Here is a 57671-nt window from a genome sequence, read left to right as displayed (position 1 = left end):
AGCATGTACGTCTTGTAGACGCCGGCGAAGGGCTGGCTGCGGGCGTCCTCGAGCATGGAGGAGGAGCGCACCGCGAGCGGGTCCTGGACCCGCTGCACGAGGGTCTCGAGGTCGCGCATGATGTAGGCGGGCAGGCGCGCCTTCAGGAACGCCGCGCAGAGCGCCGCGTGGTCGCCCTCGGCCCGGACGACCCCGTGCAGTTCGTTCTGCTCGAGGAAGAAGTCGAAGACGTCGGTGCCGATGACCGCCGTGTTGGGGACGGTGATGCGCACGCCGTCGAAGCGCTCGGCGACCTCGCGGCGGCTGAGCGCGAAGTTCATGAACGCGAGCCCGCGGGCCTTCCCGCCGATGGAGCCGCTGCCGAGCTTCACGAAAGGGCTGTCGCGGTCGAAGTAGCGGCCGTCGAACTGCAGGACCGTGCCGAGCTGGGTCTTGTGCACGAACTGGTGGAGGGTCTCGACGAGGTGCTTGCGCAGGGTCTCGAGGTCCTTGAACTCGGAGATCTTTCGCGGGCGCAGGCGCGCGGCGATCTCGAACTCGGTGCGCGCCATCAGCCATTTCGAGAAGTGGTTGCGGCTGGCGTGGTACTCGACGCTCTCCGGGGGGACGCTCTGCAGTAGCTCGATCATCGAGTGCAGGTCGGAGGCGCGGCCGGCCTCGGCGCCGTCGGCGAGGCGGAAGACGAAGTCCCCGAAGCCGAAATAGGTGAGCATGAAGCTCTGCAGCTGCTTGAGCAGGGTCGGCGAGCCCTTGTCGAGGAACGAGGCGCCGACGGCCTCGGCGAGGGGGGCGAACTTCGCGTCCGAGGACTGGACGAGGACCGGCATGTCGGGGTCGTCGGTCTTGATCTTCTCGGTCAGGCGCAGGCCCGCCTGAGGGTCGGCCTTCCCTCCGCGGGGGAACTCGACGTCGGTGATGACCCCCAGCAGGTTCGAGCGGTAGCGCGCGTAGAGCTCCCAGGCCTCCTCGAAGGAAGAGGCGAGCAGGACCTTCGGGCGCGCCCGCATGCGGAGCATCTTGTGGGAGAGGTTGATCCCCTCCGCCATGAGCAGCTGCGTCTGCTTCATCATCTCCGCGTAGGCGATGGGGAGGTAGGAGGAGTAGAAGCGGATGGAGTCCTCGACGACGAGCACGGCCTGGACGCCGGAGAGGCGGATGTCGTGGTCGATGTTGAGGCGGTCCTCGACGAGCTTCACGATGGACATGAAGATGCGCGGGTCGCCCAGCCACAGGAAGATGCGGTCGAAGGCGGCCTTGTCCTCGTCGGGCAGCTGGGTGAAGTCGAGGGTGTTGAAGGCGAGGAGGACCAGCGGCATCCGGGGGAAGAGGGCCTTCACCTCGCGCGCGAAGGCCGCGAGCTCGATCTCGCCGACCTGCGCCATGGTGATGACGAGGTCGAAGGACTCTCCTCCCTTGAGTTTCGCGAGGGCCTGGGCCGCGTTCGAGACGCGCGTCACGCGCGGGGCGTAGCGCAGGTTCAGGTCGAGGTACTCGCTGAAGACGAGCTCGGTGAGGCGGTCGTCGTCGGCCAGCAGGAAGGAGTCGTAGGGGGCCGCGACGAGGAGCACCTCGCGCACCCGGTTCGGCATGAGCTTGTCGAACCCGCCGAACTGGACGTCGTACTCGCCGAAGATGGTCTGCGCGGCGTCCATAGGAGCCATGGGCAGATTATAGGAAGCTTTTCGACTGATTGGCCGGGTCCCGCCCGCGATCTCCCGCCGCAGGGACGCGGTCGAGCCGTGACGCGGCTCGCCGCTCAGCTCTCGGCCTGCGTCCATACAAGCGACGCAGGCCTCCGAGATGCCCTGCGGCGGGAGTTTGCGGGCCTCCCGGCCAAGATGAGACGGAAACCGTCTGCAATCATAGTCGGGGCCCCACGTCTCCTCATGCGCCGGTCTTCAACGGGTGACGCGGCGGCACCGTATCGGGCAAGACAAGGTGCCGCGATCGGGCGTGGGGTGCGGCTCCTCGTGCGCGGCGGGGGGGCGTGTCAGGGGGGTGGATAAGGAGGCCCCCACGGCGAGTATCCGCCGCGGGGGGCACCGCCCTTTTATGAAAAGTCCAGAATATCGTTGGAAAGTGAAGACCCCGTGCTGCAGCACGGGGTCTTCTTATCTCAGTTGTTTCAGAATTCGTGTTCTAGATGGTTCGTCGGTTTCTTCGGTTTTCTGTTTCGATGTAGCAGTCCCTACGCTTTCGCTGCTCTCACGATGGCGAGGACAAGCGCCAGTGTGAGAAGGATGCTGATGTTTTTCATCAGGCACCTCCTACGTTGCGGATTGGGGGCACCCCGTTTGCTGAGCAGCACATGCATTATGCCCCGAAACGAAGAGCCCGCGCGGCCGAGGCCGCGCGGGCTCTTCTGTCGCGGAAGGGCTTAGACGAGGCCCTGGGCGAGCATGGCGTCGGCGACCTTGCGGAAGCCGGCGATGTTCGCGCCCATCACGTAGTTGCCGGACACGCCGTACTCGTGGGCCGTGTCCATGCAGGACTTGTGGATGCTCACCATGATCCGGTGGAGGTACTTGTCGACCTCTTCGCTGGTCCAGCTCAGCCGCTGGCTGTTCTGGGACATCTCCAGGCCCGAGGTGGCCACGCCGCCGGCGTTGGCGGCCTTGCCCGGCGCGAAGAGGATCTTCTTCGCGAGGAAGGCCTCGACGGCCTCCGGGGTGGAGGGCATGTTCGCGCCCTCGGCGACGAGGAAGCAGCCGTTGGAGAGCAGGGCCTTCGCGTGCTCGCCGCTCAGCTCGTTCTCGCAGGCGGTCGGGAGCGCGCAGTCGCACTTGATGCCCCAGGGCTTCTTGCCCTCGAGGAACTCCGCCTTCGGGAACTTCTTCACGTACTCGCGGAGGCTGCCGCGGCGCTTGAAGACGAGCTCCTTCGTGAAGGCGACCTTCTCGGCGTCGATGCCGTCCTTGTCGTGCACGGTGCCGTCGTAGTCGGTCATCGCGACGACCTTGCCGCCGAGGTGGTTGATCTTCTCGATGGCGTGGACGCCCACGTTGCCGGCGCCCGAGATGACGCAGGTCTTGCCCTTGAAGCTCTCTCCGCGGGTGGCGAGCATCTCCTGGGCGAAGTAGACGGCGCCGTAGCCGGTGGCCTCGGTGCGGATGAGGCTGCCGCCCCAGCCGATGCCCTTGCCGGTCAGCACGCCCTCGAAGCAGTTCTTCAGGCGCTTGTACTGGCCGAACATGTAGCCGATCTCGCGGCCGCCCACTCCGAGGTCGCCGGCCGGGACGTCGGTGTCGGCGCCGATGTGGCGGAAGAGCTCGGTCATGAAGGACTGGCAGAAGCGCATGACTTCGGCGTCCGACTTGCCGCGCGCGTCGAAGTCCGAGCCGCCCTTGCCGCCGCCCATGGGCAGCGTCGTGAGGGCGTTCTTGAAGATCTGCTCGAAGCCCAGGAACTTGAGGATGCCCAGGTACACGCTGGAGTGGAAGCGCAGCCCGCCCTTGTACGGCCCGATGGCGCTGTTGAACTGGACGCGGAAGCCGCGGTTGACGTGGATCTCGCCCTTGTCGTCGGTCCACGGCACGCGGAACATCAGGACCCTCTCGGGCTCGACGAGGCGCTCGAGGATCTTGGCCTTGCGGTACTCCGGATGGCGCTCGAGCACGGGCTCGAGGGTCTCCACGACTTCGTGGACGGCTTGGAGGAATTCCTTCTCTCCGGCGTTCTTCTTGGCGACCTCGGCCAGAAGGTTGGCGATGTAGGGGTCGTGCTTCGTGGTCGACGGGGCAGTCTTGGTGGGCATGTTGTCTCTCCTGAAGATTTGTAGGACGACCGACTTTTTGAATTCTGACTCTTTGGGTACCGAGAGTCAACCCACTAAGGAGTGCCTTCCGCTGCTCTCGCCGGGACCCTAGGGCAGCCGCTCTTCCTCGACTCCCCTTCCCCGCGGGAAGGGGCAGTGGAAGGGGGAATTGCCCTGCGAACCTGGAACCATTCCCACCCTCCGCGCGTACTCTATCAGGATCACGCTGACTACAGTCCCCTAACTTCCCCTCCTGCGGGAGGGGCGGGGGAGGGGGAGCACACTCCCCAGCCGCACAGGATCACATCATGGCGTCACACATCATGGCGTCAGGCACCGCAACTTTTAGAACTTATTCCTGCCGCGGCGCGGAGAACGCCGATCGGCGCATCCTGCGGGCTTCCGCGGAATAAGTTGCAAAAGTTCACGTCTGACCCCATTTAGGATCACGCTGACTACAGTCCCCCAACTCCCCCTCCTTGCGAGTTCGCACTATTAGTTTCCTTGCCGAGTGCGATCGCGGCACAATCAGGGCCGGGGTGCCGCCGAGGGGGGCAGGGGGGGAGGTCCCCCCCTCAGTGGGGGAAGAGGTTCAGGGTGGCGAACATCACTCCCATGCCCGCGAGGAGGCCGAAGAGCACGAGGTGGTGGTCGCCGGTGTCGTGCGCGGCGGGGAGGAGCTCGTCGAAGGAGATGAAGACCATGATGCCGGCGACGAAGGCGAACGCCAGGCCGAAAAGGGTCGGTCCGATGAAGGGCGCGAGGAGGAGGTAGCCGAGCGCCGCTCCGACGAGCTCGGCGAGGCCGGTGGCGAAGGAATAGAGGAAGGCCTTGCGGCGGTCGCCGGTCGCGTAGAAGATGGGGACGGAGACGCTGATCCCCTCCGGGACGTTGTGGATGGCGATGGCCAGCGCGATGGAGAGCCCCGTGGTCGGGTCGTTGAGCGCGGCGACGAAGGTCGCGAGCCCTTCGGGGATGTTGTGGACGGTGAGCGCGAAGGCGGAGAGCAGGCCCATGCGCATGAGCCGGCGCTCTCCCGTGCCCCCTCCGGGCTCCATCTCCTCGATGTGTCGGTGCTCGTGGGGGTTCTCGAAGGAGGGGACGAGGAAGTCGATGAGGGCCGTGAAGGCGATGCCGACGAAGAAGGCCCCGAACGCCGCCCAGGCGCCGGACGCAGGGCCGAAGCGGCCGGCGAGGGTGCCGCGCGATTCCGGGAGGAGCTCGAAGAGGGAGATGAAGACCATCACGCCGGCGGAGAAGGCCAGCGAGAACGCCAGCAGACGCGTGTTCGTTCGGCGGGCGAAGAAGGCGATCGCGCTGCCGATGCCGGTCGAGAGGCCGGCCAGCGCGGTGAGCGCGAAGGCGAAGAGGACGCTGCCGTGCGCGGTTTCCATGTGAGGGCAGCATTATATAACTGTGCGGGGTGTCCCCGAGGGGAGAGGAGAGTCGCCCTCCCCCTGCACCCCCTCGCCGGCACCCCGGCCTAGGAGTCCGTCCGCGTAATAGCGTATTCCCCGGAGGCCCAAGCCTGAGCCGTGCGCAAGGCGCGACGAGCGAGCATAGCCCCGCTATGTGAGCGAGGAGCAACGCGGCGCACGGCCGGGATGGGGCCTCCCGCTCTTCCTCAGAAGTCATGGGAGGAGCGGGGCGCGCGCTATCGGGCTGCGACGGCGTCGCTCGTCGCTTACATAGCCGCAGCTATGCGCGCTCCTCGCTCCTTGTCTCGCTCCAATAGCGCGCGACCGGAGAACATGCTATTACTCGGACGGACTCCTAGAGTGCCGGGATCGCACGCGATGAGGAATCTGATAGTGCGAACTCGCAGGAGTTTAGGTAAACTCATGGGGATGGCGCTGCTCGAGCTCAAGGACATCGTGAAGGTCTACGACGGCGGACAGAAAGTGGCCGCCCTCAACGGCGTCTCTCTGTCGGTCGAGGCCGGGGAGCTCGCGGCCGTGGCCGGGCCCTCGGGCTCGGGAAAGTCCACCCTGCTCAACATCGCCGGGACCCTCGACGCCCCCACGCGCGGCCATGTGCTCTTCGAGGGGCGGGAGCTCACGAAGCTCGGCGGCGCGGCGCTCGCCGACTTCCGCCTGAGCAACCTCGGCTTCATCTTCCAGGCGTACAACCTCATCGGGGTGCTCAGCGCGCTCGAGAACGTCGAGTACGTGCTCCTGCTCCAGGGGGTCGAGGCGGGAGAGCGCCGCGAGCGCGCCCGCGAGGCCCTCAAGCGCGTCGGGCTCGCGCGCGAAGCCGACCGGCGCCCCGACCACCTCTCGGGCGGGCAGCAGCAGCGCGTGGCCGTGGCGCGGGCCGTCGTGGGTCGGCCGCGTCTCATCCTCGCCGACGAGCCCACGGCGAACCTCGACTCGAAGACCGCCGAGTCCCTGCTCGACCTCATGGTGGAGCTCAATGAGGAGAGCGGAGCCACCTTCCTCTTCTCGAGCCACGACGAGCGGGTCCTGAGCCGCGCCCACCGCGTCGTGCGCATGCGTGATGGGCAGGTCGTCTGAGCGGGGAATGCTCCGGGGCCCCGCTCAGACGACTCGGCTTAGGCAGCTCCTCGCCGGGATCCTTCTACTGCTCGCACCTGCCGTCGAAGCGCGCGCTGAAAACGCGCGCTTCGACGCTTCCGGCTACCTGAAGACGCTCTACCGCTATTCCCGCTCGGGCCTGAGCGGCTCCCCTTATTGGAGCGACCTCTCGCGGGTCCGGACGACGCTCGAACTGTCACGGGCCGCCGGGGGAGAGCCCGACGCCCCGGTCCTGCGAGCGCACGCCGATTACGACCATGAGCTGCTCACGGGCTCCTATCTCCATTCGGCCGAGTGGCGCCGCTACGGCACGGCCGAGCCGCCGTCCTATCTGGACATGGAGGGGACCATCTCCTCGGCGCCCGACGCCTTCTGGCGCCATCGCCTCTACCGCGGCTGGGCCGAGCTCCGCTCGGAGAGCTTCGACCTGCGCTTCGGGCGCCAGCGGGTGGCGTGGGGGACGGGCAAGCTCTGGAACCCGACCGACTTCCTCAACCCCTATCCGCCCGCCTCCATCGAGCGCGAGGAGCGCCGGGGCGTGGACGCGCTCTACGCCCGCCGCGGCCTCGGCGAGCTGGGGCAGGCGGAAGGGGTCTGGACGCTCGCCGATCGCTGGAGCGCGAGCGACCTGCTCGCGCGCGTGCGCGGCAACCGCTGGGGCAGCGATTTCTCGCTGCTGGCGGGCAAGGTCGCGCCCTCCACCGACAGCTGGGCGGCCGGCGGAGACTTCGCGGCCGACGTCTTCGACGGGAACTTCCACGGCGAGTGGCTCTACGCGGACCTGAAGACGCGCACGCCGTTCTGGAAGGGGCTCGTGGGCTACGAGTACGATTTCGGCTCCGCGCCGCCGCACGCGTGGCTCAAGAACCTCTGGGCGCTCGTCGAGTACCACCACAACGGCGCGGGCCGCTCGGACGAGCTGCGCTACGACACGGGGCCCGTGACGGGCGGCCGGGAGGTGGCGCTCGCGCGCAACTACCTCGGCGCGGGCCTGCGCAAGGAGCTTCATCCGCTCCTGCAGGTCGAGCTCTACGCCCTCGCCAACCTCGACGACCAGAGCACCTTCCTCATGCCTTCGCTGGACTGGAACGCGCTCAAGGACCTCCACCTCCTCGCCGGCTTCCAGCGCTTCGGCGGCACGCGCGTCAGCGAGTACGGCCGCCAGCCCGACGGGTTCTTCGCGCAGGCCCAATACTTCTTCTAGCCCGCCGGCCCCTGTCCCGGCTGGGCCTAAAGACTTCCCGGTCCGGGCCTCTTGTGCCCACGAGCTTTCATCCCCCGATTTGAAAGCATGGGCCGGGGCCGCGGTGCGGCCTCGATCCTGAGGGCCGGAGAGGGGACATGAAGAAGATCCTGACGATGACGCTCGTGTTCGGCTTTTCAACGGGAGCGTACGCCGCGCCCGTGCTGGAGCGGCTGCAGGCGATCAGTCCGGTCGACGCGCGCGGGCTTCAGGCGCCCGCGATCGTCGCCGCCGCCGTCGAGACGGAGGGGATCCTCACGGACGAAGAGACGGTGCTCCGGCACAAGGACGAGGACCTGCACACGCTGGTGGCCAGGCTCATGGAAGACAACAAGGGGGCGTGCGTCCGCGTCCATGCGTTCCAGGACGCGATGAGGCAGGGGCGCATCGGCTGCGAGCGCGACGGGGACACCCCCGCCGAGAAGCTCGGCAGCGACATCCTCCTGCACTACACCGCGTTCGGGCTCATCGTCGCGGGGAAGGAAGCCTTCTTCGTGCACCGTCCGACGATGCTGGCGCTCTCGCTGGAGGCCGGCGACCTCTCCGACCCCGATGCGGTCGAGGAGCGGCTGGAGCCCGCCCTCGTGAGCGCGCGCGACCTCAAGAAGATGCTCAAGCGGGTCCGTGCGGAACTCGCGAGGGACTAGACTTCGCAGACGGCGATCTTCAGCGGCGGCCGGCCGTCGAAGGAAGGGAAGTCCGCGTCCGGCTCGAGCGTCCGGACCGAGCGCAGCGGTCGGCCCGCCTTCTCGGCGCAGCGGCGGAGCGCGTCCAGCCAGGCGTCGAGCGCGACGGATGCGACGTGGTTCGTCGCGAGCACGCGGCCGCCCGGCTTCGCCGCCAGCACCGCGGGCTTGAACAGGGACGGATAGTCCCCGACGACGTCCACCGCGCCGAAGCGGCCTTTGGACCAGGCCGGCGGGTCGAGCACGACGAGGTCGAAGGGGCAGGCGGCGAACTTCGGGGTCTTCCGGGTCCGGGAGAAGCGCCCGCCCGCGCCGAGGCCGGCGATTTGGCGCACGACCGGCATGCAGTCCTCCTCGATGAGCCGGAACCGGTCCTCGGGGATCCCGTTGAGCCCCGCGTTCCTCCTGCCGACCTCGAGGTTCGAGGACGCGAAATCCACGTTCCAGACCTCGGAGGCGCCCCCGGCCGCCGCGCTCACGCCCGCGCTGCAGGTGTAAGCGAACAGGTTCAGGACGCTGAGTCCCTTGGAGGACGCGCGCAGGAACCGGCGCCCCGCGCGCAGGTCGAGGAAGAGCCAGGGGTCGAGACCCGCGTGGCGCGCGCGGATGAGGAACTTGAGGCCGGCTTCCCGGCACTCGAGTTCGGCCAGCGCCTCGGGCGCCGGGCGGTGCCAGAGCTCGAAGGGCTGGGCCGCGGTCTTTCCGCGGTGGTTATAGGCGAAGGCGAAGGCGTACGGCAGGCGTTCGCGCAGGAGGCGTTCGATCGCGGACGACTCCTCGGGGGAGAGGGGTTCGCGGAAGGTCTGCACGAGGACCAGCGAGCCGTAGCGGTCGACCGTCAGCCCGGCCCGGCCCTCGCCGACGCCGTGGAAGAGGCGGTAGGCGTCGGTGCCCTCGGCCTGGAGCTTCTCGATGAGCGCCCCGCGGGCGAGCAGCGCCCGCTCGAGGAGCTCCGGGAACGCGCCTTCGCTCATGACTCCAGGTGCCGGAGCTTGGAGAGCAGGCCGGGGAGCTTGGAGAGAGCGGCGTTCATCTTGTGCATCTCGCGCGCCGGACGCGCCGGTATGCCGAAGTAGGCCATGCCGGGTTCCGTGTCCTGGGCCAGGCCGGACATGCCCATGACGATGGAGCCCTTGGCCAGGCGCAGGTGGTCCTTGATGCTGACCATCCCGGAGATCATGACCCCGTCCTCGAGGACCACCGAGCCCGCGAGGCCCGTCTTGCCCGCGATGTAGATGTAGCGTCCGAGCCGGCAGTTGTGCCCGATGTGGACCTGGTCGTCGAGCTTGGTGAAGTCCCCGATGGTCGTGCTTTCGATGGTGGCGCGGTCGATGGTGCTCGTCGCCCCGATCTCGACGTCGTCGCCGACGACCACGTTGCCGATCTGGGGGATCTTGTGCCGCCCGCCCTTCTCGTCGTAGAAGCCGAACCCGTCCGCGCCGATGACGACCCCGCCGTGGACGACGCAGCGCCGTCCGACGACGCAGTGGTGCCCGACGCTCGCTCCGGCGTGGAGGACCGTGTCCTCCCCGACCTCGGCATGGGGCTCGAGCACGACGCCCGGATGGAGGACGCAGCGCGCGCCCACGCGGGCCTCCGCCATCACGACCGCGCCGGCCAGGACGCAGGCGCCCTCGCCGATGCTCGCCGTGGGATCGACCACCGCGTCGGGGGAGACCCCGGGCGCGAAGCGCGGGGCCTTGTCGAAGGCCTGCAGGAGGCGGATGAACGCGAGCCGGGCGTCGCCTTCGACGACGAGCGCGCGGCGGACTTCCCCGGCGAGCGCCGGGGTCGTCAGGACGGCGCCGCTCACGGCCGCTTTCGGGTGCCGCTTCAGCACGGCCTTGGACTCGATGAAGTAGACGAAGTGCTCCTCGAGCGGCTGCTCCTCGGAGAGCCGTTCGATGTCGCGCACGCCGTGGATCTCGTAGTCGGGCTCCCCCTGGACGGGGAGATTCAGAAGACGACCCAGTTCCTGCAGATTCATGAGGCCTCCGAGCGCGACCTGATGATACCATAGCGGTCCGCGGACGCGATGTCCTCGCGCGGAGGATCGCTTCGGTATAGCTTTCCGGGGATATCGGCAACCGGGCGGCATAGACCCTCTTTTGCGGAGCGCATGGGTCTTTTCTCCGTTCCTCCGCGAGCGCTTTCCTGTTTGACTATCCTTTATGAACAGGAAGACCCCGGCGCCCCGTCCCCTTCTCCTCCTTGCCGCCCTCCTCCTCCTCTGTCCCTCGGCCGCCTGGACCCAGGCCGTCGTCGCGCCGGCCCCGGTGAACGCGTCGCTCGCGCCCGTCGTCGCGGCCGGGAACTCCGGCCTGCTCCTCCCGCGGATCACGCCGGGGCTGGGCCAGCACACGTTTGATTTCTCCGCCAGTGCCGCGCTTCCGGGGGCGACGCCGGTCCTCACCGCGGTCCAGGGTCCCGCCGTCGTCACGTCCGCCGCCTCCGCGGCTTCCGTCCAGCCGACCGCCCTCGGTCCGAACCTCGCGGCGCCCTCCTTCCTCGCGGGGCTGCTGAGCCGAGGGCTCAAGATCCCGGCCACCCTGAGCTCCCGCAAGGACATCCAGGCCTTCCGCGAAGCCGTCTCGACCCTGCCGCAGGGGGGGAGCCGCGCGCGGCTGCTCGCGTTCGCGGACGCGCTGGAGAAGCACGGCGGAGAGAAGGCGGTCTCCGTCCTCTTCGACGAGGACGGGACGAGGTCCGCGGGCGAGCGGATGCCCTCGGCGGCTGCGCCGAAGGCGCAGGGCGTCTGGGCGGGACTCGCGAACGCTTTCAAGTCGAAGTACGCCCTCCTGAAGCCCGTGAAGGCCCTGCTGCCGTTCGTCGGCGAGGCCGCCGAGCGCAAAGCCGAGGCGGGGAGACTCAAGGCCGTGCCGCTGCCCGAGACGCTCTTCAGCGTCGCCCCCGAGAAGCTGAGCTGGCGGCCGGACGCGGACGCTCTCCCCGATGGGACGGCGGCGCTCTCCGTCTCCGAGGTCCCCGCTCCCGGGCAGGAGGAGGCGCTCGAAGCCATCCGGGTCGGCGTCGCCATGCCGGGCAACGACTACAACGTCCTGGTCACCGGACCGGAGGGCTCGGGCCGGATGACCGCCGTGCGCCGCCTCCTCGCAGGCATCGCCGCCGAGCGGCCGACTCCGCCGGACGTCGCCGCGCTGAGCGCCACCGACGATCTGAGAGGCCGCCCGGTCTTTCTGAGCCTGCCTCCGGGCACGGCGCCGGCGCTCGAGGCCGCGTTCACCGGCTTCTTCGAACAGCTCGTGAAGGGGCTCCCCGGCGTCGTGAGCGGAGGGGAGACGGAGGAGGCCCGGCTGGCGGCGGTCAAGCGCCTCGACGCGGGGAACTCCGCGCGCCGCGCCGCGTTCGACGAAGAGGTCGCGAAGATCCAGTTCGGGCCGAAGAAGGCCTTCGGCATCGAGGTCGAGGCGGAAGGCGACGGCATCACCCTCTACCCGACGCGCGAGGGCGCGTCGCTGACCGACGAGCAGATCGAGAAGATCAAGACGGAGACCCCCGAACTCTGGGCGAAGATCGAGGCGGAGATCGACGAGCGCGGCCCGGGGATCTCCGATTCCTACCGGGACCTGGCGCTGGAGGAGATGAAGGCGAAGAAGGCGCTGGACGCGGAGATCCGCGCCCTGCAGGAAGCCGCCGCCGCGCGGTTCGTGGAGACGCTCAGCGCGCCGATGCTCGCGCCTCTGGAGGCGGCCTCCTCCGCGGACGCCGCGCTCGCCGCCGACACCCGGCACGCGGTCGAGGAGCTCCGCCGCTTCTTCCGGCAGGTGGCGTCCCAGTATCCGCGGTTCATGCCCTCGACGCAGGAGGGGGCGCCCGATGTCCGGCCGCTCTACGAGTACGCGTTCTCCGTGCTCTCCACCCACGCGCCGGGCTCCGGCGCGCCCGTGGTCTTCGAGAGCATGCCGTCCTTCCCAGCGCTCTTCGGCTACGCGGAACCCAAGGCGCCGGTCGGCCCGGACGGGCAGACCCGCTACGGCGGCGCGGACCTTCTGAAGTTCGCGGGCGGCTCCTGGCTGCAGGCGAGCGGCGGCTACCTCGTCCTGCGGCTCGAGGACCTGCTCATGCACCCGGACGCCTGGATGGGCCTCGTCGAAGCGCTTCGCTTCGGGCGCACGAACGTCGTCCAGAGCGGGGACTTCCTCGACGGTACCCAGAGGATGCCGAAGACGGCGTTCCAGCTCCCGGCGGACGTGAAGGTGGTCCTCATCGGCTCGCCGCTGCTGGCGAGCATCCTGGCGGAGAACGACGAGAGCGTCGGGACGTTCTTCCGCGCCTCGGCCCGCTTCGAGTCCGCGGTGAAGGCCGCGGCGGGGACCCTCGCCGGCTACGCGCAGGTCTTCAAGGACATGGTCGCGGCCGCCGGAGGGGAGCTCCTCGAGCTCTCCAGGGGCGCCCTCTCCGAGGTCCTGCGCTACGCCGCGGTCCGCGCGGAGCGCGGCGGGCGCGTTTCGACGGAGCTGAGCGAGCTGCGCTCCCTCATGAAGGAGGCCTCGCATGCGGCCCGCACGGCGGGGCGTCCCGTCGTCGAGCAGACCGACGTCGCCGAGGTGCTGCGCGTGCGCCGCGGAGCGGGGCACATGCAGAAGGTCTTCCTCGAGGAGTACACGTCGGGGATCATGCTCGTGGCGACGGTCGGCGCGGTGGTCGGCCAGGTCAACGGTCTGGCGGTCGTAGAGGCCGGCGACGCGTCCTTCGGGTCTCCCATGCGCATGAGCGCGACGGTCTCGCCGGGTTCCGGACAGTTCGTCTCCGTCGACCGCGATGGGGAGTTCACCGGCGGGCTCTTCAACAAGGCCAACGGCGTGGTCCGCTCCGTGCTGGGCCGGCTCCTCGGGGGCGCGCCGCTGCCGGATTTCACGGTCTCCATCGAGCAGAACTACGGGCCCATCGACGGCGATTCCGCGACCCAGGCGGTCACCGTCGCGGCGCTCTCCGCTCTCTCCGGCGTGCCGCTGCGCCAGGGGCGCGCGGTGACGGGTTCCGCCGACCAGTTCGGCAACATCCAGGCCGTGGGCGGGGTCCGTGAGAAGGTCTCCGGCTTCTTCGCGCTCGCCAAGGCGCGGGGTCTCGACGGGACGCAGGGCGTGATCATCCCGGTCTCGAACGTGAGCAGCCTCATCCTGGACGACGAGATCACGGCGGCGATGCGCGAGGGGAAGTTCCACATCTGGGCCGTCGAACACGTCTCGCAGACCGTGGAGCTCCTGACCGGCGAGGCGTACTCCGAGGTCCTGCTCAAGGCCCGCCGCCGCGCCGCGGAGCTGGCCGCGCAGGCGCGCAGCTGAGCCCGAGCATGAGAAACACGATGATCTTCAGACGCGCATCTTCGAACACGAGGTCGCAACCCATGAACAGTCTCCTCCGCACGCTGCTCGCCGTCATCCTCCTCTGCCCTTCGGCCGCCTGGTGCCAGGTCGTCGTCGCCCCGGTCCCGGTCGGCGCCGGCATCGCGTCCGTCGCCGGAGCCGCCGCCGCCGCGAACCCGGCCATCGCACTCCCGCAGACCTCCCGGGAGATGCTCCAGAACTTCAAGCTCGCGGAGACCGCCTACAAGACGGCCGTCGACGCGGTGGTCGCCGTCCCCGCCGCCCAGCGGACCTTCGCGAACACCGTGCGCGCCTTCGAGAACGCCGACGCGCGCTTCTCGGACGCCGTCGGCCCGGGCTCCATCCTCTCGGAAGTCTCCCCCGACAAGAACATCCGCCGCATGGCCCGGGCGATCGACACCCGCGTGAGCCGGCTCATGATCGAGAACTCCAAGCGGGAGGACATCTACCGCGCCTACAAGGAGTACGCGGCGAAGGGCGAGGTCCTGACGGGCGAGGACAAGAAGCTCGTCGACCAGATCCTGCGCAACTATAAGACCAGCGGCATGGAGCTCCCCCTCGCGGACCGCGAGGAGATCAAGGCCATGCAGAAGCGCATGAACGACCTCGCCCAGGCCTTCGAGAAGAACCTCGCGGACTACGACGACGGCCTCGACCTGACCCTCGAGGAACTCGCCGGCATGCCCGAGGACTACGTCGAGGGGCTGCCCAGGACGACGGACGGGAAGTACCGCGTCGGGCTCGACTATCCCTCGTACATCCCCTTCATGCAGTACGCGCAGAACGGCGAGCTGCGCCGGCAGCTCGCGTTCAAGTTCGAGAACCGCGCGGCGGACACGAACGTCTCCATCCTCGAGGAGTCCCTGACCCTGCGCCAGGCGCTGGCGCGCAAGCTCGGCTACGAGGACTACGCGCACATGGCCATCGAGGACCGCATGGCCAAGACCCCGAAGACCGTCTTCGACTTCCTGGACCGGCTGAAGAACCTGCTCCGCGGCCCCGCGGCCAAGGAGAGCGCCGCGCTCCTCGAAGCCAAGCGCAAGGACGACCCCGCGGCGACGAGCGTCCCCCCGTGGGACCGGGCCTATTACGGGCAGAAGCTGCAGAAGGCGCTCTACGACTTCGACCCCGAGGAGGTGCGGCAGTACTTCCCGGTCGACCGCGTCGTCGCGGGGACCCTCGACGTCTATCAGGAGCTGCTGGGCCTCAAGTTCCGCGAAGTGCAGGCCGCGAACTGGCATGAGGACGTGCGTCTCTTCGAGATCGACGATGCGGCCGACGGCCATAAGATCGGCTACTTCTTCCTCGACCTCTTCCCCCGCAAGGGCAAGTTCGGGCACGCCATGGCCGCGACCATCCTCAACGGCCACGAGCTCCCCGACGGCGGCTACAACATGCCCGTCGCGGCCATGGTCGCGAACCTCAGCAAGCCCACCCCGACCCAGCCGGCCCTGCTCACGCACGACGACGTGGAGACCTTCTTCCACGAGTTCGGACACCTCATGCACCAGACCCTGACCAAGGCCCGCTACACCGCGTTCTCCGGGACCAGCGTGGCGCGGGACTTCGTGGAAGCGCCCTCGCAGCTCATGGAGAACTGGGCGTGGCGGCCGGAGATCATCGAGCGGCTTTCCGGGCATTATCAGGACCCCTCCCGGAAGCTCCCCCAGGAGCTCTTCGCGAAGATGCTCGCGGCGAAGAACTTCAACTCCGCGCTGCGGACCCTGCGCCAGGTGGCCTTCGCCGCCCTCGACATGGCCTACCACACGCTGCCCTCGCCCATGGACACCACCGCCGTCATCGAGCAGGTCTACGCGGAGGTCGGCGTCCCCGCGCCGATCCCGGGCACGCACTTCCAGGCGAACTTCGGGCACCTGTTCGGCTACGCGGCCGGCTACTACAGCTACCTCTGGTCGCTGGTCTACGCGCGGGACATGTTCTCGCGCTTCGAGAAGGAAGGCGTCCTGAACCCCGCGACCGGCATGGACTACCGCCGGAAGATCCTCGAGCGCGGCTCGAGCGTCGAGGAGGCGCAGTCCCTGCGCGAGTTCCTCGGCCGCGAGCCCAGCGAAGAGGCCTTCCTGAGGGGGCTCGGCCTCCTGCCGGAGCCCGTCGCGTCCGTCGAGCGGCCGAGCAAGAGTCTGGCGGAGTTCAAGAACGAGCTCCTGGAGCGCAGAGGATTCTTCGACAACCCCTGAGCGTCCGGACGAAGCCGGAAAGAAGAAGGCCCGCGAGAGCGGGCCTTCTTCTCTAAGGAATTGTCGTCGGCGTGATCCTAATCGGAACAGGCACGGCCGTCGAGGTAGTCGGTAAGGCAGCGGGCGACGCGCGGCTCGTGCTCCGCGTCGGAGCGCGCGGCGTCGATGACGCAGCTCGTGCCGGTGAACGCGGCGAAGCGCGCCTTGTTGTGCGGGGTCCGGAAGCCCGCGCACGGGGCGTCGCGGCCGGCGACTCGGCGCGCCATGCCCGCCACGTCCCCGTAGAAATCGTCGAGCAGGACGATGCCGTCCACCTTCGGCAGCTCCTCGAGACTCTTCGCCAGCCCCACATAGCCCCCGCTGTGCGCGGCCACCAGGACCTTTCCGAACTTCCGGCCCAGGCGCTTCTCGAGCGCGGCCACGTCGGCGGGGAGCACGGGGAGATGGCTCGAGCCGGTCACCATGACGGTCAGATTGCGGTTCTGGGCCGCGGAGCGCAGACCGTAGAAGTCGAAGGCCTGCCGCGAGGACGCCAGGACCGGTCCTTCGCCGGTGATGCGGCCGCTGCCGTGGAGATGGCCGCGCAGGTAGATGAGCAGGCCGTCGTTGCCGCCGTCGAAATAGCAGCCCAGCCCGGACAGCGCGAGGCAGTCCTCGCTGCCGCCCGCGCGGGCGGGGGCGCTCAGCAGGGCCAGCAGGCAGGCGGCGCAGAGAAGCTTGGCCATCCGTGTAAGTGTAAGCCCGGAAATCCCGGGCGGCAAGACCTATTAGATATTTTGTTTCCCTATTTCCCACCTCATGGGGTCAGACGTTGACTTTCGCAACTTGTTCCGCCGAAGCCCGCAGGATGCGCAGATTGGCGTTCTCCGGGCTGCGGAGGGAATAAGTATCAAAAGTTGCGGTGCCTGACGCCATGATAAGAGTACGCGCGGAGGGAGGGGATGGTTCCCGGATTGCAGAGAAGGGGCGTTCGGGAAGGTATCAGCGCAAAGCCAACAGGGTGTTTTCTTCTAGAGTGAGCGCGGCCAGGGCCTCGGGGGTCTCGCGGTAGACGTCGAGGTCCACGGGGCCGTCGATGCCCGGGACCCTTCCTTTGAAGGAGTACTGCCAGAAGGTCCAGGCCCGCGGCTCGGGAAGCTGCGGCTGCGTGTTGTGGATGTCGGTGAACCAGATGCGGTAGTCCGCGCTGTCGCCCTGCAGGTACAGCCCGTAGATGTCGGCGTTCGTGTAGAGCACCGGCTTGCGGCCGTAGGCGGCCTGGATCTTCGCGGTGAAGGCGGCCAGCGACTTGCGGAAGGCGGCGCGCGTCGGCATCTTCCGGCAGGAGGATGAGCGCTCGAGGTCCACGGTCGGCGGCAGGGCGCCGGGGGTCGCGGGGACGTTCTTGATGAAGAAGTCGGCCTGCACGGCCCCGCCGGCGCAGAAGTTGTAGAAGTGATAGGCGCCCTTCAGCAGGCCGGCGTCCGAGGCCCCCTTCCAGTTGCGCTTGAACATGTCGTCGACGAGGTCGGTCCCTTCCGTGGCCTTGATGTAGACGAAGGAGAGCCCGGAGGTCCCGACCTTGGCCCAGTCGATGGAATCCTGATAGTGCGAGATGTCGATGCCGCGCACCGGGTAGGAGCTGATGTCGGGGACGGCGTCGGGGACCGGCGCGGCTTCGGGAAGGAGGACCGCGGGGGCGACGGAGCGGTTCTCGAGTCGCAGCTTCAGGGCCCCGGCGCGGATGCCTTCGAGCGACTCGGAGAGGCCGCTCACGGGAGCGAAGTCGAGGGAGGGGGAGGCGAAGGCGGCCGGGGCGGAGAAGAAGAGGACGGAGAAGAGCGCGGGCGGGAGCCACCTCATGGCGATAGCATACCCTCAGGGCCCATGTCGGCGGGGGCCATCGGGGTCCGGACGGATTAGGGCCAAGGGCCCAGGATGTTGAGTCTCTTGCGGGCCGACGCCCCCGCCCCGCGCATGGTATCATGACGGCGGAGAATCCCATGAATCTGCTCAAGGAAGTCCTCAAGCACCAGGTCTATCCGGCGCTCGGCTGCACCGAGCCGGCCTCCGTCGCGCTCTGCGCGGCGCACGCGGCGAAGGCGCTGGGCGAGCCCGTACGCGAGGCCGTCTTCACGCTCGACGCCGGCACCTATAAGAACGGGATGGGCGTGAGTCTCCCCAACACGGGCGGCCGCAAGGGGAACCTCCTCGCCGGGGCGCTCGGCCTCCTGGTGGCGCGGCCCGCGCTGCGCATGGAGGTCCTCAGGGCCTCGACGCCCGCGCTCGTGCGCCGGGCCCGGGCGCTCGTCTCCTCCGGGCGCGTGCGCATGACCGTCTCTCCCGAGCGCCGCGACAGCTACGTCGAGTGCGTCGCCCGCGGCGCGCGCCGCCGCGTCGAGTGCGTCATCGCGGGCAGCCACACCGAGCTCTCCCGCCTCATCCGCGACGACCGCGTCCTCGTCGACGGCGGGGTCGGTCCGGCCGCGAAGCCGCCGCTCCCCTTCAAGGAGCTCCTCCGCAAGGAGACGCTCGCCGGGCTCCTGCGCCAGGCCGAGCGCATGGACGCGGAGGACGCGCGGCACCTCAAGCGCGGCGTGGAGATGAACCTCGCCGCCGCCGAGGCGGGACTGCGTCTGCGCAAGGTCGGGCACTATCTCCAGCAGCTCCTGAAGAAGGGCCTGCTCCAGGACGACGTCTTCTCCTCCACCAAGATCCTCGTCGCCTGCGCCACCGACGCGCGCATGGACGGCGCGCCGGTCCCCGTGATGTCGAGCGGGGAGAGCGGCAACCAGGGCATCGTCGCCTTCCTCGTGCCCTGGAACGTCGGCCGGCACTTCGGCACGCCCGAGAAGACGGTGCTCAAGAGCATCGCCTTCGGACACCTCGTCAACGCCTTCGTGAAGGCCCATACCGGCGGGGTCGCGCCCATCTGCGGCTGCGCCATCGCCGCGGGCGTCGGCGCCTCCGCCGCCATCGTCTACCAGCGCAAGGGGCGCGACCTCAAGGCCATCACCCTCGCGGTCAACAACGTGGTCAGCGACATCGGCGGGATGCTCTGCGACGGGGCCAAGGGCGGCTGCGCGCTCAAGGTCGTCAGCTCCGCGGACACCGCCATCCGCTCGGCCTACATGGGGATGCACCACTTCGGCATCACCGAGCTCGAGGGCTTCGTCGGCCGCCGCGCCGAGGACACCATCCGCAACCTCGCCCGCATCTCCACGGTCGGCATGTCCAAGGTCGACGACACCATCGTCGACATCATGCTGAAGAAGCAGCATTTAGGATAACGCTCTACAGTTCCCTCTGGCCTGAAAGGCCTATCCGCGAGAGGTACGAACGGCCTTTGCGCTCCGGCCGGAACCTCGCTATAATCTCCGCAGACGTCGACGCAGGAGAGGTGACCCATGAAGAAACTGATCAAGCGCATCCATACCGCCCGCAAGGTCCGCAAGACCAGCGCCTGCGCCTTCCCTTTCATGCGCTAGTCGGCGCACGAGGCCTTTGAAGGTGAACGTATGACGCCGCCGCGTCCGCACGGACGCGGCGGCGCCGTTTCCGGCGAGGTCTATCCCCGGCTGAGAGCCGGGGCGCTGCTGCGTCTTCGCACGGGGACGGCCTGCCGCCAGGCGAGCGACCGCTGCGGCGTCGGGCGCAGCGGCAAGGTCTACGAGCTCGAGCCCGCCGCCTACTCTTTCCTGAAGGCCTGCGACGGCCGGGTCCCCATCGAGCGGCTGCGCCGGCGCTTCCCCGGTCTCTTCGACGCCGGAGTGCCGCTTTCGCGGGTGGCGGCGGACATCCGGGCGGACCCGACCCTCTCGGACCTCCTCGAGCTGTCCCCGCGGCCCGCTCCCGTCGACCCGCGGCAGACCGTGGAGGTCGCGGGACTCCGGTGCTCCTGCCGGGTCGCGGCCTGGCATCTGGTCTCCGCCTGCGACCTGCGCTGTCTCCACTGCTTCCTGGGCGCGCCGCGGCGCGGCCGGACCTTCGACGAACGCTCGGCCTCCGCGGTGGTCGGCAATCTGCACGCGGTCGGGGTGGAGGACGTGCGGCTGACCGGCGGCGAGGTCACGCTCCGCCCGCGCCTGCTCGCGCACGTCGGCTCCGAGCTCGCCCGGCACGCTCTGCCGTTCTCGGTGAGCACGAACGGCGCCGGAGACGTCTCCGAGGTCCGCGAGCTGTTCCGCAGGCATCCGGACTACGCGCGCTTCGTCCAGGTGAGCGTCGACGGGCCGGGGGGCGCGCACGACGCCATGCGCGGGCGCGCGGGCGCCTACCGCCGCACGCTGAAGAACCTCGAGCGGTTGAGCGCGGCGAGGCTCCCCGTCTGCGTCATCAGCATGCTGCATCGTGCCTGGCTCGGCCGCGAGCGGGAGCTCCATGACGCGCTGCGCGACGCCGGCATCCGCCGCTGGTTCGTCGAGGTGCCCGTGCGCTCGGGACGCTGGGCGCGCGAAGCCGACCGCATGGGACTCGAGGCGTCCGAGATCGAGGAGGCGAGCCTGCGCCTCATCGGGCTCGTCCGCCGGAGCCGCGCCTTCGAGGTCTTCGAGGTCAACCAGGTGCATCAGCACCGCGCCGGGAAGGACGAGGTCCAGAAGACCGCGGGGAGCCCCGCCTGCCTCCATCATCTCGGACTGCTCACGCTCGGCGAGCGGGGATTCACCTTCTGCTCGCTCTTCGGGAAGGCGTTCGGGCCCCGCCTGACGGATTTCGCCCCGGCCGACTGCGGCCGCGCGCGGTTCAAGAGCGCCTGGAACCGGATCGCGGCCGCGCGCATCGGGCACCGCCTGCGGGACAACCCGTCCTGCGCCCGCTGTCGTCTCTTCAAGGAATGCCAGGGCGGCTGCCCCGGTCTTTATCCCGACCCTTCCTCGTTCACCGGCTGCGACCCGCACTCGCGGATGCTCGCGGGGATCGCCCTCTCCATCCGGAAGAAGCTCTCCCGGTAGCTCGGCATCGTCGAAAAAAGAGAAGGCCCGCTGGCGCGGGCCTTTCATCGGGTTCCCTCTCCCCCTGCCCCCGCCCGCAGGCGGGGGAGATAGGGAAGGGTGCGGTCACAGTCGTTGTAGATTTTTGGAGATCAGTCCTCTTGTAGCGTTCCTTGCATCAAAGACGCGGCGCGCGCGGCGCACGACGTTCTTGTAGTCGATCCCGGCGTGGGCGGTGAGGATGACGACGCAGGCGGCCGAGCGGAGCGCGGCGTCGGTCAGCGGCACCGAGCGCAGGGTCCGGCCGCGGACCTCGAGACGGGGGACGAAGCGGTCGTGGTAGCGCACTTTCGCGCCGGCCTGCAGAAGAAGGTCCATGACGTCGAGCGAGGGGGACTCCCGGTAGTCCTCGATGCCCGGCTTGTAGGCCGCCCCGAGGACGAGGATGGCGCTGCTCTTGAGCGCCTTGCGGTCCTCGTTGAGGAGGGCCGCGATGCGCCGCACGGTGTGCTCGGGCATGGAGCCGTTGACGGTGGAGGCGAGCTGGATGAAGCGGGGGTCGAAGTTCAAGGTCTTCATCTTCCAGCTCAGCAGCTGCGGGTCCTTCGGGATGCAGTGCCCGCCGATGCCGGGGCCGGGGTAGAAGGGCATGAAGCCGAAGGGCTTCGTCGCCGCGGCGCCGATGACCTCCCAGGCGTCGAGGCCCAGACGGTGGCAGATGAGCGCCACTTCGTTGACGAGGGCGATGTTCACCGCGCGGAAGGTGTTCTCGAGGAGCTTGACGACCTCGGCGGCCCGGGTGCTCGAGACCGGGACGACCTTCGTGATGACCTGCGCGTAGAGCGCCGAGGCCAGGCGCGTCGAGGCGGGATCGGCGCCGCCGACGACCTTCGGGGTGTTGGCGATCTTGTAGACCGGGTTGCCCGGGTCCACGCGCTCGGGCGAGAAGGCGAGGAAGAAGTCGCGGCCCAGGCGCCGGCCGCCCTTCTGGAGCTCGGGGAGGATGATCTCCTCGGTGGCGCCGGGGTAGGTGGTGCTCTCGAGCACCACGAGCGGGGATCGGCGCATGCGCCCGGCGATCTCGCGGACCGCGGCCACGATGTTGGAGATGTCGGGCTCCTTGGTCTTGCGCATGGGGGTCTGGACGCAGATGACGACGGCGTCCTGCTCGGAGAGGGCGTCGAAGCGCTCCTCCGCCTTGAGGAAGCGGGAGCGGACCAGACGCGCGAGGTCGCGGGAGTCCACGTCCGAGACGTAGGAGCGTCCGCGCCGCACGTCCCGCACGCGCTGGGGGCTGACGTCGAAGCCGGTGACCCGGTAGCCCCGGCGGCCGAACTCGACGGCCAGCGGCAGGCCGACGTAGCCCAGCCCGAGGATGCCGACGCGCGCGGAGCGGTCCTTGAAGCGCGCCTCGAGCTTCTTGATCGTGCCGGTATGTTCTGCCTGGTGCATTAGACCCTCTCGCCGTCGGCGCGGAGCGTCGACGGCGAGCCCGATTGTAGCACACTGCCGCGCACCCCCACGACGGAGAGGCCCGCGGCGGCCCGCCCCATTTCCTATCATAGTCCCGCGTGTTCTCCTCCTATCGAAGACGCTGGGCGGCGGCGGACCCGGACCTGCGGGCGTTCCTGTTCGGCATCCTCCTGCTCGGGGTCAACCAGGGCATCCTCAACTCCACCTTCAACAACTACCTCAGCGACGTCTTCCGGCTGAGCGCGGCCGCGCGCGGCGCGCTCGAGTTCCCGCGCGAGCTGCCGGGCTTCCTGGTCCTCTTCGTCGCCGGCGCGCTCGCGGCCTTCCCGATGCGGGCCTGGGCCGTGCTCATCGGCCTGCTCTCCGCCGCCGGGGTGGCGGGGCTGGGATTCCTCTCTCCCGACGCCCGGACGATGACGCTCTGGATGCTCTCCTGGAGCATGGCCGACCACCTCTTCATGCCCGTCGAGAGCGCGGTCGGCCTCCGGATGGCGAAGGAGGGGGGGAAGGGACGCCGCCTCGGCCAGATCAGCGGCGCGCGCAACCTCGCCATGATCCTGGGCGCGGCCGTCGTCTGGGTCTTCGCGCGGGGCGGGGGCGGCGCGATGTACGCGCGCCTCTACCTCGCCGCGGTCCTCGCCGCGCTCGCCGCCTCCGTCCTCTTCGCGCGCATGGGCCCGGGGATCGAGACGCCGGGGACGGCGCGGCGCTTCGTCGTCCGTCGGGAGTACGCGCTCTTCTACTGGCTCAACGTGCTCTTCGGCGCGCGCAAGCAGATCTTCCTGACCTTCGCGCCGTGGGTGCTCGTCACCGAGTTCGGCGCGAGCCCGCGCACGATGGCCGCGCTCTTCCTCTGCGCGGCGGTGCTGGGGGTCGTCTTCCGCCAGGAGTTCGGGGTCTTCGTGGACCGCTTCGGGGAGAAGCGGATGTTCTACGCCGACGCGGCGATCCTGCTCGTCATCTGCGCGGGCTTCGCGCTCTCGCGCAGCGTCGGGCTGCTCTACGGGCTCTACATCCTCGACAACCTGATGTTCGCGACCCGCATCGCGCGCACGACCTACCTCGACCGCATCCTCGTCGAGCGCGGCGACATGGCGGCGACGCTCTCGCTCGGGATCACCCTCGACCACGCGGTCTCGATGACCGTGCCGGCGCTGGGGGGGCTGCTCTGGAGCGCGTACGGCTACCCGGCGGTGTTCTGGGCGGCGAGCCTTCTCGCCGCGGCCGTCTTCTTCGTCGCCCGACAGGTCGACCGGCAGGGACCTCCGAAGACCCTCCCGGCCGGTCGGGGCATGCCGGAGACCTCCGTCGATTAGACCCCACCGGGGATCTCCGGAGGAGATCCCCGGTCAGTGCAGGAACGCGACGCCCGGGCCCATCTCGCGCAGGCCGCGCTCCAGCGCGGCGCCGAACTCCCCGGGGGTTCCCCAGCGCTCGGCCGGGTCCTTCGCGAGCGCCTTGAGCAGGGCGAGGTCCACGCTCTCCGGACAGTCCGGACGCTCCGTGCGCACCGAGGGGATCGGCGCCTCGCGGATGGCGCGCAGGACGGCGGGGACGGAGTCCCCGCCGTAGGGCGGGCGTCCCGCGAGCGCGTGGTAGAGGGTCGCGGCCAGCGCGTGCACGTCCGAGCGCGTGTCGGCCGAGGCGCCGTCGAGGACCTGCTCCGGCGGCATGTAGAAGGGGGTGCCCATCGCGCAGCCCGCCTGGGTCACGGGCGCGCCGGCCTCGGCCGCGCTGGGCTTGGCGAGCCCGAAGTCGGCGAGCTTCACGCCCCCCCGGCGGTCCACCAGGACGTTCGCGGGCTTCACGTCGCGGTGCACGACGCCGCGCAGGCGCACGCACTCGAGGGCGCCGGCGAGCTGGACCCCGATGTGGACGGCGTAGGGTACGGTGAGCCGGCCCTCCCTCCGCAGGACCGCGGCGAGCGTTTCGCCCGCGCAGAACTCCATCACCGCGTAGACGAGCGCGCCCTCGCTGCCGGCGTCGAGGAGGCGCACGACGTTGGGGTGCTCGGCGCGGCGCAGGGCCTCCATCTCGCGTTTGAAGCGGCGAAGGGCCTCGGCGTCGCCGACGAGCTCGCGGCGCAGGGCCTTGAGCGCCACGATCTCCTCGCTGCGCGGGTCGCGGGCCCGGTAGACGACGCCGGAGCGGCCTTCGCCGATGCGCTCGAGCAGCTCGTAGGGGCCGACCTTGCCGACGGGCCGCGGCCGGTCGGTGGGCGGGGCCTCGCGCAGCTCGACGCGCAGGCGCACCTTCCCGAGCTCGATGGTGTCGCCGTACTTGAGCGCGGCGAGGATGATGCGCTTCCCGTTGAGGCGGGTCCCGTTGGAGGAGCCCAGGTCGCGCAGGCGCAGCTCGCCCTCGCGCAGCTCGATGCTGCAGTGCTGGCGCGAGACCTGCGGGTCGTCGATGTCGACGTCGGCCGCGTCCCCGCGCCCGAGCGTCGTGAGGCCCTCGCGCAGGCGCACGGGCTCGCGCAGGGGTCCTTCGCCGAGCGGGGAGAGGTGGGGCTTCATCGCGAAGAAACATAACAAATGCGGGGGCCGCGCGGGGAGCTCCGGAACCCGCCTTTGTGCCCAGGGCGCGGCTGGGTCGTTGGGAGGGGTAAGTCGGCGCGCTCAGGATTGGTATCATGCCTCCCGCATGGCGACCCACGCCGCCGTCCTGACGGCCTGCGTCTTCTGGGCGGTCTCCTTCATCGCGACGAAGGCGGCGCTCGCGGCGGTCCCGCCGCTGAGCGTCGTGACGCTGCGCCTGCTCGTCTCGGCGCTCTGCTTCGCTCCCCTGCTCTGGCGCCGCCGCGCGGGGCTGCTGTGCGGCGGGCCGGGCCGCTTCGGCCGTCTCTTCCTCCTCAGTCTCGCCGGGACCGGTCTCCACTACGGCGTGCAGACCGTCGGGCTCCAGTACACGAGCGCGTCGAACGCCTCCCTCTGGGCGATGACCTGTCCGCTCGGCATCACCCTCATCGCCGCGCTCTTCCTCGGGGAGCGGCTCACCGCGCGCAAGGCGGCGGGCCTCGCGCTCGCGCTCGCCGGCGTGCTCGTCGTGCTCGGGCCCGACGCCCTGAGCAGCGGCGTGCGCGCCCAGCTGCTCGGCGACGGGCTCGTGTTCCTGAGCATCTTCATGTGGGCCGTGTTCACCGTCTACGGCAAGAAGCTCAACGCGGAGCTGGGCGCCCTCGAGCTCGCCGGAGCCTCGACGATCCTCGGCGCGCTGACGATGCTCCCCCTCGGCCTCTGGGAGGCCTCGGCCCGGGGCTTCTCGCCGGCGGCGGTCCCCGCCTCGGCCTGGTGGGCCATCCTCTTCCTGGGCGCGGGCTGCGGCTTCCTCTCCACCCTGCTCTATTTCGTCGCGCTCGAGCGCACCGAGTCCCAGAAGGTCGGGGTGTATCTCTACACCATCCCGCCCATGACCTACCTGGCCGCGGCCCTCCTGCTGGGAGAGCGCGTCGGTCCCGCCCTGCTGGCCGGCTCGGCGCTCGTCGCCGCCGGCGTCTACATCACGGAGAGAGGATGACCATGCCCATCGCCCCGACCGACGCGCGCGCAAGAGCCATCGCCGGCGCCCTGGCGTCCTACGCCGCCGCCGCCGTCCTCTGGACCGGCGCGCACTACGCCGGGCTCGGTCTTCCCGTCTGGGCCCTGCTCGCGCCGCGCTGGCTCGGCGCGGCCTTCCTCGCGCTCTACGCGCTCAAGCGCCGCTCCCTGACCGCCTGGATCCTCGTCGCGATGGTCGTGGGCGCCGAGCTCGGCCACGACTTTCCGGCCGCCGCGGTGCAGCTGCGCGTGCTGAGCCTCGTCTTCCTGCGCCTCATCAAGACCATCATCGCGCCGCTGATCTTCGCGACCCTGGTCGTCGGCATCGCGGGGCACTCGGACCTCAAGCAGGTCGGGCGCATGGGCGTCAAATCCCTGATCTACTTCGAGGTCGTCACGACGCTCGCGCTCTTCATCGGCCTCGCCGCCATCAACCTGAGCAAGGCCGGGGTCGGCATCCAGCTCCCGGCGGCGCCGCAGGCGGAGGTCACCGTCGTCCCGAAGCAGTCGGTGCAGGAGATCCTCCTGCACGTCTTCCCGGAGAACATCGCGAAGTCGGTGGCCGAGGGGCAGGTGCTCCAGGTCGTGGTCTTCAGCATCCTCTTCGGCGTCGCGCTCGCGATGCTGAGCGAAGAGAAGCGCCGGCCGATGCTCGCCTTCGCCGGGAGTCTCGCCGAGACGATGTTCAAGTTCACGAACCTCGTGATGCTCTTCGCCCCGGTGGGGGTGGGCGCCGCCATCGCCTACACCGTGGGGCACATGGGGCTCGGGGTGCTCGTGAACCTCTTCAAGCTGCTGGCGACCCTCTACGCGGCGCTGGCCGCCTTCCTCGTGTTCGTCCTCCTGCCCGTCGCGCTCATCGCGCGCGTACCTCTGCGCCGCTTCTGTCTCGCCGTCGCCGAGCCGGTCTCCATCGCCTTCGCCACCACGAGCTCGGAGGCCGCCCTCCCGCGCGCGATGGAGGCCATGGAGGCCATCGGGGTGCCGCGGCAGATCGTGGCGTTCGTGATGCCCACCGGCTACAGCTTCAACCTCGACGGCAGCACGCTCTATCTCGCGCTCGCCTCGGTCTTCGTCGCGCAGGCGGCGGGGGTCCAGCTCTCGTGGGGCCAGCAGCTCCTCATGGTGTTCACGCTCATGCTCACGAGCAAGGGCGTCGCCGGGGTGCCGCGGGCGACGCTCGTCATCCTGCTGGGGACCGCGGCGTCCTTCAACCTGCCCACCGAGCCCATCTTCATCATCCTCGGCATCGACGAGCTCATGGACATGGCGCGCACCTCGGTCAACGTCATCGGCAACTGCCTCGCGACCGTGGTCATCGCGCGTTGGGAGGGGGAGTTCGGGAAGGAGCACCCCTCCGCGGTGGTGAAGGACGCTCTCTAGCTATTCGTCGGCGGGGAGGGCGTAGAGCAGGCGGGCGTCGATGCTCATGACGTGGTAGACGCCGTTGAGGTTCGCCATCGTGTCGCGGACGAACTCGTTCATCATCGCGGGCGTGCGCCCCTCCTCCCGGTAATCCTTGACCTCGCGGGCGAGCGCGAGCCGCACCGACTCCTCGGGCGACTTGTAGAGGGCGATCCCCCCGAAGACGTTCCAATGCCGGCTCTTGTCGGGCCCGTCCTCCTTGTTGCCCGGCAGGAGGAAGTTCTCCAGCGCGATGGAGGTGGGGAGCTGGGCGCGGGGGATGCTCTTCACCCAGGCGAAGGGGATGCGGATGGCCTCGTCGAGCAGGCCGACGGCGGCGCGCTTGTCGCCGCCCTTCAGACGCAGGGCCTCCCGGAAGAGCAGGACCATCGGCAGGTTGTGGTTCTCGAGCGCCATGTCCGCGTGCTTCGGGGTCGTGCGCGCGGCCGCGCGCAGGTAGCGGCGGTCGTGCTGGGCGAAGAGCGAGAGCTTGACGAAGTCCCGGCGCGTCGTCGTGGACTTGAAGTACTGCCACAGGGCGCGGTCCCGGTAGTTGCTCAGCTGGAGGAGGTTCCGGGGCGGGGGCAGCGTCTCGAGCTCCAGTTTCAGGCCGAGGTCCCGGTCCGCCAGCTCCGACATCTTCCGGAAGACCTCGCCGGCCGGGCGCTTCCCGGCGGCGTGCTCCCGGTAGAGCGGCGACTCCAGGAGCTCCCGCAGATGGTCGCGGAAGAAGAGCGTCCCGGCCGTGAAGGGGGTCTGGCCCTTCACGCTCAGGGTCTCCGCGTCCTCGCTGAGCTCGATGAGCAGCATGAGCAGCGAGTAGAGGTCCCGCTTCTCCCACAGCGCCTGAGAGCGCCGGGTCTTCCCCAGGGCGTAGTCGCGCTCGACCGGGGTCAGGCCGGGGCGCCGGAGGCCGTAGGCGATGGAGAAGCGCAGGCCTTCGTCGTAGACCTCGGTCTGCAGGCGGTCCCGGTAGAGCGTGCGCGGCTCGCGCGCCATCGCGCGGAGGAAGGGCAGCGGGGAGTCCTTGAGCGCCGGATGCGCGAGGAGCACCGCGGGGCGCTGGACGTATTCGGCGGAAGGGAGGTACAGGAAGAACTCGCGGGGGTAGGGGAACGGACGGCCGGGCGCGTCGGCCTCCTGGCGGGCCTTGTACGGGTCGCCGCTCGCATAAAGCTTTTCCAGGATGCGGACGTCCTCTTCGTCGATGAAGCCGTTGCGGTTGACGTCGACCTTGAGGGCCTCGAGCCGGGGCCGCGCGTAGGGGTTCGCGAGGAAGCGGCGCAGCAGGACGGCGTCCCTGGAGTCCCAGGCATGGTCGCCGTTGAGGTCCCCGAGCATGACGAGCTCGGAGCGGATGCCGATGCGGCGCACCGGGAGCGTGTAGTAGGTCGCTGCGGCGCCCGCGCCGGCGACGAGGAGGGCGTACAGAAAAAGTTTCAGGGCTCTGGGCATGGGCGAATCATAGAATTTCTCCGGGGGTCAGACGTTAACTTTCGCAACTTATTTCCCGGCCGGATTCCCGCCTATATCCCTCCGTTCCTGAAATGACGCGATAAACCGCGTTTCCCGCCCCAAAAACAAGTTGCATAAGTTGCGGCGTCAGGCACCGGGGGTCAGAGGCGGGGGTGAGCGTCTAGGTCCTTGGGCCTGCTTTCCTATGAGCCCCAAAGCGGACCGGCGCTGGGACCTCCTGCCCTGAAGGATGGACGGTTTCACGGCTATCCTGAAGACATGAAAACGATCACCTTCGCGCTCATGACCCTCCTCGCCGTGCAGCTCAAGGCCCAGGTCGTCGCTCCTCCCGACGCCATGGAAGACATGCAGAAAGCCAAGAGCACGCTCCAGGAGCGCCTCCAGCCCGCGAAGATCGGCGACGCGGCGGTCCGCGAGATCATGAAGCGGCTCATCAAGGACGGCGCGCCGATGCCCGGAGAGGTCGAAGGCACGACCTGGCTCAACTACAACCGCCAGCAGGACGACGGCAAGGGCGGCATGGACATCCTCGCGGTCCAGGTCCTCGAGATCCCGGTGAAGGACGGCCGCATCGGCGGAGAGGACAGCCCCTACCAGGACCTCGTCTACCGCCGCAGCTTCTCCCACATGATGGGGATCTCCCAGCGCATCCGCGTCGACGGCGAGGGCAAGCGTACGATCGACGAGTACAAGTACACGATCTCGCTCGGCGGGGCCATCCTCAAGGTCGAGCACAACCTCGTCCCCATCAAGGGCGTGAACATGGCCGGCCAGCTCGTCGCCGACATGGAGAACGCCAAGTTCTACCAGCTCATGCCCCGGGACCCCGCGGTGCAGCGCCGCTGGAAGTCCATGGAGAAGGCCTTCCTCACCATGGGGCCGCTCATCGCGATTTGAAGACGCTTCTTCTCGCCGTCCTGGCCGTCTCGGCCCGCGCCGGAGAGCCGGTCTTCGACCCCCGGGCGCTCTTGAAGAGCGCCCGGGACGCCGCTTTTTCGGTCGAGGCCCCGTCCGCCGCCGAGCGTCCCGCGCCCCGCCTGAGCGTCGGCCGCGACGCGGACGGGAACCTCGCGCTCACCGGCGCCGACTGCGCGGCGCTGGAGAAGCAGGGCGCGGCGCTGGCCGAGTGGAAGGCGCGCCTGCGCGAAGCCCCCGCCGCGCGGGAAGCCTGCCGCTGCGGTCCGCAGGGCTGCACGCTCCGAGTCGACGCCCCCTCCTTCGTCCGCCGCGTCCATGACACCCGCGCCCGGCGCTGGGGCCCGAACTGCTGGAACACGGCGCTCGTCTCGGCGGGGATCCTCTCCGCGCCGGGCTTCGCCTCCCCCGAGGAGATGTCCTTCTGGATGGCGTCGCCGCTCTGCCGGCCTCTCCACGCGGCCGAGGCGCCGCGGCCCGGAGACATCGCCGCCATCCGCGACGAGAAGGGCGCGGAAGTGCACGGCTTCGTCTACGTGAGCGACGAGCTGGCCTTCTCCAAGAACTATCTGACGGCGGCCTCGCCCTACGCCCTCCAGAGTCCCGCCGACGTCTTCGGCGAATATCCCGTCCCCGCGCTCTGCCGCACCTCGGGGGGCTCCGCGGGCTGTCCGGCCTACATCGACCTCTTCCGCTGCTCCACCCGGGAGGAGTACGTGCGGGGCTCCGGTCTCGCGCTCGAGGAGGACTACCTCCGCGCCGAGAAGACGGTCGCCGAGCAGGAGAAGGCGGTCGCCGAGCTCGTGTTCGGCTGGCAGTCGGGCCCCGAGTTCCGGGGCCGCGCCGACGGGCTCCTCCGCTCCTCGGCGCAGACGCTCACCTCCCTGCGCGAGCGGACCCGCGGCCGCTCCGGCCTGCTCTGGAACGCCCTCGGCCTGCGCATCGACTCCCTGCTCCACCAGCTCACGCTGATATGACGAACGCGGCCCTCCTCCTCCTGTCCTTCCTCGCCGCCTCCGCCCGCGCGGGCGAGCCGGTCTTCGACCCCCGCGCCCTGCTCCAGAGCGCCCGGGAGGGGGCGGCCCTCTCCGAATCCGCGCCGGGCGCCGTCCCCGCCTGCCGCGGCCGGGTCTCCGTGCCGGGCCCCTCGCTCGGGGAGCTCGAGCACGGCCGGGGCCTGCTCTGGAGGGTCGTCGCGCCCTCCGGCGCCGTGAGCTGGGTCTTCGGCACGGAGCACACCGACGAAGGCCGGGTCATCGACCTCCTGCGCCGCCTGCGTCCCTTCTTCGAGACCTCGCGGCGCATCGTCAACGAAGTGGACATGGGCGACAAGGCGGGCGAGGCCTACGTCGGCGGCATCCGGCTCCCGGCCGGGCGGAAGCTCTCGACGCTCATCGGGCCCGAGCTCTACGCCGAGAGCGAGCGCCTCCTCGGCGCCTACGGCGTCTCGGAGAACGGCGCCGAGTCGATGAAGGTCTGGGCCGTCTTCAACGTGCTCAGCCGTCCTCCCATGAGGGGCGGCGTCGTCCTCGACAAGCTCATCCGCGAGGAGGGCCTGCGCCGGCGCAAGGAGGTCCTCGCCATCGAGACCGTCCCCGAGCTCCTCGAGGGGCTCGACTCCCTTTCGCTCCCCTTCCAGATCGAGTCCCTGCGCGACACGGTCTGCGACTACGGGGAGAACGCCCTCCACGCCGAGCGCCTCGGCGCGCTCTACCTGGCGCAGGACATCGGCGGGATGTACGCCTACAGCTTCCACAAGCTCCCCGCCGACCACCGCCACGTGGACGCCTTCATGGAGCGCATGCTCTTCTTCCGCAGCGAGCGCATGGCCGCGCGGCTCGCCCCGCTCCTCTCCGAGGGCGGCGCCTTCGTCGGCGTGGGAGCGCTGCATCTGCCCGGGCCGCGCGGCCTGCTCGCGCTGCTCGAGCGCCGGGGCTGCCGCGTGAGCGCCGTCGACATGGACGACCCTTCCCAGCGTCCCGCGCAGCCGCCCGCCGGGGCCGTGCGCCGCGAGCGGGCCGGGCCCGACGCCCCCGAGCTCGTGGGCGACATCCCCGAGCTCGTCACCGCGGCGAAGGTCGCCGAGGTCTGGGGCATCGTGAAGGAGCTCGTCCCCGTCCCCGAGGGGACGCCGCCGCCGAGCGTCCGCTTCGAGAGCTCGGACGCCCAGCGCATGAGTCTCGACTGGATGCTCTGGGTCGCCGAGTGGCGCAAGGCGCACCCCGAGGCGCCGGGTCCCTGCCCCAAGACGATGCTGAGCTACTACTTCGAGGGCACCGGCGTCGCCCGCGTGGACCCCGTCGTCTTCCGCAAGTACTACCAGACGGACCCGGCGACCGGCGGCAAGCGCGACTTCGTCGGCTTCGGCTACTACTCCCTCGGCCACGCCCTGCTCCACTACGCGCTCGAGCGCCGCGGCGAGAGCGCCGCCCGCCACCACTGCCTGCTCTCCGGCGGGGGGGACGCCAGTCTTTCCGCGCGCCTGGCGGCCCGCCTCGCCGAGGGCGGCACCGCGAGCGCCATCTTCATGCTGCGCGACGGCGTCGCTCCCGAGCGCGCCGACGACCCCTGCGGAGGGAGCCGATGAGGGCGCTCTCCGCCGCCCTGCTCCTTGCGCTGTTCGTCGCGTCCGCCCGCGCGGAGGACGCCGTTCCCGAGGTCGGGCCGGCGGGTCCGCTCCCCGAGGCCGCCTTTCGCGTGCGCGCGCTGGCTCTTCCGGCCCTGGAGGGGATGTTCGCCGCCTCCCTGGCCGGCGCTCCGGCCGTGGAGGGAGAGCTCCCGGAGCTGGTGACTTTGGAGCGCGTCGCGACGGTCTGGTCCTTCGTGCGGGAGCTCTCCGGCCTTCCTGCCGGTACGCCCGCGCCGACGGTCCGCTTCGAGAGCTTCGACCCCGCGCTCATGAGCGACGCTCAGAAGCGCTTCATAGAGGAGTGGGGGAAGGGGCACCCCGAGGTGCCGCTGCCCTTCCCGAAGAACATGCAGGCGTACTATTTCGAGGGGAAGGCGACGGCGCAGGTGAGCCCGGCGGTCTTCCTCCGCTACTACCGCGAGGATCCCTCGACCGGCCGGCGCTACGACCCGGCCGGCTTCGGCTACTACTCGGTCGGCCACGAGCTGCTCCACTACGCCTTCGAGACGAAGGGCGTGCCGCTCGCCCGGCACCACTGCCTCTTCATCACCGGCGACGAGGACTCCCTCGCCGACCGGCTCGCCGCGAAGCTCTCGGACGCGGGCCTCTCGAGCTTCATCTTCCTCCGCCGCGACGGCCTGAACGTCGAGCGCATGACAGGGGCGTGTCCGAGTGATAGCGCGCTCCCAGGTCGCGCGCGATCGGAGTGAGCCGAGGCGCGAGGAGCGCGGCGTAGCACAGCTACGCGAGCGACGAGCAACGACGGCGCAACCTGATGGCGCGCGACCCGCTCTATCTGGAGACCCATGTATCCCTTTGAAGAGCGGGAGGCCCCCTCCCGACCGGGCGCTGCGTTGCTCGTCGCTCAGATAGCTCAAGCTATCCTCGCTCCTCGCGCCTTGCTCCCGGCGCGGGCCGGGGCCTCCTGGAAGTGCGCTATCACTCGGACACGCCCCCACCCCTGCGCAGGGAACGCGGGACCTTCGGCCCCCTGAACGGTCGTCCGCCGCTCTCTTCCCCTTAGGTCCTCTGCCGCCGCCTTCCTGCCCGAAGGTCTCATAAGGATTTTCACAGCGTTAAATAGAATCTAAATGTCGCAATCATAAAGCGAGAGGGACGAACATGACGAAGCTGCTCAAGAACATCACCGCCGCGACTCTGGCCGCCGTGCTCTTCGTGCTGAGCCCGGGCCTGCCCGCCTACCAGCTTTTCGCCCAGGTCGTCGCGCACCCCGTCCCGACCGGGATGAGCATGCCCGCGACCCCCGTCGTCAACGCCGTGCTCCCGAACGCGGGGAACGCCGTCTCCAACGGTCAGATCCTGAAGAACGGCGTCCTGCCGACCCTGAGCGTCCTCCCGACCGTCCGGGTGCAGGCTGTTTCCGCGCAGGCCGCCGCGCTCCCGACCGTGCAGGCTGCGAAGAACTCCGCGGCTTCCGCCGTCGTCAAGACCGCCGTTCCCTCCATGGTGCGCACTTCGGTCCTCGAAGCGGGCCAGAGCGCTTCGAGGACGGCGCGAGAGGAGAACGGCCAGCGCGCCGCCGCCGCCCAGGTCGGCACGATGGCCGTCGAGGTCGGCAAGACCCTTTCCGCCGCCGGCGAGCTCTCCTCGGTCTCCGCCGAGAACTCCCGCGGGGTCGGCTCCAAGATCCAGGCCATCCTGACCGGCGCCCGCTTCAACGCCGCCGAGGACCTGCCCTTCGAGCCCGCCGTCGAGATCCGCGACGTGCGCCGCGGCTTCGAGCTCGCCAAGCCGGCCGGTCAGGAACTCGCCGAGACCGTCGGCGCCTACAACATCCAGGAAGTCGTCCCGACTCCGGCGGAGCAGACGGAGCGGCCGCTGCCGCCTTCCAACCGCAACAGCCCGACCTGGCCCAAGTTCCTCGCCGCCGGCCTCGCCCTCCTCCCCGCCGCGCTCCTCGGCTGGCCGCTCATCGCCGCCGCCGGCGGGACGCTCGGCCTGGCCCTCGGCTCCGCCACCATCGCCTCCAGCGTCCTGCTCGCCGCCCTCCCCTTCATGGGCGCCGGCACGCGCAAGGGCGTGCGCATGATCCCCGGCATCGGCCTCACCGTCCTCGGCCTCACCGCCGCGTTCGGCGCCTTCACGCTCGGAACCGGCTACGCCGCCGCCGCCCTCGTCGCCCTCGGCGGCTGGGGCCTCGTCCGCTACGGCAAGTCCGAGGACTCCCGCCGCGGCTACGACAACGAGTACGCCCTGAGCGCCTTCTTCGGCGCGCTCGGCGCCACGGCTCTCCCGGCGCTCGTCCTCATGCCGCATGCGGGCATCGTCGCGACCGTCCTCATCGTCGGCTCCTACCTCAGCGCGGGCCTCCTCCTCATGCACCTGCCCAGCTGGGTCGGCTTCGGCATCACCTCCGTCATGACGGTCCTCTATAAGGGAACGCGCGGCATCCTCCGCGTCGAGGACTCCCTGCGCAACGACACCGTCCTCTACGACCGCCTGGTGCGCTTCACGAAGGACCAGCTGAGCCGCTCCCCGTGGAACGCGGTCTGGCTGGCGGGCATCTGGGTCCCGGTCGGACTCTCCGAGCTCGTGCAGTGGGCGCTCGGCGTCGCCGGGGGCGTCGTCGTCGGGGCGATGGGGGCTCCCGCCGCCTTCCTCTGGGGCGCGTCCTACAAGCTCTCCCGCGAGTCCCGCGCCACCCGCTTCTTCGCCGAGTGGACGCGCTCGATGTTCGACAACGTCCAGGGCGGCAAGAAGGCGCACTACAACCCGCTCATCAAGCCGCTTCTCACCTACGTCAACTCCAAGAACAAGCTCGTGAGCCTGCCCGCGAGCCTCGCGCTGCGCCTGGCGCAGTGGGGCTGGCTGCTCTACGCCGTGCTCGGCACCCCGGTGCTCGGACTCGTCGGCTTCGTCCGCGCCTTCGGCCGCAGCGCCGCGCCCTACGCCGAGGAGCGCCACAACCCGAACACTCTGAGGGTGGACACCGACGACCGCGCCGGCGAGAACACCGACGAGCCGGGTCCCACGGACCCGACGAAGCCGGGCAAGTCCACGCTCGCGCCGCGCATCATCGCGACGACGCTCGCGCTGCTGCCCGCCGGCTTCTTCGGCCTCCCCATGCTCTTCACGATGAGCCCGGCCTTCGGCGGCTTCTACCTCGCCCTCACCCTCGCGCTGGCCGCCCTGCCGTTCCTGCCGGCCGCGACGCCCAAGAAGGCCCGCCAGCTCCCGGGCATCCTCCTTTCGACGATGGGGCTCATGACCCTGGCGGGGCTCTACATGCTCTTCACCGCCGCGCCCGTGGTCGCGCTGGCCGGACCGGCGGTCCTGAAGGCCGCCCAGAGCATCGTCACGACCAACGGCTTCTGGATGGGCTCCCTCGGGACCGTGGGCGGCTGGGGCCTCTACCGCTACCTCGGACGCATCTCCGAGGAGGACGGCAAGCGCATCTCGCCCGACGACCCCGAGTACATCGGCGCCTTCTTCGGCGCGACGGCCGCCGCGGCCGGGCTCGGCGCGATCCTCATGGGCCTCACCGGCTGGCCGCTCGTCGTCCTCTCGGGCCTCGCCTACCTGACGAGCCCGCTGCTCCTCATGCACCTGCCCAAGTGGGTGTGGACGGGCCTCAGCGACGCGTTCTACGGGGTCGTCGACAGCGCGCGGGGCTTCTATAAGATCCTCAACGCCTGGGAGCGGGAGACCGACTTCCACCGCAACCTCCGCAAGCACGCGAACTACTGGCTGGGCAAGACCGTATGGAACGGGTCCTGGCTCTCGATCCTCTGGGTGCCGATGTGGCTGACCCAGCTCGCCGAGTTCGCGCTCGCCGGCGTCCTCGGCCTCGCGCTCGGCGCCGTCCGCGCACCCTTCAACTTCGCCGCGGGCGCCTTCCGCAAGGGGATGCCCGGCTCGAAGCTCGACCGGTTCTTCTCCGCCTTCACGGAGAGCTGGCTCGCGCAGAGCGAGGGTCGGGACGCCTACGCGCAGTTCGAGCGCTCCGGCAAGCGCTGGCTCGAGGGCATGAACGCCTATGCCGAGCCGAGCCATCGGCCGACCCTCGGCGCGGTGCTCAGCGGCCTCGCGGTCCGGCTCGACCAGGTCGTCTGGCTGCTCGGGACGCTGCTGGCCACTCCGGTGCTCATGGCGTACGGGGTCTACAAGGGCTTCAAGGCCGCCTTCGCGAAGCCGACCGACGGCGACGGCTCCGCGCCGGTCGAGACGCAGCCGTCCGAGCCGGTCCAGCTGAAGGCGAAGTCGCCGGAGCAGCGCCTGGCGCCGCTCATCCTCGGCCTGGGCGGAGCGATCGTCATGCTCGGCCTGCCCGCGACCTCGCTGGCCATCGGCGTCGTCCTGGCCATCCTGACCCTGCCGGACCTCCTCAGCGGCTCCCAGACCCGCCGCGCGGACCTGACGCGGAAGTTCGGCGCCTACGCGCTCGGGACGCTCATCGGCGGGATCGGCAGCCTGCTGTTCCTCCACGGCGCGCCGCTCGTCATCGCGGGGGCCGTGGCGGTCCCGGTCGCATGGGCCGCGCTGAGCGCCGCGCTCTCCAGGAAGGCGGAGATCGCCGAGCGCCTGCGTTCGGCGCACCGCACCGACTCCCGAGGGACCCTCTCGGGCTTCGCCGCGCCGGGGCTCGTCGCGCTCGGGCTCTTCCTCGGCAAGGCCGTCCTCGGCTTCGGCGCCGGGGTGGCGCTCACCGCCCTCCTCTACAAGCTGGGGGTCTTCAAGCAGGGCGGCGGGGACATCTCCGGCCCCGCGGGCCTGTTCTTCACCTACATCGGGATGGGGGCCCTGGGGGCCGCGCTCGCGACCGTGGCGCTCCCCTTCGTCCACTGGGTGGCCGCGCTCGGCCTCTCGGGTCTGGCGGTGGCGGTCGGCGGCGGGGTCCTCGGCCTCGCGGCCGGGCTCGCCCTGACGGCCCTGCTCTACAAGGTCGGCGCCCTCAAGCAGAGCGGCGGCGACATCAGCGGCCCCGCCGGGGTCGCCTTCATGTACATGCTCTTGGCCGCGCTCGGCGCGGGGCTCGGGGCGTATCTGCTGCCGCTGCTCATCTAGAGCGCCCGATCATTTCAGGTGCTCTGGGCTTGACGGACGACGAGGATATGCTAAACTTCCCGTCGGCGCCGAGAAGGGAACTTTAAAAAGGGGTGTACTAGAACCATGGCAAACGCTCAGTTCATGAAGCCGTTGACGCCGTCCGCCGACCTCGCCGCGATCGTGGGTGCGAAGCCGCTCCCGCGCACCGAGGTGGTCAAGAAGCTCTGGGACTACATCAAGAAGAACGGTCTCCAGGACAAGGTCAACAAGCGCAACATCAACGCGGACGAGAAGCTCCTGAAGGTCTTCGGTGGGAAGAAGCAGGTCTCCATGTTCGAGATGACCGGCCTCGTCTCCAAGCACCTGAAGTAAGCTTCGCGCAAAAAGAAGCCCCCCGCGCCTCGCGCGGGGGGCTTTTCTTTTCCCTTTCAGCGCTTGCCGAGGTCGTAGCGGCTGGGGCCCGAGAGGCGCTCGTACTCCTTCGCCAGGGCCTCGGCCTTGGCCGCGTCCTTGCGGCGCAGCGCCAGCTGGAGACGCACCCTGAGCGCGGGCACGAAGGTGGGCTCCAGCTCCGCCGCCCGGTCGAGGAGGCGCTCCGCCTCCAGGGCCAGGGAGGAGTCGCCTTCGGCGGCGCTCCAGAGCAGGGCGTAGGCCTTGAGTTCGAGCGCCCGGGAGTCGTTGGGACGGGCCGCGGCCGCGCCGTCGGCCGCTCTTCGGATCCTTTCGAGCAGGGGAAGGCGCCGGGAGCGGTCCGTGAAGGAGCGCGCGAGGCCGTAGAGGTGCATGCAGTAGTCCCAGCGGTACTGCCCTTCCCAGGGGTTCAGGCGCAGGGCGCGCTCATAGGCCGCGGAGGCCGCCTCCACGCGGCCGGAGGCCTGCGCCGCATGGGCGGCGCGGTAGGAGGCGTCGGCCAGGGCGAGGCGGGAGCAGAGGATGAGCGCCCCTGCGCAGGCCAGCGCGAGGGGCAGGGCGAGGAGGCGTCGGCCGGTCGGGCCCGCTTCGTCCTTCGGTCGCGCGCAGAGCAGCCCGGCGAAGAGGGCCGCCAGCAGGAGCGTCGCGCTCGAGCAGGGGTCGAACTTGAGCTGGACGAAGAGACCGAGGAGGCCCGCGGCCATGGCGCCGACCAGGGGGCGCCGTTCGGGGCTCGCGGAGAGCCGGCGGCGCCTCGCGGCGAGCGCCAGCGCCCCCAGGAGCGCCAGGTAGGCCGCCGTCCCGGCGAGGCCCGTGGTCGCCAGGGCGTGGAGGAGGTCGTCGTGGACGTGGACCTGCTCGCGCACGGGGCCGTAGAGGGCGAAGAGGCCCTCGCCCTTGTGCAGGCGCAGGGCGTGGATGAAGGACTCCGGGCCCCAGCCCAGCAGCGGGCGCTCGAGAAACGAGGTCCAGGCGGTCTTCCAGACCTGCACGCGCACGGCGTCGTCGAAGCCCCGCCCCTTCACCTGGGAGAGGAAGACGACGGCCGCGGCCGCCGCGGCCCCGAGGAGGAGGACAGCGATCCGCGCGCGCCGGCGGTCCTTCGCCTCGAGGAGGAGCCAGAGCGCGACGGCGGCCGCCGCGCCGAGCCAGGCCGCGCGCGACTGGGTGAGGAGGAGGCCGCAGAGGACGAGCGGACCCGCGGTCCAGGCGAGCGCCCGGTCGAGCGGTTTCCCGGCGCGGGAGAGCGCGAGGGGGAGCGGAGAGAGGAGCGCCAGGTGGGCCCCGAGCATCACCGGGGTCGCGAGCGTCGCATAGCTTCGTCCGATCGGGGGCTCGGGGAAGCCCGCGAAGGGCTCGAGCCCGGCGCGCTGGAGGAGGGCATGGAGCCCGAGCAGGGCGCCCGAGGCGAGCGCGGCGCGCGCCAGGACGCGCGGGGCGTCGTCGTCCGAGGCCCAGGCCGCGGACAGGGCCGCCGCGGCGTAGAGCCCGAGCTCGAGGGCGCCGAGCGCGTAGTGGCCGTGCCGGCCGAGGAGACTTCCCCAGGGGTCGACCGAGCGCGCGCTCGAGAGGAGCAGGGCCGCCGCCGCGGCGAGGAGCGGGAGGTCGAGGGCCGTCCTCCGGGCCCCGGCGCCGCGCGCCGCGCCCAGGGCGAGGAGGAGGGCGCAGGCCGCGAGCGCGAGGAGCTTGGGGAGCGCGGCGGCGTCCTCGAGCCCGCGCGCGAAGACGAGCGGGGGGAGGAAGGCCGCCGCGGCCAGGGACATCGCGAAGAGGGAGACTCCCGTCTGGGCGGGGGAGTCTCCCTCTTCGCGTCTCGTCTTGGCCTTGGAGGATTTCATGAGCGAGGATGATTCACGCACTCCCCGTGCCGCCGGTGTGCGCGCGCCGGCGGCACGTGAATCCTACACACTTTGGGGGCTCCGGAGGAATTGGTATCGTATGTGCCGATGAAGCTCGGCACGCTGCTCGGCCTGGTCGTCTGCAACCTCATCTGGTCGGCGAACCCGACCATGGCGAAGTTCGTCATGAAGAGCGTCTCCCCGGCGCACGCCGTCTGGCTGCGCTACGCGAGCGCGCTCGCGGCCTACGCGCTCGCCGTGCCGCTGCTGCGCGCCTTCTACGGAGGGCGGCGCTTCGCCGGGCCGATGTTCGTGCGCGGCGGCTCCGGCCCGGACCGCGCCTGGATCCTCGCGTTGGGCCTGCTCACCTTCGTGCTCTCGCCGCTGCTGCAGATGTCGGGGCTCTCGGTCTCCCGCGCGGTCGACGGCGCGCTCGTGGTGGCCATGGAGCCCCTCATCGCGGTGCTCTTCGCGGCGGTCCTCCTGCGCGAGCCGCTCGGGCCCCGCCATCTCCTCGGCTTCGCGCTCGCCCTCACCGGCTTCTCCCTCCTCTCGGGCCTCACCCCTCAGCGCATGCTGACGGGCTTCGACGCCCACGCGTTCGGGAACCTCCTCCTGCTCCTCTCGCTGGCGGGCGAGGGCGCCTACTCCGCCGTGGGGCGCAAGCTGGTCTCCCGCCATCCGCCGGGGGCGCTCTTCGCCAGCGCGCTGCTCATCGGGGTCCTCGTGCTCACCGCCGTCATCTTCCTCCGCTCCGGCCCTCCGCCGTTCTCGGCGCTCGGGACCTCGGGGGTCCTCGCGGTGCTCTGGCTGGGGCCGCTCGGAACCGCCTTCGGCTACCTCTATTGGATGGCGGCCCTGCGGGAGGCGCCGGTGGCGAGCGTGGCCCTCACGCTCTTCATCCAGCCCGTGATGGGGACCGTCTGGGGCCGGATCTTCCTCGACGAGCGCCTGACGCTCGTGCAGGGTGCGGGAGCCCTGCTCATCCTCCTCTCGCTCGCCTCCGAAGTCCTCTTCGACCGCGCGTCCGTCCGCGACGCGGCCCCCACCGTTTAGGGGACCCCCAAAGGGCCTATCCCGAGGGGCCCCCTTGGACCCAGTCCAAAGGCCCCGAATCGGGGCTATCCTCAGGGTAGATGATCTCCCTCGCGGTCCTGCTCGCCGCGGCGGTCCCCGCGTGCTTTGCGGAGGACCGGCCGGCGCCCGCCCTCCCGGCGGCCGCCGCCGGCCTGTCCGCCCCGCTCGACGCCGGGCGGCTGGGGGGACTCTTCGACGGCAGCGCGGCCAAGGGCGACGCCGACGCGGTCCCGGCGGGAGGAGTCCCCGAGGTCCAGGGGAGCCCGATCCCGAAGGACGATCCGGCGCTCCTCGAGGACCTCTCCAAGCGCGCCTTCCTCTTCTTCCAGGAACAGTCCGATCCGAAGACGGGTCTCGTCGCCGATCGCGCCGCCGCCAGCGGGGCGGCTCCCGCGGGCCGCATGGTCGCGAGCATGGCGGCCACGGGCTTCGGCCTGAGCGCGTACTGCTCGGCGGCGGAGCGCGGCTGGGCGCCGCGCGAGGCCCTCGTCGCCCGGACGAAGGCGACCCTGCGCTTCCTGGCCCGGGAGAGCCCGCACAAGAACGGTTGGTTCTACCACTTCATCCACGCCGACGACGGCAGCCGGGCCTGGGACAGCGAGGTCTCCTCCATCGACACCGCGCTCCTGCTCGGGGGCGTCCTCACCGTGCGGCAGTGCTTCGGCGACGACCCGGAGGTCGCCGCGCTCGCCTCCGAGATCTACGAGCGCGTGGACTTCCCCTGGATGCTCGACGGCGATAAGGCGCAGTTCTCGCACGGCTGGACCCCGGAGAAAGGCTTCATCCGCTACCGCTGGGACACCTACGCCGAGGAGTCGCTGCTCCTGGTGCTCGGCATGGGCTCGCGCACCCACCCGGTGGGGCGCGAGGTCTGGGACGGCATCCGGCGCGACCGCATGTCCTATGCGGGGCATGACTACATCGCGGGCGCGAGCCCGCTCTTCACCCACCAGTTCTCGCAGGCCTGGCTCGACCTGAGGGGCATGCGCGACGGGCACGGCATCGACTACTACCGGAACTCGGTCGAGGCCACGCGCGCCCACAAGCAGTACTGCCTCGACCTCGGCAAGCAGTTCCCCGCGTACTCCGGGGACGTCTGGGGCCTCTCGGCCTCCGACAGCGAGCACGGCTACCGCGCATGGGGCGGTCCGCCCGCGGGGCCGGACATGGACGGCACCGTGGTCCCCAACGCGGCCGGCGGCTCGCTCATGTTCACGCCGGACATCTCCATCCCGGCCATCCGCGCCATGCGCGAGAAATACGGCGACAAGACCTATGGCCGCTACGGCTTCGTGGACGCCTTCAACCCGCAGACCGGCTGGGTGGACCCGGACGTCCTCGGCATCGACCAGGGCATCATGCTGCTGAGCGCGGAGAACCTGCGTTCCGGCGGCGTCTGGAAGTGGTTCATGAAGAACCCCGAGGTCGCGGCCGCCCTCGCGAAGGCCGGCTTCAAGCCGTCGGGCCGGGAATCCTCAACGGGGATTCCCGGGTCGTCTCGCTGAGCAAACCCACTTGAAAAATACGGCCTCCGCGCTTTTCCGCGCGTGAGGCCGTATTTTTCAGGGTTGTTCGAGGAGACGGTAGAGCCGCGCCGCCCGGCGGCGGACCTTGGGCGACCTCATCGGCTCGATGCGCAGGGCTTCCTTCCCCTCTCCCACGACGATGGCGTAGGGCAGACGCAGCTTCCCCGTCAGATGCTGGAAGACGACGAGCTCGGCCGCGTCCTCGGCCCAGGTCCGGCTGCCGTAGAGGGACGCGAACGGCGAGCCCGCGAAGCCCCGATAGAGGCGCGGCGCCTGGGAGGGCGCGATGAGCGGGGGGGAGAAGCCGTAGAAGCGCAGGTCCTTGCGCAGGGGGAAGTCGGCGTCGGGGCGCGGCCGGTCGTGGCGGGCCCAGACGTCCCAGGAGTCCTTGAGACTCCTCCCCTCGGGGAAGGCGTGGACGATGAACGGCTCGACCCAGGGCGTGAGGCCGCGGATGTAATCGCAGGCGTGCGCCCCCTCGTGGAGCAGCGAGTAGAGGATGCCGCGCTCGTCGCCTGAGCCCGTCTCGACGCGCAGGGGGAGCTTTCCCGTGAAGACCGAGGCCTCCCGCTCCCGGAGGGTCTCGGAGAGCGGGCGCTCGAAGCCCGCGGGGTTGAGCACGATGTAGGCGTGGCGCGCGCTCGAGCCGTCGTAGACCCACGAGGTGAGGCCGTTGCCCATGAGCCCTTTCACGAAGTAGACGCCGACGAGGCCCTCCGTGAAGGTCCGGCGCATCCCCGCCGGCAGGCCCTCGAGGTAGCCGAGGAAGAGCGTCCGTTCGGCGGGGGTGAGCGTGTAGGCCTTGTAGTCGGGGCGGCCGTCCATCTCCCGCAGGGTCTTGAGGAGGAAGTAGGGGCAGACCCCTACGCGGTCGGCGAGCGGGCGGCGCGCGTCGAATTGATAGTGCGCGAGCTTCGCCGCCGGCGCCGTGAGCAGCTTGCGGATCTCCGCGGGTGAGAACGCGGGCTCGGCCGCCTGCGCGCGCGGCGGCGCGGCCCCGAGAGCGCAAGCCAGCAACAGGGCGGCGCGCAGGCAGTTCTCCGCTCGCGCCGCCCTCGGCGCGCTATGGCCCGCGACGGCGCGCATGTCTTTCTCCGCTCGCGCCGCCCTCGGCGCGCTATGGCCCGCGACGAGGGCCGATAGTAAAGCGCGCATCAGCAGGCGAAGCGCCCCTTCTCGTAGACGAGGACGCGCTTCCCGCCGGTCGTGACCGCGCTGACCCGCTTGTCCTCGGTGTTGACGAGGTCCCAGTGGAGCGCCGACTCGTTGTAGCCCAGGCGCGTCTTGAGCGCCTTCGTGAGCCGCGCGGGGTCCCCGTCGAAGGTGTCGCTGTAGGAGTTCCCCACGGCGACGTGGCAGTTCCCGTGGCGCCCGCCGAAGTTCTCGTCGAAGAGCGTGTCGGCCATGAAGCGGTCGATGCGCGAGAAGCGCACATCCGTCAGCGAGAACTCCCCGAGGCGTCCCGCCCCGGGATCGGTGGCGAGCGTCTTGCGCACAAAATCCTCGCCCTGCTTCGCCGACACCTTCGCCGCCGAGCCGTTCTTGAACTCGATGCGGACGCCTTTCACGTAGTTTCCGTTGCGGAAGGAGGGCAGGTCCGAATAGTAGACGCCCCGGGTCCCGCGCCAGTCGGGGGAGGTGAACACCTCGAAGGAGGGGATGTTGTGTCCGCTGATTCCCAGGAAGCGGCGGCGCTCCCCGAGCTTCACCTCGAGGTCCATGGAGCGGCTCTCGACGCGCAGGGTCCGGATCTTGAGGCTCTGGAGCCACTTCTTGATCCCCATCACGTCCCGGTGGATGTCCCGCCAGCGCTTCGCCGGGTCCTTGTCGTCGAGGAAGCAGGCCTTCACGACCTGCTCCGCGTAGGCCTTCAGCGTGAGCCCGGCCTGCCGCGCGAGCTCCTCGGTCGGGTAGGTGCACAGCGTCCAGCCGAAGCGGCCCTTCTCCTCGCTGCGGTCGAAGATGTCGCGGTAGGGCTTGCGGGCGAGCGTCGTCTCCTTGATGCGCCCGGCGTCCACGCTCTTGAGGTGCGTCAGCGAGGCCGGGCCGCGCAGCGCGATGAGGCCCTGGAGGGACTCGAAGAGCTCCTTCTCCCCGCCGGGGACGAAGCGGCGCTGCTCGGAGCCGCCGAGGGTGAAGAAGTCCTTCTCCATGGCGGGCGTGGGCTGCAGGCGCAGGACGGGGTTCCAGCCGCGCTCGAGCGTCTTGCGGTGCACGGCCTCGGCGAGGGGCAGCGCGGAGACGTCGAAGCGGATGAGGACGCTCTCTCCCTTGCGGAAGGAGGGGCGGGCGGTGGTGATGCCCCAGAGGAGCGTGTCGGCGTAGCGTTCGAGCTGAGCGGGGGTGAAGATCATGTTCCCTCCAGGCGGGATCTTCGCGTATGATACTCGAAAACGACCCGGAATTCCCTCGTCTTCGGGTGTGGTATAATGAGTCGAGTCGGGCGGGATGGAGACTCTTGCGGCGCATGGATCCGGGCGCGCCGAGCCGGCAGAGTATCTATGGAACGAAACCCATCCCGACGCACCCTCTCCGTCCTCGTCTCCGCTCTTCTCGTCTGCGCCGCTTTCCTCGTCGTCCTCCCGGCGCAGCCCGTCGTCACCGGGGCGCCCCTCCTCGACGCCCGCCTGCGCCTGAGCACCGAGGAGCGCCTCACCATCGGGGAGTCGGGCATCGACGCGCCCGTGACCTTCCACCTGAGCAAGGACGAGCCCGAGGACTTCCTGCCCATCGAGCCGGAGCCGCAGGACTTCTCCGACATGCGCATCTGGCAGATCCGCATCAGCGCCTCGGACGGGCGCAAGGTGGCGCACATCCAGGGCCGCGGGGTCCCCGAGTCCTCGCGCTTCCCCTGGTCGCGCCTCGACGAGAAGGGCGAGGCCCTGCCCGACGGCTTCTATCAGGCCCAGTTCGTGTGGCTCGACGCGGGGGGGCGCCTGCACCGCACGCCGAACACGACGGTGAGCGTCTTCACGCCGCTGACGATCCGCGCGCTCTTGGCGGCGGGGCTCGGGCTGCGCTACACCGACGAGGGGCTCGTCCTTCGCATCCTCGAGGTGAACATCTTCCCGCCCGGCCGCGCCGAGCTCGCGCCCGCGGCCCTGCCGATGCTCGGAGAGATCGTGACCTTCCTGCGCGGGCGGCCCGCCAACCGCGTCGTCGTGCGCGGGCACACCGACTCGAGCGGCTCGGCCGCGCGCAACCTCGAGCTCTCGCGGCGCAGGGCCTTCCTCGTCTACCGGCACCTCGTCGACAACGGCATCGACCCCGCGCGCCTGAGCTACGAAGGCCTCGGCTCCACCCGCCCGCTCGCCTCCGAGGAGACGGCCGACGGACGCGCCCAGAACCGGCGCGTCGAGGTCGTCGTCCTTAAACGTTCTTAGTACGACCTGAAAAATCCGTCGCCCACGATCGTGGATCGTCGTCCGAAAGGACGGGCGCCGGATTTTTCAGGTCAGTTGGGGGAACGCCGCCGGCGCAGGTCCTGAAGCCGGAGGCAATAGCAGACGAGGCAGGGGCAGGTCTTCGGGTGGTCGTCGACGGTCGGCGGGGCGTCATGCACGGACATGAGAGACTCCTCGGACGGAGGCGTTCCTCGGCGCGGATTCGGATGTTAGCAGATGCCCCGAAAATCGACATGGGGCTAAAGGCCCGCCTCGGGGGAGGGCCCTATCTTAGAGGCGTGTAGTAGTCGTCCGGCGCGGGGCCCATCGTGTTGACGAGCTCGCCGACCTTCTCGATGCGGCAGCGCACCACGCTGCCGGGCTCCAGCAGCTTCCCCTGCGGGAAGCCCACCCCCGAGGGGGTGCCGGTGGCGATGACGTCGCCGGGCTCGAGGGTCATGAGCCGGCTGCAGAAGGCGACGAGCTCGTAGACGTCGAAGATCATCGCGGCGGTCGTCTCGTCCTGGCGCTTTTCCGGGCCCACCCAGAGCTCGAGGCGCAGGTCCCGCGGGTCACCGACCTCGTCGGCGGTGGCGACCCAGGGCCCGAGCGGGCAGAAGCCGTCGGCCCACTTGCCGTGCAGCCAGTCGAAGAAGTCGTCCTTGGGCCGCTTCTCGCGGCCCTCGGCGTGCGTCACGCTGCGCGCGGAGACGTCGTTGGCGACCGTGTAGCCGGCGACGCAGGCGCGCGCCGTCTCGGGCGTGAGGTCCTTGCAGCGCGCGCCGATGACGGCGGCGAGCTCGACCTCGTAGTCGATCTGGCGGCTGAAGCCCGGCCAGGGGACCGTCTCGCCGGGGCCCAGGACGCAGGTGGAGGGCATGAGGAAGGGGCGCGGGGTCGTGCGCGCCTTCGGGTCGGCCGGCAGGGAGTGCCCGCGGTGGAACTCCTTGTGATGCTCGACGTAGTTGACGGCGAGGCCGATGAGCTTGGGCGGCCGGGGGAGCGGCGAGAGGAGCGTCACCTCCGAGAAGGGGATGCGGGCGGCCTCCCCGCGCAGGAGCTCCTTGAGCATCTCATGGCAGAGCGGCCCGCCCTCGAGCGCCGCGAGCACGCTCGCGGGGCCCTCGGGCCAGACGGAGCGCACGTCGAGGACGCCGCGCTCGTCGGCCGCGCCGAAGAAGGTCCGCCCTCCGCACCGCGCCATGAGCAGCTTCATCCATCCCTCCGGAGCAGGCGGCCGGCGCGCACGCGCAGGTTGTCGCGGACGATGTTCCAGAAGCGGCCCTTCTCCCAGGCCATGCGCACGAACTTGGTGGCCGCGTTCTTCGGGACGTGCGGCGCGCGCGTCCGCTCGACGAGCGAAAGGGCGTCCTTGCGGCAGGCGCGCAGGCAGGCGCCGCAGCCGAGGCAGAGTCCGTCGTTGACGCGCGCCTTCGCGCCCTTCTCCGCGCGCACGGCGCCGATCTGGCAGAGCTTCGCGCACGCGCCGCAGGCCGCGCAGCGCTCCTCGTCGACTCGGGCGAGCACGGGGGAGGGGTGGAGCGCGTGGGGGAGCCCCTTGCGCACCCCGGTCAGGAATCCGCAGCAGCAGCCGCAGCAGTTGCAGATGAAGCTGGGCTCCTCGCGCACGTTGTCGGTGACGTGGATGAGGCCTTTCTCCCCGAGCGAGCGGATGAGCGCGAGGAGCTCGTCGGCCTCCGCGCGGCGGCCGAAGCCGCGGCGCACCACGAAGTCGGCGGCCCGGCCGAGGCTCATGCAGGTGCCCTCGTGCGAGGCGAGGCGGCAGCTCCGGCCCAGAAGCTGCTCCTTGTGGCGGCAGTAGCAGGTCTGCACCGCGCCGTAGCCCGCCGCGCGCACCACCTTCTCGACCTGGGCGTAGGTGGCCACCCGCGAGGTCACGGGGATGTCGGCCCCCACGAGCGTGCGGGCCAGCGGCGTCTTCGAGCCGAAGACCTCGTTCCAGAAGCGCTCCTCGTCGTGGCAGCGCTCGAGGATGCGCGCGATGCGCTCGAGCGGGATGCCGGCGTGGAGCTTCATGAGACTGAACTCCACGAGCCCGACGACGGAGGGGGTGAGGAGCCAGTAGGTCTTCCCTCCGAGGGGGAAGTCGAGCGCCGCGCCCTTCTCCCCGAGGGCCTCGAGGACGCGCTCGACGCGCTCCTTCGGCCACTTCACCCGCCGGGCCAGCTCCCCGGGGGTGCTCTCGCAGAGGGGGAAGACGGCGGCGAGCTCGGCCTCCTCCGCGCTCAGGAAGAGCGCGAGGAGCTCGCGCACATCCGGCGTGTCCGGCAGTCCGACCGGATAGGCGTCGAGCCGCGCGATGAGCCGGACCAGAGTGTCCGGGTCCGGGACGCCGGCCCCGGACACTCTCGCCGGGGAGTTCTTTTCAGTCATGGAGCAGACCCAGCAGGAGATTCCCCCTCTGGGGAAATCTCCTGCTAGTCTCCGAAGCTGACGCCGAGCGCCCGGCCGGTCTGGACGAGGTCGCCGTCGATGGGGACGGTGCGCAGGCGGCCGATGGCCTCGGTGATGAGCACGTCCACCGTCGTCGGCGGGCGCAGGGCCACCATGCGTCCGAAGCGCTTCTCCGCGATGAGGTCCACGGCGTGCGCGCCGAAGCGCGTGCAGAGCAGGCGGTCGAAGCTCGTCGGCCCGCCGCCGCGCTGGAGGTGCCCGAGCACGCAGACGCGGGTCTCCTTGCCGGTGCGCTTCTCGATCTCGGAGGCGACGAGGGCGCCGATGCCGCCCAGGCGCACCTCGCGGTCGGCCGCCTCGCCCTGGGTGACGAGCTCGCCGCCCTTGAGCTTGGCGCCCTCGGCGACGACGACGAGGGTGAAGCGCTTGCCCGAGCGCTCGCGTTCGTGGATCTTCGCGCAGACCTTCTCGAAGGTGAACGGGATCTCCGGGATGAGGATGACGTCGCCGCCGCCCGAGATGCCGGCCGAGGCGGCGATCCAGCCCGCGTGGCGGCCCATGACCTCGAGCACCATGACGCGGTTGTGGCTCTCGGCCGTGGTGTGGAGGCGGTCGAGCGCGTCGGTGGCGGTGGCCACGGCCGAGTCGAAGCCGAAGGTCGCGACCGTGCACTCGAGGTCGTTGTCGATGGTCTTGGGGACGCCCACGACGGGGACGCCCTTCTCGAAGAGCTGCTGGGCGATGGTCAGCGAGCCGTCGCCGCCCACGCAGACGAGGCCGATGAGCCCGAGCGTCTTCACGTTCGCGCAGGCCTCGGCCAGGATCGCGTCGGAGATCATGTGGGTCTCGCCCTTGCCGGTCTTCGCGGCGAAGCGGCCGCGGTTGGAGGTGCCGAGGATGGTCCCGCCGGTGACGAGCATGCCGCCCATGTCGTGGTAGTCGAGCGCCATGGTGTGCACGGGGCTCAGGAGGCCTTCGTAGCCGCCCTTAAATCCGATCGTGCGCCAGCCGCGGTAGCGCGCGGCCTTCACGACCGCGCGGATGACCGCGTTGAGGCCGGGGCAGTCGCCGCCGCCCGTCAAAATGCCGATCGCCGGTCTATTCTCCATCGTTCTCTCCCTGGAGCGGTTCCGCCTTGAGGCGGCCGCCCTCTTTGATGAGGACTTCGACGCGGTGCTTGACCTGTTCCAGCCGGCGGCTCAGCTCGCCGGAGAGCCGCACGCCGTCCTCGAAGAGCTTCAGCGAGTCCTCGAGGCCCTTCTCGCCGGTCTCGAGCTGTCGGACGACCTCTTCGAGCCGGTCGAGGCCCTTCTCGAAATTCTCCGTCCCTTCCTTCTTGGCGGGCTTCATGCTTTGACCTCCGCGGGGAACTCCCCGTCGTGGACCTTCACGCGGATGCGGTCGCCGGGGGCGACCTCCGCGGCGCGGCGGACGGCGCGGCCGTCGGCGCGCAGGGCGATGGCGTAGCCCCGCGAGAGCACGGCGAGCGGGCTGAGCGCGTTGAGGCGTCCGGCCTGCAGCGCCAGGTCCTTGCCGGCGTGCGAGAGGCGCGTCTGGACGGCGCGCGTGAGAGCGAAGAGGTCGGCGCGGCCGAGGCGCTCCTCGAGGCGCTGGGCGAGGCCCCGCAGGCCGTTGGGGAGCCGCTCGGAAAGGCCGTCGAGGCGCTGGGCGGCCTCCTCGTAGAGGCGGCGCGGGTCGCGCAGGCGCGGGGAGGCGGCGAGGCGGCGCAGGCGCTCCTCGCGCTCGCGCACGAGCCCGGCCAGGGCCAGGCGCAGGCGCCGGCGCGCGTCCTCGAGCGTCGAGACGAGCGCGGCCTTCTCGGGGACGACGAGCTCGGCCGCGGCCGAAGGGGTCGGGGCGCGCAGGTCGGCGACGAAGTCGGCGATGGTGAAGTCGGTCTCGTGGCCCACGCAGGAGACCACGGGGATGACCGAGGCGGCGATGGCGCGGGCGACGGGCTCCTCGTTGAAGGCCCAGAGGTCCTCGAGCGAGCCGCCGCCGCGGCCGACGAGGAGCACCTCGGTGTCGGGGAACTGCTCGTTGAAGTCCTCGATGGCGCGCGCGATCTGGGCCGCGGCGCCCTCGCCCTGCACGGCCACGGGGATGAGCCGGATGTGGAGCCCCGTGAAGCGGCGCCGCAGGATCGTGAGCATGTCGCGCAGGGCCGCGCCCTGGCGCGAGGTCACCAGGCCGATGCGCTCGGGCATGGGGGGCAGCGGGCGCTTGCGGGCCGGGTCGAAGAGCCCTTCGGCCTCGAGCTTCTTCTTGAGCTGCTCGAAGGCGAGCTGGAGCGCGCCCATGGCCTTGGGGCGCAGCTCGGAGACGATGAGCTGGGTGCGCCCGGAGCCCGCGTAGTGGCTGACCCGCCCGCGCGCGAGCACCTCGAGCCCGTGCTCGAGTTTGAAGCGCACGCCGCCCGCGGCCCCGCGGAAGAGCACGGCGGGGAGCTGGGCCTCGGCGTCTTTTAAAGTGAAGTAGGTGTGCCCGGAGTCGTAGGTCTTGGGCATGGAGAGCTCGCCGGCCACCCAGACGTCGGGGAAGCCCGCCTCGAGGAGGTCGCGAAGACCCCGGCTGAGTTCCGTGACGGTCAACGGCTTGTCCGGGCCCGTGGACAAGGGCCCGGACGGGGAGCTCGAGAACGGCAGCTCGGCTTCGTCGGGGCGGCGGGGGCTCACTTGTTTTTGCTCCGCAGTTCCTTGAGGCGCTTGGCGATGCGGGCCTCGTCGCCCTCTTCGCCCGGCTCGTAGAACCGGATCGGCTTGGGCATGTACTCCTGCGGGGTCCAGCCTCCGGGGAAATCGTGGGGGTACTTGTAGCCCACCCCGTGGCCGCGCGACTTCGAGTCCATGTTCGCGTCGCGCAGGTGCAGCGGCACCTCGCGCACCGGGCCGTTCTTCACTTCCTGAAGGGCGGCGTCGACGGCCATGTACGCGGCGTTCGACTTGGGCGCGCAGGCGACGTAGGTGACGGCCTGGGCGAGCGGGATGCGGCACTCGGGCATGCCGAGGAACTCGACGGCCTGGAAGGCCGCCCCGGCCACGAGCAGGGCCCGGAAGTCCGCGTTGCCGACGTCCTCGCTCGCGCAGATGAGGAGGCGCCGCGCGATGAAGCGGGGGTCCTCGCCGGCCTCGAGCATCTTGGCCATCCAGTAGAGGGCCGCGTCGGGGTCCGAGCCGCGCATGGACTTGATGAAGGCGGAGATGTGGTCGTAGTGCTCGTCGGAGGAGCGGTCGTAGCGCACGGAGCGGCGCTGGATGGACTCCTCGGCCACCGCGAGGGTGACGCGGCGCTTGGCGTCCATGCCGAGCGGGGTGGTCAGCGCGGCGAGCTCGAGCGCGTTGAGCAGGCGCCGCGCGTCCCCGCCTGCGGTCGAGAGCAGGTGGGAGCGGGCGTCGTCGTCGAGCGCGAGCGCCATGGCGCCGAGCCCCCGCTCGGAGTCGGCCAGGGCCCGCTCGAGGATGAGGCCGAGGTCTTCGACCGGGTGCGGCTTGAACTCGAAGGCGGTAAATCGCGAGAGGAGGGCCGCGTTGACGTAGAAAGAGGGGTTCTCGGTCGTGAGCCCGATGAGGATGACGTCGCCGCGCTCGACGTAGGGGAGGAGCACGTCTTGCTGGGTGCGGTTGAAGTGGTGGATCTCGTCGACTAAGAGGAGGGTGCGGACCCCCGAGGAGAGCCGCATCTTCGCGGTCTCGACGGCCTTCTTCAGGTCCGCGACCCCGGCCGCGACGGCGTTGAGCTCGGCCATGACCGCCTTGCCGCGGGCCGCGATGACTCGCGCGAGCGCGGTCTTGCCGGTGGCGGGGGGGCCGTAGAAGAGCAGGGAGGAGACGCGGTCGGCCTCGATCAGGCGCCGCAGGAGCTTGCCCGGGCCGAGGATGTGGCCCTGGCCCACGAATTCGTCCAGGGTGCGCGGCGCCATGCGCGCCGCCAGCGGCCGGTCCTTGAGAGGGGTCTCCTCGACGAAGAGCCCGTTCAAGGGGCCTTCGCCCCCGTCGCCGTGTTGAGGAGGACGGACATCTCGTCGAACTTCTTCTTCTCGGCGCGGCCGAAGGTGTCCACCTGCTCGCGCATCTTGTGGATGTCGGCCGCGAACTCCATCGCCGCGAGGATGGCCAGCTTCGAGGAGTCCACGACGCCCGTGAGCTTCTGGATCTCCTTCATCCGCTCGTCCACCGTCTGGGCCAGCATCTGGATCTCCAGCGGCGTGAGCCCCTCCATCTCAATACTGAGCTTGCGCCGGAAGATCTCAACCGGTACTTTTTCGTTGATCATTGGGGGCTCCTACGAGGAGATTATGCCACTTTTGGAGGGCCCCCCTCGAGCTTCCTCACTGTCCTCCCCCACGGGGAGGGCAGGGTGGGGGCGAGCCCCTTTGTGTGCTAGGTAGCGGTAAAGGGATGGGACTCAGTTTCCTCTCCGGAGCGAGGGAACCGCGCTCCCCCTGGCCGATTACCGATCGGCCGGGCGAGCGCGGCGGCGACAGATGGTGGGCGGGGGGGGAATGAAGGGACTTCCACTGCTGGTCGAGATAGCCGCAGTGAACCGCCCCGGCGGGCGGGGGGGCGGTGGAGCCACTGGGAGGTGTGCGCGTCCCTAGCGCACACCTCCCAGTTCCAGACCCCACACCTGGTTAAATCGAACCTGCCGCCGCCAGACCCACGCCCTGATTGCTCACCGTTCTTTGGTGACTGCTCGATAGTATGCGCAAGACCGGAGTCCTACCTGATTACAGGACCTTTGACAGGGGAACCAGGCCCATTGTACTCACGTGCAGCATCGGGGGATGGAGTTACAATCGAACGGTCATGAATCTTTTTAGAGAGGCAGCCATGCGTATCCTTTCCCGAGCATCTTTTTTGAGCCTTTTAGCCGTACTTTTATCCCCGCATGCAGGTTTTGGTGCTCCCCGTGGAGCACGAGATTTTTCAATGGATTTCACCGCAATTCCCTGGCTTCACGCGGATAAGGTGTCCTTCGATGTCCCCTCTGTCGGAGGGGGCCGCGAGATATGGCCCCGCCGATTCTCCCGTCCTGAGTCTCCCTATCGGCTGGCGTACTACCAGGAAGACAATTTCGATCGAGTGATGAATGCCATGCGAGCGAATGACGGGGAATTTGCTTCAGTAATCCCGGGACTTGAGAAATTGAGTTCGCAAGGATGTCTTCATAGGGCGGAAGTAAGTTTCGGAGAATTGGTGATCGATGTGTATTTTGACCGTGTCGATCCAGCCCTCGGAGATATAATCACGATCAATAAACCCAGGATGTTCTTCATTTATGAACGAAGTCCTTCGGGGAGTGGAAGTTTTAGTGGAGGGGCCCTGATAGGACCTGAGGGCGAGCCGGAAAAGCCTGCAGATGAGGAAACGATGAAGGAGTTGTTTCAGTCGGTGAAAAAGATTTTCAATTTCATCTCGCCGAATGATCCGGAGTTCCAACGTAAGGGGCTGCTGCACTTCAAAGTATTTCCGGAAAGCCTATGAGTGTTTGCTACTGAGGCAGATATGACTATTCGATTTTTCGCGGGTATATATGTCATGGCTTGCATGCTCGGATGGGCGTTGCCCAGCATGGCTGCAGAGCCTGTTCCGGCCAGTGCCCTTGATTTGCGGATGAACACCCCGAAGGGCGCGGTCGCTGTCTCCACAGGGGGAAAGGCCGAGGTCGAGGTCAGCGTTTCCTCGTATCCCTTGGCCATGACCTTGCGGGTGTACAAGACCAAGATCAAGCCCGAGGAGTTCTTGGGATGTCAGATCATCCTTAAGAACGTCGGCAAGGAAGAGCTCCGCATCAGCGATTGGTTGTTTACAGAACCTTCACAGGCTCATTTGACGGAACAGGGCGATTTGAAGCATGGAATCTATTTCGAATTGATGAGGGCTGGGCGAGTGTTGAAGCAATCCACGTGCGACTTCTCTGATCTTATGCCGGATCGCGATCGAGGCGAGGCGCTTCTAAGAAGGGATATCGCTCAGGCTGCCGCGTCTCCGATCGTTCACCGGCTCACGCCGGGAGGCCAACTGACGGCGAGGCCGACCGCTGAAATGATCGAACAGCGTTCGATGCAGACGAAGAACCACTCATCGAATCCGGCCGATTTCTTCGATCTCTCGTCTTATTGCCTGACGGTCGCGCACAAGTACAAGTTGCGTCTGGTCTATGATTATTCCTGGCTGGGGAATTCTCTTTCAAAACGCAAGAGGTCTGCATCTGGAACCGCCGGCGCAGTTCTCATGAAGACCCCGTGGATCGATGTGGAGGTCGTTCCCTGATGCGCAGCGGATCGGTCCTGTTCTCATTCCTCATCTGCGGTCTTTGTACGCCTGCGCACGCGATTCGCAAACCAACTCCGGAAATGGAGCGCATTTACGATTCGCACATCGCCAAGATGCGCGGAGCGCAGGAAGAACTATTCAAAGCGAATCGGGAATTTGAAGCGGCAACGGATCCTTCAGTGAAAGGAGAGTACAAGCGAGCTGCTAAACGTCATTCCGATGAGATCGTCGCTGAATTCAACAAGGCCATTCATGTCGCGATGAAGGCCTATGGGATGGACGAGTATCGCCAAGAACAAGGGGTAGCGATCGATCCTCGTTCCAGCGCGTACAGGCAGCAGATACAGTTCACTCCAGTCTGCACGATTCCCCTCGCGCGATATGAGGTGCGAAAAGAATCAGAAGAGTTTAAAAAGAGGGGAATATCTGCAGCCAAGAATGGGGGTGAAATTTATGGAGAACATTACTCTGACGGGGCGAGTCTGATCCGTCCGGAAGCATTCATCCATGGAATGGGTTTTTTGGCTGCGACGATTCATCACGAGCATGTCCATTTTCTGAACAGCATCACGCCAGGCGCAGGTGATCGGATGGTCGGGGAAGAGGATGAGAAATCTGCCTTTGAGGCGACTCTGAAATCTGCCGATATATTCGGGCTGAAAGACATCAATTTGAATGCAGGAACAGACAAGCCTTTCTATTCTGCTCTTTCATTCGTGCAGAAGCGATTGGAGGAGGAGAGTTCACAGCTCGAAACGCGGTTCAAGGAATTGGAACGTCGGGGCTGCAAGCAGCCTCGGAACATGGACAGTGACTGTCGCCACATCGCTATCGGCGGGCTCGATGCGAATGGGAAATACCCATTGAAAATCGCGAACACTCCGGAGGAGTTTGCACAAATACGCGCCTTAGATGCGCAGGCGGAGAATGATGTCGCCAGTGAATTCATCGAACGCGAGATTGCGAAGAAGCTGTTGGCCCGGGCCCGTGAGCTCGGGAACACGATTTCTAATCGACAGGTAGAGTCGAGCAAGGATCGGGAGTTGGAGACTGCCCGGAACATTATGGGGAGCATCAACAAACTGGGGAAGAAGGTCACTGAAGCTCAACAGACGCAGCGACAGTTCCAGCAGGATGTTCGGGCGGCGGCGGACTCTTGCGGCTTTGATACGCTCGAACCTCAGAAGGGTCTTTTCCGACAAAAGGATACGGGGTTTCGATGGAGCCTGAGGTGGTACTCGGGTCTCGATCAGCAGACTCGTTTGGCGCAGATAAAAGTCGGCATGATGCTGGCGAATGCTTGCATGAACCGTGACCCGGGGATCTTTTCGTCTTCCTGCAATGACGGCATGGATGCTGTGGGCGAATATTGGGATCGCTTGAATCCCCAGCAGGATCTTACAACGGTTCTCTCTGAGGTGGGAGACTCGGATATGCGTGCCTGCGTTGAATATTTGATTTTCAAGATGAACCACGATGCCGGCAAGGGGCGTAATTCAAGCTACGGCGACATCAAGGGCCTTGTCCGGCAGTTCGAGTCGACTTATCATCCGAAGGAGTCTCCCTCCAGCAGCAGCGGCAGCAATAATGACTCTCCATCCGACGGAGGTGAGATCGATCGGGGGAACGACGGCAGCCGATGGGAGGGGCGGCCTATTCACTTGAAGACTTTGCCTGAGATCTTACGCAGGCTATGAAGCGCTCGCGCTCTGAGTCAGTCTCCGTGTAGAACGATTTCTATCAGAGAATCCCGCCCGCCTTCCCCGCTACAAGTGTGCTCCCGTTTCCCTATCTCCCCTTCCCGCGGGAGGGGGCTGGGGGAGGGGGGACCTCAGTTCACCTTGCCTGCGCCCGCCTCACTCCAACTATTCCAGTAAGTCCACTAAGTTGACCCCAGTCACCGTGGAGCTTCACGCTCCGGATCGTGTGCCAACCCGAGCAGGAGCCCGCAAGCCGCCCCCAACGCCATCTGGAGCAGCATGGCGAAGCCGAAATTGACGTCGCCGGAAAGATGCATGTCGCCTCCGGCGTAATCGAGCATGAGCGCCAAGGCGCCTACCCCGGCAAACAGGGAAGGGAGAGCTGTCCAGAAGAACACACGCCAAGGACGCCGTCCCTTCAGATGGATCGATGCCGCACGGCACACCCACGGCATAAGAAGCGACGAGAGCATCCACGCGCTCCCATCATTGAGCCAGCGATCCAATTTGTAGCGCCACCCGATCAGGATGAACACCCAGCCGATGAACGCGAGCATGCTGGAAAAGAGGAGCGTGGACCTGCCCGCAAGGCGCAGTCGCTGCAGCCAGCGTCGACGCCCCGGCAGCAGAGCGAAGATTCCGGCGGGCACATAGAACAGCAGCATCAACATCCAGACAAAGGGATCCCGGTAGACCAAGTGCGAGTCTCCGAGTTGTCGGTTGAATCCACGCAGGTAGAGACACAGGCTGTTGGATGCCGTCTCCGCCAGCCGCGTGAGCGGGATATCCTGTTTGTTCTCTCCCACCGTGAGGATGAAAATGTGCCTGTCGCTCTGCGTGTAGCGTTGAAAAAGCTGATACGGGGTAGAGATGGAAACCCAAAAAGTATCGGGCGGCCAAATGACGTCATCGGTCATTACCTCGTAACCCACTCCAGACCTGGCGAGTTCCTTATCTTTGGCGAGCTTTAGCTCTGCAAGCGACCCGATCCCCCCCGGCACATTCTTGGGGATGACCATGAGCTGCATCAACCGCATGCGCGTGAAGTTTTCGGGGACATACTCCTCAGGCCGGACTCGAATGAGCGGCGAGAGTAAGTTTTCGGAATCAACATTCCTTTGGTGAAAGCGAACGACCTCTATTTCACCATGGAGTTCTGCCTCCGCCGTGTAATCGAAATTAAACCGGAGCGTCTCCCCATAATGCCCGACGAAAACATTTTCCCACTTCTTCTTGTCGAGCGAGATCCCGCTTTTCACCGACTCAGAGAACGAAAAGGGAGGGGTGAGGAACAAGAAGATGAAAACGGAAACGGGCAGGAGTTTCTTCATGAGCGTCGTCTATTTCATCTCCAATCTTAAGACTGGGAAAGGATAAGGGTCCGAATTGGGCAATCTAAACCTCGTCGCTCCGCCGCGCCCTACAAATCCCGCCCGCCTCACTCCAACTATTCCAGTAAGTCCACTAAGTTGACCCCAGGCACCGCTACAGGTGTCCCTCCGTTTCCCTAACTCCCCTTCCCCGCGGGGAAGGGGTAAGGGGTAGGGGGAACCTAAAGCTCGCCTCGCCTGCGCCCGCCGGCTCAAGCCGATGTCATGCGCGCACTTACGGAAGACCCAGCTCAGCGGCCGTCATCTTCTTTGCGGAGATTTTTCCGTTCTCTCCTTGGAAGAATACAGTGAGTCCGTTGCTCTCGGGCAACCAGGCCGGGACGTATTCTAAAGCAGTCCACCCAGTCTGAAAGGGTTTCTGTGGTAATGGCAGCTGAGAGAGTTCTTTCCCTTCCGAATCCCAGACATGCAGCCTCGACGTCTCCCCGCCTTTCAGGCCACGGCCAGCTGTGAGTTCCTAAGATGAATCTCAGCATACTCTCGAGGCGTTAAGCCACCGAGAGAGCTGTGCGGCCGTTCGTCGTTGTAGTCTTTCCTCCACG

42 protein-coding genes and 1 pseudogene (1 of these 43 running past the window's edge) are annotated in these 57671 nt (G+C 68.8%); 22 read left to right on the top strand and 21 right to left on the bottom strand.

All coding sequences use genetic code 11. The features are described 5' to 3' along the window. From WC969_11920 to zupT, 3 genes are all read right to left on the bottom strand, one after another. Positions 1 to 1661: the 5' portion of a PEP/pyruvate-binding domain-containing protein gene (locus WC969_11920; GenBank protein MFA6030553.1), read on the bottom strand. The gene continues 1315 nt to the left of window position 1, outside the view; the window shows 1661 of its 2976 coding nt (coding positions 1–1661); it begins with the start codon at positions 1659 to 1661; the stop codon falls past the left edge of the window. A gap of 716 nt (positions 1662 to 2377) precedes the next feature. Continuing rightward, positions 2378 to 3754, bottom strand: a complete 1377-nt coding sequence (gdhA, locus tag WC969_11915) for an NADP-specific glutamate dehydrogenase (protein MFA6030552.1) — start codon at positions 3752 to 3754, stop codon at positions 2378 to 2380. A 575-nt stretch (positions 3755 to 4329) separates the two neighbouring features. After that, positions 4330 to 5148 carry a zinc transporter ZupT gene (gene zupT / locus WC969_11910; protein ID MFA6030551.1) on the bottom strand — a complete coding sequence of 273 codons (819 nt, stop codon included), beginning with the start codon at positions 5146 to 5148 and terminating at the stop codon, positions 4330 to 4332. 453 nt (positions 5149 to 5601) lie between these two features. Between zupT and WC969_11905 the strand changes: the two genes are divergently transcribed. The 3 genes from WC969_11905 (at position 5602) to WC969_11895 (ending at position 8178) form a co-directional block, all read left to right on the top strand. Beyond that, positions 5602 to 6267 (top strand): ABC transporter ATP-binding protein, encoded by a 666-nt coding sequence (locus WC969_11905; GenBank protein MFA6030550.1) that lies wholly within the window; start codon positions 5602 to 5604, stop codon positions 6265 to 6267. 7 nt (positions 6268 to 6274) lie between these two features. Then, complete coding sequence (locus WC969_11900) at positions 6275 to 7492, top strand: hypothetical protein (GenBank protein ID MFA6030549.1); 1218 nt, start codon at positions 6275 to 6277, stop codon at positions 7490 to 7492. 137 nt (positions 7493 to 7629) lie between these two features. Beyond that, on the top strand, positions 7630 to 8178 hold the full coding sequence (locus tag WC969_11895) for a hypothetical protein (GenBank protein ID MFA6030548.1): 549 nt from the start codon (positions 7630 to 7632) through the stop codon (positions 8176 to 8178). Here the strand turns inward: WC969_11895 and WC969_11890 are convergent. Both WC969_11890 and lpxD read right to left on the bottom strand, forming a co-directional pair. Next, entirely contained in the window at positions 8175 to 9191 is a 1017-nt protein-coding gene (locus tag WC969_11890; protein MFA6030547.1) for a class I SAM-dependent methyltransferase, read from the bottom strand. The genes WC969_11895 and WC969_11890 overlap by 4 nt on opposite strands. Then, complete coding sequence (gene lpxD, locus WC969_11885; protein ID MFA6030546.1) at positions 9188 to 10204, bottom strand: UDP-3-O-(3-hydroxymyristoyl)glucosamine N-acyltransferase; 1017 nt, start codon at positions 10202 to 10204, stop codon at positions 9188 to 9190. Before lpxD ends, WC969_11890 begins: the two co-directional genes overlap by 4 nt. A gap of 184 nt (positions 10205 to 10388) precedes the next feature. Between lpxD and WC969_11880 the strand changes: the two genes are divergently transcribed. After that, complete coding sequence (locus WC969_11880; protein MFA6030545.1) at positions 10389 to 13523, top strand: AAA family ATPase; 3135 nt, start codon at positions 10389 to 10391, stop codon at positions 13521 to 13523. Positions 13524 to 13585: 62 nt separating this feature from the next. Beyond that, complete coding sequence (locus WC969_11875) at positions 13586 to 15763, top strand: M3 family metallopeptidase (GenBank protein MFA6030544.1); 2178 nt, start codon at positions 13586 to 13588, stop codon at positions 15761 to 15763. Positions 15764 to 15840: 77 nt separating this feature from the next. Here the strand turns inward: WC969_11875 and WC969_11870 are convergent, their stop codons facing one another. Together WC969_11870 and WC969_11865 are read right to left on the bottom strand one after the other, a co-directional pair. Beyond that, complete coding sequence (locus WC969_11870; GenBank protein MFA6030543.1) at positions 15841 to 16488, bottom strand: hypothetical protein; 648 nt, start codon at positions 16486 to 16488, stop codon at positions 15841 to 15843. Positions 16489 to 16744: 256 nt separating this feature from the next. After that, a complete protein-coding gene (locus WC969_11865; protein MFA6030542.1) occupies positions 16745 to 17605 on the bottom strand; it encodes a GH25 family lysozyme in 861 nt (286 codons plus the stop codon). 140 nt (positions 17606 to 17745) lie between these two features. Between WC969_11865 and WC969_11860 the strand changes: the two genes are divergently transcribed. Continuing rightward, entirely contained in the window at positions 17746 to 19032 is a 1287-nt protein-coding gene (locus tag WC969_11860; protein ID MFA6030541.1) for an L-serine ammonia-lyase, iron-sulfur-dependent, subunit alpha, read from the top strand. Positions 19033 to 19260: 228 nt separating this feature from the next. Next, positions 19261 to 20694 carry a radical SAM protein gene (locus WC969_11855; GenBank protein ID MFA6030540.1) on the top strand — a complete coding sequence of 478 codons (1434 nt, stop codon included), beginning with the start codon at positions 19261 to 19263 and terminating at the stop codon, positions 20692 to 20694. A gap of 105 nt (positions 20695 to 20799) precedes the next feature. Here WC969_11855 and WC969_11850 read toward each other — a convergent pair whose 3' ends face one another. After that, entirely contained in the window at positions 20800 to 22125 is a 1326-nt protein-coding gene (locus tag WC969_11850) for a nucleotide sugar dehydrogenase (GenBank protein ID MFA6030539.1), read from the bottom strand. A 119-nt stretch (positions 22126 to 22244) separates the two neighbouring features. On the opposite strand from WC969_11850, the gene WC969_11845 reads away from it, so the two are divergent. Beyond that, on the top strand, positions 22245 to 23462 hold the full coding sequence (locus WC969_11845) for an MFS transporter (protein ID MFA6030538.1): 1218 nt from the start codon (positions 22245 to 22247) through the stop codon (positions 23460 to 23462). Between the two features lie 33 nt (positions 23463 to 23495). Here WC969_11845 and WC969_11840 read toward each other — a convergent pair whose 3' ends face one another. Then, complete coding sequence (locus WC969_11840) at positions 23496 to 24662, bottom strand: FHA domain-containing serine/threonine-protein kinase (protein MFA6030537.1); 1167 nt, start codon at positions 24660 to 24662, stop codon at positions 23496 to 23498. A 127-nt stretch (positions 24663 to 24789) separates the two neighbouring features. On the opposite strand from WC969_11840, the gene WC969_11835 reads away from it, so the two are divergent. Together WC969_11835 and WC969_11830 are read left to right on the top strand one after the other, a co-directional pair. After that, positions 24790 to 25662 (top strand): DMT family transporter, encoded by an 873-nt coding sequence (locus WC969_11835; protein MFA6030536.1) that lies wholly within the window; start codon positions 24790 to 24792, stop codon positions 25660 to 25662. Continuing rightward, entirely contained in the window at positions 25659 to 27065 is a 1407-nt protein-coding gene (locus WC969_11830) for a cation:dicarboxylase symporter family transporter (GenBank protein ID MFA6030535.1), read from the top strand. Before WC969_11835 ends, WC969_11830 begins: the two co-directional genes overlap by 4 nt. Here WC969_11830 and WC969_11825 read toward each other — a convergent pair whose 3' ends face one another. Next, positions 27066 to 28541: a dockerin type I repeat-containing protein gene (locus WC969_11825; protein ID MFA6030534.1), complete on the bottom strand. Its 1476-nt coding sequence runs from the start codon at positions 28539 to 28541 to the stop codon at positions 27066 to 27068. It lies immediately after the preceding gene. A gap of 279 nt (positions 28542 to 28820) precedes the next feature. Between WC969_11825 and WC969_11820 the strand changes: the two genes are divergently transcribed. From WC969_11820 to WC969_11795, 6 genes and pseudogenes are all read left to right on the top strand, one after another. Continuing rightward, positions 28821 to 29459, top strand: coding sequence for a hypothetical protein (locus WC969_11820; GenBank protein ID MFA6030533.1), 639 nt, complete (start codon positions 28821 to 28823; stop codon positions 29457 to 29459). Next, positions 29456 to 30454 carry a hypothetical protein gene (locus tag WC969_11815; GenBank protein MFA6030532.1) on the top strand — a complete coding sequence of 333 codons (999 nt, stop codon included), beginning with the start codon at positions 29456 to 29458 and terminating at the stop codon, positions 30452 to 30454. Before WC969_11820 ends, WC969_11815 begins: the two co-directional genes overlap by 4 nt. Next, on the top strand, positions 30451 to 32064 hold the full coding sequence (locus WC969_11810; protein ID MFA6030531.1) for a TraB/GumN family protein: 1614 nt from the start codon (positions 30451 to 30453) through the stop codon (positions 32062 to 32064). Before WC969_11815 ends, WC969_11810 begins: the two co-directional genes overlap by 4 nt. After that, positions 32061 to 32816, top strand: a complete 756-nt coding sequence (locus tag WC969_11805) for a hypothetical protein (protein ID MFA6030530.1) — start codon at positions 32061 to 32063, stop codon at positions 32814 to 32816. The genes WC969_11810 and WC969_11805 overlap by 4 nt, the downstream gene beginning before the upstream one ends. A 412-nt stretch (positions 32817 to 33228) precedes the next feature. Then, positions 33229 to 37131 carry a hypothetical protein gene (locus WC969_11800; GenBank protein ID MFA6030529.1) on the top strand — a complete coding sequence of 1301 codons (3903 nt, stop codon included), beginning with the start codon at positions 33229 to 33231 and terminating at the stop codon, positions 37129 to 37131. Positions 37132 to 37242: 111 nt separating this feature from the next. Continuing rightward, a pseudogene (locus WC969_11795) lies at positions 37243 to 37485 on the top strand (SWIB/MDM2 domain-containing protein). Positions 37486 to 37541: 56 nt separating this feature from the next. Here WC969_11795 and WC969_11790 read toward each other — a convergent pair. Beyond that, positions 37542 to 39362: an O-antigen ligase family protein gene (locus WC969_11790; GenBank protein MFA6030528.1), complete on the bottom strand. Its 1821-nt coding sequence runs from the start codon at positions 39360 to 39362 to the stop codon at positions 37542 to 37544. Positions 39363 to 39470: 108 nt separating this feature from the next. Between WC969_11790 and WC969_11785 the strand changes: the two genes are divergently transcribed. Then, positions 39471 to 40418, top strand: a complete 948-nt coding sequence (locus WC969_11785; protein ID MFA6030527.1) for a DMT family transporter — start codon at positions 39471 to 39473, stop codon at positions 40416 to 40418. 80 nt (positions 40419 to 40498) lie between these two features. Next, positions 40499 to 41944, top strand: coding sequence for a glucoamylase family protein (locus WC969_11780; GenBank protein ID MFA6030526.1), 1446 nt, complete (start codon positions 40499 to 40501; stop codon positions 41942 to 41944). A 57-nt stretch (positions 41945 to 42001) separates the two neighbouring features. Here the strand turns inward: WC969_11780 and WC969_11775 are convergent, their stop codons facing one another. Beyond that, positions 42002 to 43051: a hypothetical protein gene (locus tag WC969_11775; GenBank protein ID MFA6030525.1), complete on the bottom strand. Its 1050-nt coding sequence runs from the start codon at positions 43049 to 43051 to the stop codon at positions 42002 to 42004. Positions 43052 to 43119: 68 nt separating this feature from the next. Beyond that, positions 43120 to 44316, bottom strand: a complete 1197-nt coding sequence (locus tag WC969_11770; GenBank protein ID MFA6030524.1) for an aminopeptidase — start codon at positions 44314 to 44316, stop codon at positions 43120 to 43122. 150 nt (positions 44317 to 44466) lie between these two features. On the opposite strand from WC969_11770, the gene WC969_11765 reads away from it, so the two are divergent. Further along, the gene (locus tag WC969_11765) at positions 44467 to 45348 is read left to right on the top strand and encodes an OmpA family protein (GenBank protein ID MFA6030523.1); all 882 of its coding nucleotides are present in this window, start codon (positions 44467 to 44469) and stop codon (positions 45346 to 45348) included. Positions 45349 to 45634: 286 nt separating this feature from the next. Here WC969_11765 and WC969_11760 read toward each other — a convergent pair whose 3' ends face one another. Genes WC969_11760 through WC969_11730 form a run of 7 tightly spaced genes read right to left on the bottom strand, consistent with a single transcriptional unit; the run spans position 45635 to position 52035 of the window. Then, entirely contained in the window at positions 45635 to 46564 is a 930-nt protein-coding gene (locus WC969_11760) for a fumarylacetoacetate hydrolase family protein (protein ID MFA6030522.1), read from the bottom strand. Then, complete coding sequence (locus tag WC969_11755; GenBank protein MFA6030521.1) at positions 46561 to 47742, bottom strand: 4Fe-4S binding protein; 1182 nt, start codon at positions 47740 to 47742, stop codon at positions 46561 to 46563. Before WC969_11755 ends, WC969_11760 begins: the two co-directional genes overlap by 4 nt. A gap of 44 nt (positions 47743 to 47786) precedes the next feature. After that, positions 47787 to 48872 (bottom strand): ATP-dependent 6-phosphofructokinase, encoded by a 1086-nt coding sequence (locus WC969_11750; protein ID MFA6030520.1) that lies wholly within the window; start codon positions 48870 to 48872, stop codon positions 47787 to 47789. Next, on the bottom strand, positions 48862 to 49113 hold the full coding sequence (gene xseB, locus WC969_11745; protein ID MFA6030519.1) for an exodeoxyribonuclease VII small subunit: 252 nt from the start codon (positions 49111 to 49113) through the stop codon (positions 48862 to 48864). Before xseB ends, WC969_11750 begins: the two co-directional genes overlap by 11 nt. After that, complete coding sequence (gene xseA, locus WC969_11740; GenBank protein ID MFA6030518.1) at positions 49110 to 50378, bottom strand: exodeoxyribonuclease VII large subunit; 1269 nt, start codon at positions 50376 to 50378, stop codon at positions 49110 to 49112. The genes xseB and xseA overlap by 4 nt, the downstream gene beginning before the upstream one ends. 56 nt (positions 50379 to 50434) lie before the next feature. Continuing rightward, the gene (locus tag WC969_11735; GenBank protein MFA6030517.1) at positions 50435 to 51682 is read right to left on the bottom strand and encodes a replication-associated recombination protein A; all 1248 of its coding nucleotides are present in this window, start codon (positions 51680 to 51682) and stop codon (positions 50435 to 50437) included. Positions 51683 to 51735: 53 nt separating this feature from the next. Then, positions 51736 to 52035: a cell division protein ZapA gene (locus WC969_11730; protein MFA6030516.1), complete on the bottom strand. Its 300-nt coding sequence runs from the start codon at positions 52033 to 52035 to the stop codon at positions 51736 to 51738. 533 nt (positions 52036 to 52568) lie between these two features. Between WC969_11730 and WC969_11725 the strand changes: the two genes are divergently transcribed. The 3 genes from WC969_11725 to WC969_11715 all read left to right on the top strand — a co-directional run bounded on the left by WC969_11725 (position 52569) and on the right by WC969_11715 (position 55735). After that, entirely contained in the window at positions 52569 to 53246 is a 678-nt protein-coding gene (locus WC969_11725) for a hypothetical protein (protein ID MFA6030515.1), read from the top strand. A 63-nt stretch (positions 53247 to 53309) separates the two neighbouring features. Beyond that, the gene (locus tag WC969_11720; GenBank protein ID MFA6030514.1) at positions 53310 to 54035 is read left to right on the top strand and encodes a hypothetical protein; all 726 of its coding nucleotides are present in this window, start codon (positions 53310 to 53312) and stop codon (positions 54033 to 54035) included. Continuing rightward, positions 54035 to 55735 (top strand): hypothetical protein, encoded by a 1701-nt coding sequence (locus WC969_11715; protein ID MFA6030513.1) that lies wholly within the window; start codon positions 54035 to 54037, stop codon positions 55733 to 55735. The genes WC969_11720 and WC969_11715 overlap by 1 nt, the downstream gene beginning before the upstream one ends. 200 nt (positions 55736 to 55935) lie before the next feature. Here the strand turns inward: WC969_11715 and WC969_11710 are convergent, their stop codons facing one another. Continuing rightward, entirely contained in the window at positions 55936 to 57069 is a 1134-nt protein-coding gene (locus WC969_11710; GenBank protein MFA6030512.1) for a hypothetical protein, read from the bottom strand. Between the last annotated feature and the right edge of the window lie 602 nt (positions 57070 to 57671).

The sequence above is a fragment of the Elusimicrobiota bacterium genome (genome assembly GCA_041660925.1).
GTDB lineage: Bacteria > Elusimicrobiota > Elusimicrobia > UBA1565 > UBA1565 > JBAZUV01.
Note: the sequence above shows the minus strand (reverse complement) of the source record. Positions and strands in the feature narration are given on the sequence as shown.

Bases quoted from the DNA above. Each gene is read 5' to 3' on its own strand.
- gdhA (MFA6030552.1), bottom strand. From the start codon at position 3,754: ATGCCCACCAAGACTGCCCCGTCGACCACGAAGCACGACCCCTACATC.
- WC969_11790 (MFA6030528.1), bottom strand. From the start codon at position 39,362: ATGAAATCCTCCAAGGCCAAGACGAGACGCGAAGAGGGAGACTCCCCC.
- WC969_11835 (MFA6030536.1), top strand. From the start codon at position 24,790: ATGGCGACCCACGCCGCCGTCCTGACGGCCTGCGTCTTCTGGGCGGTC.
- WC969_11875 (MFA6030544.1), top strand. From the start codon at position 13,586: ATGAACAGTCTCCTCCGCACGCTGCTCGCCGTCATCCTCCTCTGCCCT.
- WC969_11715 (MFA6030513.1), top strand. From the start codon at position 54,035: ATGCGCAGCGGATCGGTCCTGTTCTCATTCCTCATCTGCGGTCTTTGT.
- WC969_11775 (MFA6030525.1), bottom strand. From the start codon at position 43,051: ATGCGCGCCGTCGCGGGCCATAGCGCGCCGAGGGCGGCGCGAGCGGAG.
- WC969_11870 (MFA6030543.1), bottom strand. From the start codon at position 16,488: ATGGCCAAGCTTCTCTGCGCCGCCTGCCTGCTGGCCCTGCTGAGCGCC.
- WC969_11810 (MFA6030531.1), top strand. From the start codon at position 30,451: ATGACGAACGCGGCCCTCCTCCTCCTGTCCTTCCTCGCCGCCTCCGCC.
- WC969_11720 (MFA6030514.1), top strand. From the start codon at position 53,310: ATGCTCGGATGGGCGTTGCCCAGCATGGCTGCAGAGCCTGTTCCGGCC.
- WC969_11805 (MFA6030530.1), top strand. From the start codon at position 32,061: ATGAGGGCGCTCTCCGCCGCCCTGCTCCTTGCGCTGTTCGTCGCGTCC.
- WC969_11730 (MFA6030516.1), bottom strand. From the start codon at position 52,035: ATGATCAACGAAAAAGTACCGGTTGAGATCTTCCGGCGCAAGCTCAGT.
- WC969_11760 (MFA6030522.1), bottom strand. From the start codon at position 46,564: ATGAAGCTGCTCATGGCGCGGTGCGGAGGGCGGACCTTCTTCGGCGCG.
- WC969_11825 (MFA6030534.1), bottom strand. From the start codon at position 28,541: ATGCCCAGAGCCCTGAAACTTTTTCTGTACGCCCTCCTCGTCGCCGGC.
- WC969_11710 (MFA6030512.1), bottom strand. From the start codon at position 57,069: ATGAAGAAACTCCTGCCCGTTTCCGTTTTCATCTTCTTGTTCCTCACC.
- WC969_11855 (MFA6030540.1), top strand. From the start codon at position 19,261: ATGACGCCGCCGCGTCCGCACGGACGCGGCGGCGCCGTTTCCGGCGAG.
- WC969_11830 (MFA6030535.1), top strand. From the start codon at position 25,659: ATGACCATGCCCATCGCCCCGACCGACGCGCGCGCAAGAGCCATCGCC.
- WC969_11840 (MFA6030537.1), bottom strand. From the start codon at position 24,662: ATGAAGCCCCACCTCTCCCCGCTCGGCGAAGGACCCCTGCGCGAGCCC.
- WC969_11780 (MFA6030526.1), top strand. From the start codon at position 40,499: ATGATCTCCCTCGCGGTCCTGCTCGCCGCGGCGGTCCCCGCGTGCTTT.
- WC969_11755 (MFA6030521.1), bottom strand. From the start codon at position 47,742: ATGACTGAAAAGAACTCCCCGGCGAGAGTGTCCGGGGCCGGCGTCCCG.
- WC969_11800 (MFA6030529.1), top strand. From the start codon at position 33,229: ATGACGAAGCTGCTCAAGAACATCACCGCCGCGACTCTGGCCGCCGTG.
- WC969_11765 (MFA6030523.1), top strand. From the start codon at position 44,467: ATGGAACGAAACCCATCCCGACGCACCCTCTCCGTCCTCGTCTCCGCT.
- WC969_11725 (MFA6030515.1), top strand. From the start codon at position 52,569: ATGAATCTTTTTAGAGAGGCAGCCATGCGTATCCTTTCCCGAGCATCT.
- WC969_11900 (MFA6030549.1), top strand. From the start codon at position 6,275: ATGCTCCGGGGCCCCGCTCAGACGACTCGGCTTAGGCAGCTCCTCGCC.
- WC969_11905 (MFA6030550.1), top strand. From the start codon at position 5,602: ATGGCGCTGCTCGAGCTCAAGGACATCGTGAAGGTCTACGACGGCGGA.
- WC969_11785 (MFA6030527.1), top strand. From the start codon at position 39,471: ATGAAGCTCGGCACGCTGCTCGGCCTGGTCGTCTGCAACCTCATCTGG.
- WC969_11850 (MFA6030539.1), bottom strand. From the start codon at position 22,125: ATGCACCAGGCAGAACATACCGGCACGATCAAGAAGCTCGAGGCGCGC.
- WC969_11750 (MFA6030520.1), bottom strand. From the start codon at position 48,872: ATGGAGAATAGACCGGCGATCGGCATTTTGACGGGCGGCGGCGACTGC.
- WC969_11735 (MFA6030517.1), bottom strand. From the start codon at position 51,682: ATGGCGCCGCGCACCCTGGACGAATTCGTGGGCCAGGGCCACATCCTC.
- WC969_11860 (MFA6030541.1), top strand. From the start codon at position 17,746: ATGAATCTGCTCAAGGAAGTCCTCAAGCACCAGGTCTATCCGGCGCTC.
- WC969_11890 (MFA6030547.1), bottom strand. From the start codon at position 9,191: ATGAGCGAAGGCGCGTTCCCGGAGCTCCTCGAGCGGGCGCTGCTCGCC.
- lpxD (MFA6030546.1), bottom strand. From the start codon at position 10,204: ATGAATCTGCAGGAACTGGGTCGTCTTCTGAATCTCCCCGTCCAGGGG.
- xseB (MFA6030519.1), bottom strand. From the start codon at position 49,113: ATGAAGCCCGCCAAGAAGGAAGGGACGGAGAATTTCGAGAAGGGCCTC.
- WC969_11895 (MFA6030548.1), top strand. From the start codon at position 7,630: ATGAAGAAGATCCTGACGATGACGCTCGTGTTCGGCTTTTCAACGGGA.
- WC969_11820 (MFA6030533.1), top strand. From the start codon at position 28,821: ATGAAAACGATCACCTTCGCGCTCATGACCCTCCTCGCCGTGCAGCTC.
- WC969_11865 (MFA6030542.1), bottom strand. From the start codon at position 17,605: ATGAGGTGGCTCCCGCCCGCGCTCTTCTCCGTCCTCTTCTTCTCCGCC.
- zupT (MFA6030551.1), bottom strand. From the start codon at position 5,148: ATGGAAACCGCGCACGGCAGCGTCCTCTTCGCCTTCGCGCTCACCGCG.
- WC969_11880 (MFA6030545.1), top strand. From the start codon at position 10,389: ATGAACAGGAAGACCCCGGCGCCCCGTCCCCTTCTCCTCCTTGCCGCC.